The following is a 56,052-nucleotide window of genomic DNA, read 5'->3' as shown; positions in this document are numbered from 1 at the left end:
GCCATCGTGCGCGGTGGCGGCGGGGCGGTGTCGACCAAGCAGGTCGGTGAGGTGCTGGGGCTGGAGGTGGCAGTGCGCGGCAAGTTGGAGCCACTGCGGGGGAAGCGTCCAAGCTCGCCGGTCGGGGCTGGCTGCGCAATCTGCCCGACGGCAAGTTCACCAAACGTCTGTGACCGGGGCGGCTGTCGGTTCGAGCGGGCCCGAGCGTAACTTGGGTGCCCCCGGCGATGGTTGAGAATGTGTGACCAAAAACAACGCGCCCGCCGAGGGCATCTCCCTTGTCTACCAGTGCAAGCTGAACCTGTCCACGCGCACCCTGGTCTACCTCGCCCTGACCGACGACAAGGGCAACCTGATCTGGATCTCCGCGGCCCGGCCCGGCCGCACTCACGACGCCACCGCCGCCCGCCGCGACAAGGTCGTCGAGCACCTGAAGGCAGCCAGCCTCGGCGCACTCGCGGATCTTGGCTTCATCGGCGTGGACAAGCCCGAGGACCCCGATGACCTGGTCATCGTCACCGGCTACAAGGCCACCCGCGCCCGCAAGCTCACCCCGGGCCAGAAGCAGGCCAACCGGATCCTGGCCGCTGGACGCGCGCCCGTCGAACACGGCTTCGCAAACCTGAAGGCCTGGCGGATCCTCACCAAACTCCGCACCGACCCAGCCCGCGCCACCGCCCTCCTGCGCGCCCTGCTCGTCCTGACCAACCTCGAAACCAGCCGCTGACGGACGGTCAAGCCCGCAGACTCCCGCCCGCGACCAGCCCGAGCACCCCGGGAGAGCCGTCGCACCAGCCCCTCCGACCAGCACGTTCGAAGATGGCGAGGCTTTCAGTGGTGATGCCGGGTCAGCGTGGCGGGGTTTCCATGGCGAAGCCGTGCAGGAGGGCTCCGGTGGTGTCGGGGTCCTCGAACATGGGTGTGTGGCCGACACCGTCGAGGATCTCGATTCGGGCGTGGGGGACTCGGCGGTATTCCTGGGCGGAGGACGGCTGCCAACGCCGGTCCTGAGAGCCGAATATCACCAGGGTCGGCAGGTCGAGGCTGGCGAGCCGGTCGGGGATGGGCCGTTCCTTCACGTACGCGCTGGACGCCTCGTCGGTCGCAGTGAGGCTGCGGTAGGTCATGCCCCGGATGTCGGTGATGATCTGGTCGGGGACCCGCACCGGACGGGTGAACGCGGTGCTCAGCGCGTCACGGATGGTGCCGTCGGTGCGCAGCCGCCAGAGCAGTTCCCCGACCACCGGCGTGGTCACCAGGCGGCCGGTGAAGCTGTCGCCGATGTACGCGTCCAACCGCGGGCCGGTGTCGATCAGCGTGATCGCCGCCACAAGGTCGTGGCGCTGTTCGGCCAGCGACGTGGCGACGGCGCCGCCGGTCGAATGCCCGACGACGGTCGCGCGGCGCACCCCGAGCTGATCGAGTACGGCCCCGACCCGGCGTGCCTGCTCCGCGATGCCGTAGCCATCGGCCGGTTTGGCTGATCCGCCGTGCCCGAGCAGGTCCACCCGCACCACGTGCAGGTCCCGCAATGCCGGCATGACTGGCTCCCACCATGCCGTCGAGCCGCCCAGGCCGTGCAGGAGCACCAATGTGGGCGCGCCGGGCGGCCCGTCCTGCACGACGTGGATGTCCCCGCCGGGAAGGCGGACGATCTGCTCGCCGGAGGCTTCGGCTGTCTGTGTGGACACCGACACCGTGTTCCACGCGAGGAGGGCGGCCAGCAGGCCGACGGCCAGCAGCGTGATCCGCCGCCGTCGACTCCACGCCCGCCATCGGCGCGGGGCGCGCGGGGCGCGCGGGGCGCGCGGCGCAGCGTCTGCGCGGTTGTGGGTGCGTGGGTCTTGCGGGATGGTCGTCTCGTCCATGGCTCCTCCGTCGCTCGGTCCGTGGCACCACCACCTTGCCGACGGTCGACGCGACGCGTCTTGGAGAAATGTCCGCGCCCCGCGCATGGTTGATCCCGCCGCCGAGCCGCTCGTACAGTGGCGGCGTGCGGCCAGTCCACCGGAAGGCAGACCCCACTGCGGCATGGGAGATCGCGCGGCCGTCGCCGGCGCCCGCGCTGCCCGGTGTCGACATGGCCGGATTCCGCATTCGCGGTGACAGCCCGATCGACCTACGAGCCATCCCCCACCCGGCCGTCACCGTGGCCGTCGAGTTCGGTGACCGCCCGTTCAGCATCCACGGCGCGACCGGCCCGGTGCGGTCGGCGAGCCTTGCCGCCGGGCTCGCCTTCAGCACGTTCCAGGTGCGCGCCGAGGGCATCGAGTGTGTGCAGATACGCCTGTCCCCACTCACCGCGCACCCCGTACTCGGGCTCCCGCTCACGCAGTTGCGCGGGAGCGTCGTGACACTCGACGACCTGTGGGGCCGCGACACACCGCGCCTGCGGGAACGGCTCCACCGGGCGCGAACCTGGCCGGAGCGCTTCGCGCTGATCGACACGGAACTGTCCACCCGGCTCCAGGCAGGCAGGCCGGTCGATCCCGAGGTGGCCTGGGCCTGGCGCCAGATCGTCGCCGGCCACGGCCGAACCCGGGTGAGCGACCTCGCAGCCCGGACCGGGTGGAGCCGCCAGCGCATGTGGTCACGCTTCGACTCGCAGATCGGCCTGACACCCAAACGCGCCGCCATGCTCGTCCGCTTCGACCGGGCCATCCACCGCCTGTCCCGCGGACACACCCCCGCGCAGGTGGCAGCGGACTGCGGCTATGCCGACCAGCCCCACCTCCACCACGACGTACGCGCGTTCACCGGGACAACCCCCACCGCCGCCGCTCACGAGCCATGGCTGGCCGCCGACAACACAGCCTGGCCGGTACCCCGCGGCGCGGCCTGAGCTTAGCTGAGGCCAGGACCGGCTGGTCTTGGAGACCTGGCACCTCACCGGGAGTGTTTCCCCTCGCGCAGAAGGCCGTCGGCGGCACGGCTCCACCCGGTGCCGCCGACGTCGACAAACGAGAATGCGACTGGACTTACGGCAGTGCCGTCGAGGCGAAACCGTCCCGGCCCGCCCCGTCAGATGATCAAGACCGGAGACTCCCGCCTGCCACCAGCACGAGCACGCCCATGGAGCGTCATGCCAGCCCCTCCGACCAGCACGTTCGAAGATGGCGAAGCTTCATTGCCATCGGCGTCATCGGCCAGACCCAGATCATCACCAGTCTTCTCTTCGCCCGCTCCGGAGACGAGGAACAGCTGAACTCCGCGCAGGGCCGGAGCATGGCACTCGTGCAAACGTCGGCAACGCGGCTCACCGACGCCTTCACTGCCGCACTTCCTGACGGTGCGCACACGGTCGCCATCGGCACCGGGAACATCCAGCCCGACGGTTCCAGCGCCAGCCGTGTCCTCCAAGCGCCGTGCAGCGACCTCCGTGCCCTACGGCTCCCCTGCCCTCCCGCTGGGCACGAGGCCAAAGTGCCGTACGGGGAACTCGACAAACGCCTCAGAGTCTCCGGCTACCAGACGTTCGGCCAGACCCCCGCTGCGGTGCGCGCCGGTCCCGTCAGTGCCATCAACCGTGCCGAAGGTCTGCAGGCCGTCGTCTTCACCGACCTCGACAAGCCCATGGATATCCCGGCCGTCAAACGCGCCGCCCACCTGTACCTGAGCGTGAAGGCACTCACCGGGCCGGTGGCGGAAGACGGAGCCAAATCCTTCACCGTCGGCTATCAGTCACGCTGGATTCCCTTCCTCGGCACCATCGGCACGCTCGTTCTGCTCACCGCCATGGCACTCGCCGCCCTCTCGGAATTTCTGCGATTCTCCCAAACGCTGGCCCCCCTCACCGTGCTCATCGGGCGCAGTCAGGTCTTCCACACGACGGCGTTCTGGTGCCTCGGGGTCCCGCTCCTGGGCGCTGGTGCCGTCGGCGCCTTCGTTCACGTCGTCCTGGTCCAGTCCGTCACTGGAGGAGAAAGCGGAGCAACCCTGTCATGGAACTCATCACGGCCGTCCTGACAGCAACCGGCCTCCTGGCCGCAGCTGTAACAGCTGCGGGTGGTTCCACAGCCGCACGACGCGCACTGACGTGGCGGCCCCGCGCCGACTGACCGAAACAGTTGCTGCAGCGTAGCCACGGCCCTACGACCAACCGCCCATTCCTCACCACGGATTGGACGGATCAGACGGGTGGTGTCGGAGAGAGACTCCCCCGGCACCCACCGCTCGGCGCCCCGATGGGCGAGCTTCCCATCGAAGCCACGGTGCGCCGGCAGGCCGGACGAGCGGAGCGGGCGTAGGCGGGCGTGGGGAACGCATGCGTGCAGACAGCCAGCCATTCGAGAAGCAGAGAGGGAAGGGCAGGCAGGGGAGAGGCGGCAAGACATGTCAGACGGGGGCCTGTGACAACACGGTGCCCGTCGAACGTGCCATACCAATCCCCATCGGCAGGTCGATCTGAGCGTGAAGAGGCCCAATGCACAAGCTCGCTGCAGCGGTCCCCTCTCGCCACGAACCATTGGAACGCCCTCCCGCGCTGCCAGCCCTCGCCGTAGTCACCAGCCTGGTGGTTTCACCGTGCCCATGGCCTTGGTGACCGTGATCTCGATGACTACGCGTTCAGGGTTGGCCCGTGGCTGCTTGTACCGCTGGGCGTAGCGCGCTTCGGCGTCTGCGACCGATTGCGGGTCGTCCTTGATGACGGCGGTTCCCTCCAGCGTCGACCAGCGACGTCCCTCGGCCTGGCTGACCGCGACGGTGACGTCCGGCCCGGCGGCGAGGATGTTGCGAACCTTTTTGCTGGCCCGGCTGCTGATGACGCGGGCGATGTGAGTCTCCGGGTCGTAGGTCACTCCGACCGGAACCAGGTGGAGGGTGCCGTCTGGCCGTGGTGTGCCGAGGAAGCAGATGCGGCGTTCCTGCCAGAAATCCAGCTCAGCGTCGGACTGTGAAGGAGGGGGTGCGGCCATACAGCCATCTTGCCTGGCAGCGTCCACGCGGTTGACCAAGGGGCAGCGCGCGCGACTTCTTGTGCATCGTCAACAGGAGCGCCATCGCGTTGCCAAATGCGACATTTCCTGCACAGTGGGTATATGGGTGCGTCGGGCGTCAGGGAGGCGGGCGACATAGCAGAGCGCTTGCACCGGCGACCTGCGGAAAGTGACTTCAGGCGCTCGCCGATCACTGTGCGCGAGTACCGAGCGGGGTCGATGACGTCGGCGCAGCGCACCGATGCCGCTCGCGCGGTCCTGGAAGCGGTGGTTGGCCGTATAGGTCCGCCGACGCTGTACGGCGGAGATGCCTATGGGCCAAACATTCGCTGGCGGACGCAGGAGCGGACACTGCTATTGGATCATGGAGTGGGGGGTCTGCAGTTGTCCGTGCGTCCTACGGCGGCGTTGGAGCAAGAGGAGTTCGCCTGCTTCGAGCGCGGCGTGGGGGAAGGCGCTGAGCAGGTGTCGTATGCCAGCGGCCTGCCGTATCTGTGGCAGCTCTACCGCTCCGGTCCCGGCAGCCCTCCGAAGGTCTTCCCCGCGGGCTACGTAGCTCCGGACTGGGAGCGGCTGGAGGAGGCGCTGGAGAGCCTGCTGCGCGCGTGGGGTGAGCAGCTGCCGGCGCAGGTCGGGGACGATACGGCCGCGTTCAATATCGTCAACCGGGCCAACAACGACCGCGCTGTGGGGCTCCTCTGTGGACGTATGGACGGTCTGACGGTGCTCGTCGACGACCGTGGCGTGCCCGACGGGGGCACTCCTCCAGAAGAGATGGAAGCTCGGGGCTGGCAGGTGCCTCTCATGGGGTGGTGGGAAGCGAATTTTGCCGAGCCAGGGTGGGGGAGTGCCGCGGCAGCGGCACGGATGGCGGTCGCAGAGTTGCGCTTGCGCGGAGCGCGCTCCCCCAGAGACCTCGGCCTGGACGATGTCAGCTGCGCGGACCGAGGACTGCTGACCCTGCCTGGGTTGGGCATAGGCAGCTGAGGCGGCCGCCGGCCGACACCGGCCGACACCGGCCGAGGCCTTCGAGGCCACGTACGGCAGCCAGCTGTCGCTCCCGAGGCCTGGAGGATTCTCAGGCGTTGCCCCGCCCGTGCGGCCGGTCTCCTCGCCACTCCCCCCGCTGAGGGGCGTCCACCAAGTTCGCGGCGTCCGTTGCTAGATCTCGTCGACCGGGTGCCACGTATAGGGGACCTGATCGCGGTTGACCTCCCACTCGTCGCGGTGGATCTCTTCAAGCACCTCGATGCGTCGACGCAGCTGAGCGGTCATCTCCTGGATGCGCTGCACCGCGTCGCTGGAGTCGATGGGCAGCAGGGCCCGAGTGAGCAGTTTGTACTCCTCGGAGGCGCCCTTGACGTGGATCGCCTGCGGCATGCGGACGATGACGGTGTAGGGATTGACCTCGGCGACGTCCCAGCGGCCGTCGTCCTGCCGCGTGGCCCAGATAACGGTGCGGGTCGAAGGACCGTAGGTCAGCCGGCAGCCATGTCCCATCAGTTCGCTGAGGATGGGCAGTGCGACGGCACCCTCGCCGGCGTACGTCGCGGCTTCGGCGGCCGTAGCGACGCTGATCTGCCCGGGGAGCTGACCGTTCGATCGGCGTGCCAGTTCCCCGCGCTCCCGGGCCTGGCCGGACACCTCTGCGGCCTGCCTCTTGGGGCTGTCGGCGTGCAGCCAGGTCATGATGACCATGCGGCAGTCCGGCAAGGCCGCTGGGAAGAGCGTCTGAGACTCCAGCTCGACGATCTCGAAATTGTGGGCCGGCAAGGACACTCGGTAGTAGAAGGCCTCCCGCGCCTCGGTGACGTCGCAGCGCTCTTCCCACAGCTGCCGAAGGTAGGCGTCTCCGTTGATGATCTCGGCGACGAGGGCACCGATTTCGGCATCCTGCGGGTGCTGGAGTACGGAGAAGCGCAGCATCGCCAGCCATTCGATGGCGTGCTTGTTCCAGTCCACGAAGACTGTTTTCGCCTCGTCGCTGAGCAGCGACCACCGCATCAGGTTGGCGCCGGGAGCCAAGACCCACGGGCACCAGGTCTTCATCGGGTCGTTGTACCCGACGATGTTCCACTTCGAGTCGAGCAGCCAGGCCGGGTTCGTCTGCTGGTCGAGCAGGGCCTGCACTGCACGGCGGGTTGGCGTATCGAACGCCGGCGCCGGACCAGCAGCGACTGCGCCGCCCATGCTGTAGAGGAGCAGGGCCTGAAGCTCGTCGCGCCCGAGGGTGAACAGCTTTCCGATGGCCTCGCACTGCTCGCGGCTCAACCGCGTCGTGGCGCCGGTTTCCAGATCGCGGTACCAGCGCACAGAGCGGGCACACGCGTCGGCGACGTCCTGCTGGGTGATCTGTCGGCCGAGCCGTTCACTGGCCACAGCTCTCCAGGCCCGCAGAAGACCGGCGAGGCCCATCAGCTGTGCTGGGGTGAGCGGTCGGGTGTCTTCCCGGCCGGCCTGTTTTCCATCCTGTTTACCGGAGAGCGGCTCGTTGCCGCCCCGCTCGGGTCCGCTCTCAGCGGTTCCCCCGCCCATCGCATCCTCCGTGCTTTGTCGCCTGCACCAGGGCTATCGCTTCCCTCTTCGGGGCATGGAAAAAGGGGGAGGCCATCGGCCGCCCCCTCCCCTGGGTTCCGTACATCAACAATACGGGAACTCGAATTCGATCTTGTCTCCCTTTCATGATCGATGGGATCGGAATTGTGGGCCGGGTCACGCCTGAAGTGGAAGGTCATTTCGATGTCCCACCTTGTGGCCCTGGGCAAGGCGGTATCTACGGTCGCGATTCGGGCATAGTGGGCGGCAATTTTCTGCCGCTCGTCATTAGCGGCAGAAAATTGCCGCTCGCTTTTTATTCCGCTCGTCGGCAGGTGTAGGCAAGAGGGGATTGGTGAGCCCTGTTGCAAAGATGGCCCGTCATGTCTGTGGCCAGTATGGCGAGTTGGGGTTGTCGACCCCCTCGGCCAAGCCTATTGATTTTCCCGGTCTACGCGCATCAACTCGGGCTTATGGACGCTTTGACTGGGGGCTTAGGTCCCGCTTAAATCGCCGCATGGATCGGTTCGGCAACCAGTTGGTCCGGGCTTTCGCTGGGGGAGGAGTGTGCGTTGCAGTCATTCGAAATGAAGCGGCCGGCCCGCGGTTCCTGTTTACGGCGGGGCGAGATGGCGCAACTCTCTGCTCTGTGACGGAAGCCTCATTCCTGCTCTGCCCCCACCGGGGCGTCATCACGCCGTATCGGCAGAGGCTGAGTCATCTATGGATCTTGGGCCCTGGTCCTGTATTTGTTGCTGATCGCTCCGCGGTCAGCAAGTCGAGCGGACCACCACGGAAGCAGAGAGCATGAGTGGTCGCCGCTCCATTGCCTTTCTGAGCCTGAGGGCAGCGCGAGGAACGCCCGTCGCGAATGGCAATCCGCCCGGGCGATGGCGCGAGATTACCTACCAACACTGCGTCAGCCCGTTCTGGCGGCCGCACCGAAGTGCCCTCGCTTCATCGAGGAGTGACATATGTCGAGTTGGCGTCGAAGTGCTACAGCGACCGCTGGGCGCTGGAGTGTTGGCAGCCCTACGCATATGTTGCTGCTCCCTCGGCGAAAGCGCCGAATGGGAGCGCACGCGAGGAGGGGAGTCGGAAGTAGCGCCAAGTGCCAAGTCCCCAACGTTCAGGGGGAAATGAAGTAGGCGCCCAGAAGCTAGCAGCTTCGGGGCGCCGACCCCGCCGCCCCGAAGGGTGCGGATTCATAACCGGGATGAGTCGGCTGACCTTTTCGACGAGAACGGCCGTCCCACCCCACCTACGAGTGAGGAATTCTTGCATGCCCAAGTCCCGAGGCGGAAGGGCGCCCGCTGTCCAGTCCGCCAAGGCCGTTGAACCCACTGCCGGAACCCACCAGCACCGCTTGGCTGTCCTCATCGCGGACATGGTTCCCGGGGCCCGCACCATCCGTGTCTCGCAGCGCGAGCCTGGCAGGAGCTGGCCGAGCCCCTACGCCCGCGCGTACGACGCGCAGGGCCAGCACGTAGCGCTCAACCGAGCCCAGGGCATGACGGCCGCACGCTGGGTGATCCGAGCCCACCCCGAGGTGATCTGGGACGAGGCGTACGACCTCGACCTGACCACAGGGGCCCTGCGCCCCGTCGCCGACGCATACGCCGCAACGGGCGGGGGCCGTTAACCGTGGCCAGGATCCGCACCATCAAACCCGAAGCCTTCGCTTCCGAGTCGCTCGCCGCAGTCTCCCTCACCGCCGAGCGGACCTTTTTCGGGCTGCTCACCCAGGCCGACGACCACGGTCGCTTCCGCGACCAGCCCGCCGTCATCGCCGGGTTGCTCTGGTCCCTGCGTCCTGAGCACAGCCCTGTCGATGTGGAGGACGATCTGACCCAGCTGGCCGGCGCCAACCTGGTATGCCGCTACGAAGGCGACGACGGCAAGCGGTACCTGCACATCGTTACCTGGCGCCAGCACCAGAAGATCAACCGGCCGAGCGGCATTCGCCACCCCGCCTGTCCGCAGCACGGCGGAGAGCGGGCTGCTCCCGCCGCACCGCAGGCTCACGGAGCCGTCACTGAGTCCTCCGCGAAGTCTCACGGAACTAACAGTGAGTCCTCAGCGAAGGCTCACGGAGGACTCACTGAGCCCTCCAGGAACCACAACACCGCAGGTCAAGACGCATTCAGTGAGGTCTCACTGAGCCCTCATGGAGAACTCAGTGAGCCGTCAGTGAGTCCTCACGGTCCGGATCTAGGACCTAGGAACTTGGATCTAGGAACTACTACTTCGGGGGGCGCAAGCGACCACGCACCGGAGACCGTCTCGACCAAGCAGCTCATGGACGAGTACGCCGCCGCCTGCGCACACCGCCCTCCCAGCGGCGTACTTGGCCACCTCGGGCGCGAGACCGCCAAGCTCCTCGCCGAAGGCATCGCCCCCACCCACATCCGCGCCGGACTGGCCCGCCATCGCGCCAAGGGCCTGCACCCGAGCACCCTGCCGAGCCTCGTCCACGAGGCCATGAACGCCACCCCCGCTGGTTTGGTGCGGACGGAATCGCGGCCTAACCTGCCCGGTCACCGGGCCTGGGCCAACCCCACTGACCCTGCCGCCGCCTACGCCGAGGAGCTGTGATGCGCGACCATGACGCCCAGCCCGTCGGCGGCATCGCCCGCCGCCTGGCCCACATCCTCACCACCCGGGGCATCGACCCGGCCGCCAAGCTCACCGACCCGGCCGAGCCCATCCCTGCGCTCCAAGCGGCGCAGGCCCGGATCCCGGCCCGCTACCAGGCCGCCGTCGCCGACCACCCAGCCGTCGTCGCCTGGGTCCGCGAGGTCGCCCAAGCAGGACGCCCCGGCCCCAAGGGCGCTCCGGGCATCGCCCAGGGCCGCTCGCTGCTCATCGTCGGCACCACCGGCACCGGCAAGACCCACCAGGCGTACGGCGCGGTCCGATCCCTGCTCCTCGCCGGCGTCCGGCTGCGCTGGAAGGCGATCACCGCCGCTGACCTGTACGCGGAGCTGCGGCCCCGCCCCGGCCACGACGGAGAGCGGGAACTGATGGACCTCGCCCGCTGCCCGCTGCTGATCATCGACGACCTCGGCGCAGCCAAGAGCAGCGAGTGGACCGAGGAGATCACGATGCGGCTGATCAACCGCCGCTACAACGAGATGCTCCCGACCCTGGTCACCACCAACCTCGGCATGGCCGACCTACGCGCGCACATCGGCGACCGCGTCGCCTCCCGCCTGACCGAGATGACCGACAAGGTCATCCTCGACGGCCCCGACCGCAGACGAGCCCTCGCAGCCAAGCGTCGCAGCAACGCCGCAGCCGCCACGCCAACGGAATGCACCGAACTCGCCGGGCCAGCTGCTCCCACGGCCGTATCCGCGGCTCGCCGCCCCGGCCGCTAGCAGCCATTCGCGACCGCCGTCACCGGTCGCCTACTTCACGACCAATCCCCGGGTCGCGCCTGCCCAAACGAGCCCCGGGGCAACGGAGACATCCCATGCACAGCACCGAGAACCAGACGCCGCGCACCCTCGGCGACCTCACCTGGCACGACCACGCCGCCTGCCGCTCCACCGCCCACCACCAAGTCGACCCGGAAACCTTCTTCCCCGAGCCGGACGAGATGGACCGCATCCGCGCCGCCAAGGCCCTGTGCGCACAGTGCCCCGTCCGCACCATCTGCCTCGACGCCGCCCTCGAAGGCGGCGATCGCGACGGTATCCGCGGCGGCATGACCGAAGAGGAACGGGCCCCGCTGCACCGCAAGTTCCAGCACCGCCTCAACTACGCCCGCGTCAACGCCGTCCTGGCCGGTCGCGACGTCCACCTCACCCAGGCCGAGCGCGAGGCCGTCGTCCGTGCCGCCTACCAGGCCGGTACCCCGGCTGAACAGCTCGCGCGACTGCTCAAGGTCAGCAAGGAACACGCCCAGAAGCTCTACCGGGAAACCCGCCGCCAGATCCGCAACCGCGCGATCGACCAGCAGAAGACGGCGAACAAGAGGAACAAGGGCAAGAAGGAGCCCAAGAGCCAGACCACGGTGCTCAAGGAATCCAGGACGAACACCTCCCGCGACGACCTCGGGACGGCCGCGTGAAGCACATCGCGCCGCTACCAGTGCGGATCACCGGCTGGGACCGGGCCGCCATCGTCGCCCTCGGCGGCGCCGGATGCGCCCTCTCCTACGACGCCTTGCAGCAGATGGCCGTCGCCATCCATATCCGCGGGTTCCTCACCTACGTCTTCCCCCTGGTGATCGACGGCTTCATTGCCTACGGAGTGCGAGCCCTCCTGGTCCTGCGCACCGCGCCGCTCGCCGCCCGCTGCTACGTCTGGATGTTGTTCGGCACCGCGACGGCCGCGAGCATCTGGGCGAACTCCCTGCACGCCGTGCGCCTCAACCAGCAGCAGCTGCAAGGCTCGGGGCTTCGGCTCGGCGATGTAACCGTCGGCATCCTGTCCACCCTCGCCCCGCTCGCCTTGGCAGGAGCGGTCCACCTGTACATCCTGATCGCTCGGCGAGTCGCCGAGCCCGCTGTCCGCGGACACTCGGACACCGCCAGTGTCCGGACTGACCGGGTGACCGCTGACGGCCGGGACACCCCCGTCGGCCCGGTCGAGCACCGGCCGGCCCCGGTCACCTCCGGACACCCGGCTGCGCTGTCCGGCCCGGAGACCAACCTCCCGGCGGTCATCGGCGGCCAGGGCACCCAGGAAACGGCGGCCTCGGAGGACCTGTCCGGACAGAAGGATGGTCTGGCCGAGCCGGAGCCAGAGCACGATGGCCGAACTGCTGACCTGGGCGGACACCCGGTCACCAGACCCGCCTCGGTCACCCGCCTCCATGTGGCCGCCCCGCCCGCCACAGAGCCGGAGACTCACCCGGTCACCGCTCCGGAGACCTCGGACAACGACACCCCGGACACCGATCCGGTGACCGACAACCTTCTGCTGATCGCCCGCCAGGCAGTCACCGAGGCAGGGAAGACCACCCGCCAGGTCGTCGCGGACGCCATCCGCGGACAGAACCTCCCACTCGCCAACGACCGACTGACCGACCTGATGCACCAACTCCGCGCCGAGGCCAACAAGGGCCTGGTCACCAGGACGGGCTGACCGAACGAGCCACGCCGAGCGGGTGCCCCGGCCTCTCCGTACGGCCGGGGCACCCGCCCCGCGCACCACACCATCGACTTCTCCACACAGCGGAGGCACCACGATGCGCACCACAGCGGCCACCCACGCCGAGGCCGACGCCTGGATCACCGTCCTTCGCGACCACCGACACCTCCACCGCGCCGAACCCGGACCCGACGGGACCTGGACTGTCCAGCGAACGCCGGCAAGCACACCCCGAACCCTCCACCACCCCGTCCTCGCGCTCGACTACGTCGCCGAGATCCTCCGCGACGTACGAGGCCACACCGCGGAGACGCCCCGATGACCCCCTCCGAACCGTCTGGCACCACCCCTGGACTGCAGCGATGCCACTGCCCGGCACGAGGCCGAGCAAGCTGTACCTTCCGAAACTCCTCCGCAGCCCCTGGCAGCGGAGGAGTTTCGCAAGGGCTTGCCCCCGCCCCGGAGGGAGCGGGGGAGGCCCGGCACCAGGGGGCGCCGGGCTCTGGGGCTGCGACCGAGGGCGGACCGCAGCCAGAGGGGGAACCGCACGCGCTCGCCGCGCCGCGTACGCGTCCTCGTCTGCGTCAGAGCGTGCACCGCGACCAAGTCCGCAGTGTCCGCCTGACCCGCGACGAACTCGAAACCGTCAAGCGCGCCGCCGAAGCCGCCGGCCTGAAGACCGCCGGGTTCCTCGCCGACGCCGCGGTCGCAGTCGCCCAAGCCCAAGGCGCTTCCAAGGCATGGCTGTTGGATCAGCGAGGCCGGGTGGAAGAACTCATGGCCGCCAGCTCCCAGCTCGCCCGCATCGGCAACAACCTCAACCAGATCGCCCGCATCCTCAACTCCGGCGGCCACGTCGATCACGTGGACGACGCAGTGGCCCGGGTCCTACGGGCAGCCGTGCGCGTTGAAGACGCAGCCATCGAGATCGCGCGGCGCTGACGATGGTGCCCGACATCTCCACCGGCAGCCGTACGTACGGGCTGCTCAACTACCTCTACGGCCCCGGTCGGCGCGAGGAGCACACTGACTCGCACCTGGTCGCTGCCTGGATGCTGGAACTCGCCCCCGACCCGGGACGCGACCCGGCCGCCACGCTCAAGCAGCTCACCGACCGGCTCGACCTGCCCGTCCTCGCCCTGCCCAAGCACCGACGACCAGCCCGGCACGTATGGCACTGCCCCGTACGCACCGCACCCGGCGACCGCCACCTCACCGACGCCGAATGGGCCGAAGTCGCCCGCCGCATCGTCCACGCCACCGGCATCGCCGAACACGGTGACGACAAGGCGTGCCGCTGGATCGCCGTACGGCATGCCGACGACCACATTCACATCGTCGCCACCCTCAAACGCGAGGACGGGCGCAGCCCCCGCCGCCACGAGGACGGCATCCGCGCCCAGGCCGAATGCCGCAAGATCGAGAAGGAATGGGGGCTGCAGATCCTCAACGAAGGCGACCGCACCGCCGCCCAGCGCCCCACCAGCGCCGAACGCTCAAAAGCCGAACGCTTCGGACGAACCGAGACGCCACGCGAGACGCTGCGCGAGCGCGTCCGCCAGGCCCTGGCCGGAGCGACGAGCGAGGAGGAGTTCTTCCGCCGCCTCGCGGAGGCTGGCCTCCGCATCGAAAAACGCCTCGCCCCCTCCAGCGACACCCTCGGCTACAAGGTCGCCCTCCCCGGCGACCGCAACCGCCACGGCGAACCCATCTGGTTCTCCGGCTCAAAGCTCGCCCCGGACCTCTCCCTCCCCAAGATCCGCCAGCGCCTCGACGCAGGACCGCCCGACAGCAACGCATCCGCCACCGACCGCTCCGGCGAAACAGCGCCACGTCCGGCTCGCGCCCGACGTGAGGCCGTCCCAGTCGCCGAGCGGGCGGCTTCCGTGCTGAGCGGAGATGACGACGCGGACTCGGCTGCCCAGCTGGTTGGTGTCGGCGAACTGCTCGACGCGGTCGCCCAGACCTCGCCGGCCTCGACCCGCAAGGCACTCGGCGAGGCCGCCCGCGCCTTCGAACGCGCCACCGGCTCCCACATCCGCGCCGAACGCGCCGACACCCGCGCCATCCGCTCCGCCGCCCGCGGCATCATCCGCGCAGGCAACGCCCTCGGCAAAGGCGAGGACGGCGGCGCCACCGCGATGCTCCTGTCCACGATGGTCCTTGTCACCATCGCCGCCGCCCGCTGGCACTCCGCCCGCGGCCACGCCCAACAAGCCGCCGCAGCCCAACAAGCCGCCCAGCACCTTCGCGCCGCCTACCAGACCGCGGCCACCACCCCCATGACGGCCATGCGCGAGCACGGCCGCCGCCTCCCCGAACCCGTTCGCCAGCGGCACGTCGGGGCCCTTGAAGCTGCCCTGCCCCGGCACGCGGACCACGTGTTGCGCGAACCCGGCTGGGACGCACTGGCCGCCACCCTGGACCAGGCCGAGCGAGCGGGACACGACCCCGACGCCCTACTCCAGCAGGCCATCGCATGGCGCGAACTGGACACCGCCGACAGCGTCACCGACGTCCTCGTATGGCGCCTGCGGCGCCTGGGGAACCTGCCCGCCACCACCGAATCGCCCCGCACGCGGACGAGCTCGCGAACGTCCCAGCAGCAACCCACGGCACCGAAGCACACGACACCCACCACCGCCCGAACGAATCCCAGTGCTCCCCGTGCCCGAGGGGCAAGGCGTTGACCAGCACAGCAAAGGGCTGGACATCGGCAGCCAGGCCGGTTATGGCTGGTTGAAGAGAGACATGGAGACGATGCGGATGCTCAGCGAGAACCTTCACGACCCGAGAACCCTGCTGCCCCAGACGGCATCCGGCGATGACCCGCTGCTGCGGCTCCAGCAGGAGACGCAACCGGCTGGCGGGAACATCGGTCTGCGCGCCACCACGCACCCCGAGGAAATCGTCATCACCGGGATCACCGTCATGTGCCCCCAGTGCGGTGCCCGCCGCGACTGGATGGTCATCTGCGACCGCAACGAGATCAGCATCCGCTGCCGCTGCGCACACCAGTGGGTCGAGCGCGAACTGACCCGCGCGGACTACCTGGCGATGATCGGCGAAGGCATTGGCCAGGACTACCCGAGCCTGGAGGACGCAGCCCAGGCCGCGGGGTACGACGGCACACTGGCCGGCACCTACCTGAACCCATGAGCGGAATTGCATTGAACGTAGCATTCGGCGATCCGCATATCTCCCTGAGCAGCGCGATCAAGCCGAGCAGTGTGGCTTCCCTTCCTGCCACGAGCGGCAGGCGCGAAGGACGTCAGAACGCTGCGATCCGCGCGGCCCACAGTCTCGCGTTCATGAAGGGGCGATCCTTCTTCGGATCGTGCTCGCTCCTCACACGGCTGTTGTGCTCCGGCCTGGGCGCATCTTCTGTCCGATGTACCGTACCGGTGTCATCAGAGGCGCTTGTGACTCACGGTCAGAGTCCGCTGTGGGAGAGAAAAGCCGTGAGGTTTCGCTCCCAGGCGCCGTCGATGATCCAGCTGATCAGCCACTTGTGAGCGGTCTGGAACGACCCGAGTTCATCGGGTACGCCCAGCCAAGGTGAGCAGGTGCAGTATTTCCTCGCGATGGCCTCGACGGCTCGGCGGTGGTCGGCTGGCCGCCTGCCGCGGGCCGGTCGGCATCAGCGGCGGCAACCGGTCCACATCGCATCAGTGATCACCGACCTCTCCGAACAACACCCCTAGTCCGGCCTTCAGAGATGTTCCCCGCACGCCGCCTGCGGCCCGTCTCCCGGCACAATCGTGGCAGCCAGCCGTCGACTTATGGCGGTGGCTGAGATGGAGGGTGCATATTCCGGTTGATGGAAGTCACTTGAGTAACACTGGAAACAGTAGTCTCAAGTTTCACTCCCCTAGGGTGTGACGGTTGGCGAGAACCATTCACTTCACTGCGCGTCAGTTCGCGGGTTGCGGAGAAAACTCTGTCTGTCGTGTGAGGCGCGGGACGCTGTGGTCATGCGACTTAACCTGCTGCGGTGGCTACTCGACCCTGTGACGAGCTGGTGGGCTTTTCGGAGGTCTACGGCAAGCCGCGGTAGGACATCATTCGACGTGGCCTGGCGGCATATCAGGGTGGAGCGATTCCCTGATGAGGCTCCATATCGGCGCCACGGTCACACTCCTTCGGTCGACTCTGGGCAGCGGGATAGAGGCCCTTGCTGACCAGATCCCCGGCGTCGAAATTCAGCCGAATTAATCCAAGATTAAAAAGGTGAGGGTTTCGGACACCTTCATTAAAAAGCTCTTCGTCACGGTGTGGCGTCGGAAACAATCAAGCGGTCCTGCATCCTGAATCCGGGGGAGTGAAGAGTGCCGGATCCCGTTGAGATCGCCGTGATCAGCTCCGCCCTGCCCGCCACGCTGACCTTCCTCTTTCAGCGCGTGGAGCGGCTGCTCAGCTCCCGCGGGGCCGAACCCGAGGGAGACGTCACCGCTCCCGATGCCTTGGTCGGTAGCCTCCAGCTGCCGCTCCAGCCCCATGAGGACCGCCTGCGGGCAGGCCGGCGTGAACTCGAACTGCTGCGGGATGCTCTGGTCAACTACGCCTCCGGCCAGGTGCCCACTTGCACGTCGGACGAACCGCTCCTTCGGAACCTGACCCGGCTGCGCGGAGCCCTGGAAGACATCTACGGCCAGCACCTGACGTTCGACGGCGAGGACCGACCCGCCTCCGGCCCGTTCGTGCACCAGAAGCTCACGACGCTGACCGGCGAGGCCACCGGCATGGACGCCGATGCGATCTCCGGCAATGCCCGCGTGGTTCAGGACGTGGGGACAGTCGACGCTGGCGCCAAGCTGATCGGCATGAAGGGCCGCCGGATCGGCCCGCGGTAGCACGGTTGCCGACAGTCCCTCCCCTCCCGTACTGCGCCGTGGTACTCCCTGATTCGAAGGGCTGAGAGTTGACACCGCACGAACCGACCGCTCCAGATGCCGCCCCCGCTCCGGCGAACGAGCCCTTGCCCGGACCGGCGGGCGAACTGCCCACCGCCCGCGAGGGGGCCACACCCTCTAGCGAAGGGGCATCAGCGGCATCCCACATGACGAATGACGCGCAACCGTCGGAGCAGATCCTCGCGGGAGCCCGAAACGACACGCCACCCGCTGAAGGAACACCCGAATCACCCCTGCCCGACAGTGACGATTTCAGCCACGCCCCCGACGACGGTGCAGGCGTAGAGGCTGATGATGAGGCGGTAGCCGACTCCGATGGACACGGGACTGACGCGGCCGTCGTACAGACCGTCCCCCATAACAAGGGGACGGTCATCGGCGTGCAAAACATCAGCGAGATCCACCGCCTGCGCGGAACACCCCTACCCAAGGACTGGCTCAACCGCCAGCTGCAGTTCTACATCCCGCGCGACGAGGCGACGAAGGCCATCGATGAACTCCTCGACGCACACCGCGTCGTCGTCATCCATGCCCAAGCTGGCACTGGTCGCTACACCACGGCCCTACACGTTTTCACCTCTAGGAACATGAAGGCCATCCGTCAGGTCCGCCGCGAACCCAACGAAAAGGTGGACCTTGAAGGTCTCCAGGACGAGGATACGGGCTGGATCCTGGACCTCAGGGACGAAGAGGAAACACTGCGGACCGGATTTGGTCTCCACCTGAGAGAAGTGGAAAGCCACCTGCGCACGACCCGCTCGTTCCTCGTCCTGGTCACCCACACCGACACCTGGACGCGTGTGGCTGACGAGGCCGCCGAGCTGGCACATCCCCTCGCCCCGCCGGCCGCGCTTGAGGTGTTCCGCGCACGCCTTACCCGTCGTGAGCCTTGCATCGATGACCTGAGCAACTGGCTCGGGGAAGAAAAGATCAACAAGCATCTCAGCGGCGCTGTACCAGCCGAAGCCGTCTACTGGGCCGACACCATTGAAGCCGCTGTTGCCCTCAACCGGTCCACCACCGACCCAAAGCCCTTCCACGAACTCGTTGAGTTCGTTGTCCAATCCGCCCAGAACTGGCGCCGCAAGCTGTGCGAGTGGCACACCAACAACACCGACAGCGCCCACCGCAACTACCTGCTTGCCGCTGCCGTACTTGACGGCGCCCCCGTCGAGACTGTCTACGAAGCCCACTCCACCCTCGGCACGGCTCTTGACGACACACCTCAGCCCACCAAGGGCCAACAGGGGCCCGGCATCATCCAGCTCACCGACATCATCGGCGCGGAACTCGGGGCCGACGACCGCATCCGCTTCCTGAAGCCCGGATACGCCGAGGCGGCCGTCGAGTACTTCTGGGTCGACCGCCCCCACCACGTAGCCGACTTCACCCGATGGACCGCGGAACAGGCAACGACACTTCCTCGTGACCTGGGCATTCCTCTGGCCGACCGTGTCACCCAATGGGCCACCCGCTACACGCTCACCAAGCAGAGTTTCACCATCCTGCGCACCATCGCCACGCACTGGGCTGGCACTCAGCACCTCCGCGGCCACGCCCAGGACCTCCTGGTCGCCGCCGCCGTCGACCCCACGACCGGTAAGCGCACCCGCGAGCAGTACCTCGCCTGGGCCAAGGATCCCGACACCGCGGATCTCACTGACCGCAAGCACACACCCACCGTCCTCAAACAGGCACTCGCCGGCGCCTTGGCCCAGCTCGGTTCCGTCTACCCCAAGATCGCCCTCAAGCGACTCTCCGAATTGGCCGCCAACACCACCGACCCCGACGTCACTGATGCCGTCGGCGACGCCTTGATGGATCTGTGGGATCAGCAAGGTCTCCAGGAGACGATCCGTACCACTCTCACCTCCTGGTTCAACGCCTCCCAGCACCACTACACCGACGCCGCGCGCCGCGCCTTCCTCCACCTCGCCGGACGGACCACCCCAGACGGCGCCCCCGTGCTCCTCGCTGAAGGGGGCACCAAACCTGCACCCTGGACCCTCAGCGGCTGGCGCTGCGTCCTGGACGGCAAGTTGAGTCGCAACCTCCAGGACGCTGTCAACACCTGGCTCGATGCCGCCCTCATCGACCTCGACCTGCGGCCCGTCGTCTTGCAAACCTTCACGGAAGCCGTGTTCCGCTCCGAGGACGACCGCACCTACCTCGCACCACGATTCCTCCTCCTCAACCACGCGGTCTACGGTTGGGAACCGGCCCACGCCGGACAGCAGCCCACCGAGCGCACATACCTGCGCGATTCAATCGTCACTGCTCTCCGGGAAGCAGACCCGACCACACCCGCACTCCTGCACCATGTCCCGACCACGGCGTAGAAGAGAGGGCTGGCCCACACCCCGGGCAGGCACTCTCGACATCACCTGCCCGGCGCCCAGCTCCACTCCCGGCCACTCCTTCATCCTCAGTCTCGCCGGGGCCTGGGAAGAGCTCCCCTCGCCCCATCCGCACCACAGTCCCCATGCGGCAGCAACCGACCACGCACTGACGATCGCTCGCAACATCACCAGCAGCTACCCCGTAACCGACAGTGTCCCAGCCGCCGCACGCATCAACACCCTCCTCGGCCGCCGCACCGACGTTCCCCATATACCGGTCAGGCTCCTCTGGGCCACGGTTCACCTGACAGCCGAGCCCGATGCCGTGAGCGCTGCCATCACACACCAGCGACACGCGGACGAGCAGGAGCAACGCCGCGCTGAGCAGAGCCGCCGCCTGGCCGACGCCCAGTCCCTGCGCGACACCCTGATGAGCGACCCCTCCCTGGCCATGGCGTACTGGTTCGCCACCGCACCTCAATCTCTCGACAGTGACTCTCTTTCCCGCCTTGAGCAGCTGCTTGCCACGGCAGCCCCTTATGCACCGCAGGGCCGATGGGCCCCACTGGCCCGGCTGCTTCATACCTTTGCGGAACGCCTCTCCACCGACGCCAAGATCCACCTGATCGACACTCTTGCCACTCTCACTGACCGCTATGGGCACCCCGACATCACCGCTGCCATCCAGGCGCTCCGTCCCGAATCGTCTGAGTACACCCACCCGGGGTGACCGCCAGCAAGGCCGTCCATATGCGGAAACGCGTTCAGGCTCCGCCATGGCCCTTACTGCTCCGGCATATCGCGCCAGGCAGCGTATCTCCCCTGAGTGGTTGCCCCATTGCGGGACAACCACTCAGCGGTCGGAGCGAGCGGCATTCAGTCAGCGGCCAGGTGGTTGGCGAGGTGCAGGGCGTCGGTGGCGATGGTCAGTGCGGCGTGAAGGCCAGCGACTTCGTACAGCGTGGGGTGGACGATGGGAGTCCAGTTGCCGTGGAGGCTGGGCCAGGTGGCGAGGAGGACGGTGGTCGCGGCCAGCCCGAGATGGGCGGTGACGTCCATGTCGTCGTCGCGGCCGGGTTTCCAGCTCAGCAGGATGGCGCCGGGCCCGAGCGGCTCGGATTTCAGAGCGCTGGCCCACGTGGCGCGGATCGGCTCGTTGGCCCGAGGGGGGACGGAGGCCAGGAGGGCACCGCGTGCCGACGCGGGCATAGGGCGGAGGGCAAGATCGCTGAGGTCCAGGTACGGATCCGGGCCGATCGCCTTCGCCAAGAGGCGCGCAGAGGGGCGGTAGTTCACATGTCCGCCCAGCTCAGCTCAGTGCGGACCGCGGGAGGGAGTACGCCCTCCTGGCCGTTTTCGGCGAGGTACACGGCGCCGTTAGAGCCGGGGACTTCGAAGATGCGGCCGATGTAGTGGGCGTAGGGCCAGTCGGGATTGATGGCGAGGTAGGCAGGCAGGTCGGGGTCGACGGTCTGGAGCTGGTGGATCAGTTGGCGGACGGTGATCTTGTGCGACACGGCGGCCTCCGGGAGGAAGAGTGAGCAGGGAGGGGGAACAGGCGAAGCGTGCAAGCGGTCGGTCAGTCCGCTGCGTCGAAGCGCAGGAGCTGGCGCACTACGGCAGGGCTCTTCGACGGTGGTGTGGATTTCGTCGGGAGCTGGTTGGAGCGGTGGCGTCTGCCCTCCTCGACGGCGTAGGACTTGGTGGACGAGCGGCCGCTGGTCCACTGCTTGCAGGTCGCGAGGAATCGCTCCCGTCCGGTACATCCCTTGGTGAGGGGGCTACCGCTGGTGGTGTGCCGATGCTCGGACGGGTAGATGGTGCCGTCGGCGTGATAGGCGGTCACGATGATCGAGTGGCGGGTCATGCGGGATCTCATGGCCAGATGCAGGGGCAGTGGCGGCTGGGAGGAGAGGAGAGCTGCGAGGAATCCGGCGACGGCCTGTGCCGGGTGTCCGGCCCGAAGCTCTGGCGCCAGCCGGTCGTGCCGTTCTTCCCCTGGACGTGGATGTGCCACAGCTCGCCGCATGCCGCTGCCGGCCTCTCGGGGAGGAATCCCACGTAGACGTGTTGGTCGGGGCTGGAACAGTGGACGTTGCAGTCCGTGTCGGAGACGACGTCCCACCCCTCGTTGTTGAGGAGGTCGGTGACGGGGTCTGCGCAGTGGCAGTCGAGCGGCCACTCATGCTCTCCGAGGGCGGCGAACGGAAGCGCGGCGGGGGCTTGGAACGGGGCGGTGGCGGTGAGCGTCACGATCAGCAATCCCTTCGTTGACCTGCGGTTTTCCGCGGCGTCCGTACGTTGACATGGTCTGGGAGGGGGGCTCCAGTCCTGTCCGGCGGTGTGCGTCTGCCGTTGGCGAACTGGCGAGGGGGTGGGCTGCTGATGTCCGCGCAAGGGGGAATGAATCGGTCGCCCGCGGGGCTGTTCCGGGGCGACCGATCGCTATGGGAGGTTGGGTTGGAGAGCGAAGAGATCCGTACGTACGCCGAGGCAGTCGAAGATGCGGAGGCTGCGTCCCTGGGCCGGGCCCGCATGGCCGACGGCAGACGGATCGAGCTGACCGTGGACGAGCTGGCGCAGCTGGTCGGCGCCGAAGCCCCGGGCGAGCTGGGCAGGGGCCTGCATGGTGCGGCGGGCGCCGTCTAACGGCGGGGCGAGCGCACCTCGTTGTTCGTTCCGGCATTCGCCGTATGGCCGGTGTTCTGAGTATCGGCGTGGACGACCGTGCGCGTGCTGCCTCGGCGCGCACGGCGGAGCGGTCCAGGGACCGTGTGAGTCCTTGGGCAAGGTGCCCTTCGGGGTAGGCGTCGATGATGGAGCGGATGGCGTGGAGGGCGGATCTGGTTCGCAGCGTGGGCTTGCCGCAGTTCGGCCGATGAGGAGCTGAGCTGCTGGAGGTTGTGGTGGAGCGGGACGTGGTGCTTGCGGGTGAGACTGTGTATCCATGCCCGGTGCACGGTGACCTCGCTGTCGTCGATGACGAGCGCCGTGCGCACCCGCAGTACCGCGACGAGTGCCGGGTTGTGGGCGCTGCCTTCGCGTAGGTAGTCGTACAGCTCGTCTACGGGGTGACCCCAGCCAGCGCTGATCAGGGCATCGGCGGAGGTCAGATCGGATGCGTCAGGCGCCAATGGCTCCCGAAGTCAGTGGTGATGCGCGCGCTGAAAACGGCAGCGAGGGAACGCGGGTTGGGTACGTGCTCGTCGGGGTTCGCGAAGCGTTCGGCGTCTCGTTCGACGATGGCCTGCTGCGCTTCGAGTGGCTGAGCGTCGACCGCCCTGATCAGGCGTGGCGTTGCCAGGGAGAAAAGTGAGGGCGTTCGGAGGCCGGCAGTGTTGGCGACGAGCCGCAGGGTGTTGGCCTCCACCAACGGTGCCCAGGACGGATGGAGTTCGGTGCGTCGCGGATGACCTCGCCGGCGCCGACGAGCGCTTTCGGAGAAGTTATGGCCTGGGAGTTGTGGGGGTAGACCGCCAGCGCGAAAGGTGTGCTTAACTTGCTCGCGAGACCAGCCATCTTCCAGGCTCATCCGACGAGTTGAGCAATCAAATCCTGCGCCCTCGCGGGTGCGGGTATGGCTGGTCTCTCTTTTTTGTTCGGGTGCTTTCGACGTCGTCGGGGCCTCTGGAGCGTTCGCGAGGTCGGGGCCGGCATGGAAGGGCCTTCGAGGTGGCGGCGCAGGTCATCGGCGGCGGGCGGCATGTGTCGGCAGCGCGGCGCTCGGCCTGCTGGCGGCCATCGCCATCGCCTTCGCCGGAGGGTGAGTGAGGGCGCGGTGACCGGCGGAGCGGGCGCGGGCTGCTGTTGCGCGGCGGACGTCGAGCGGAGTCGGTACCGGTGGGGGCACCGGCGTCACGTGGGCCGCGGCGAGGTTGCGCTTGGGGATCTCGGCCCCGTACCGGGGCACCGGGGCGGGGTCGGCGAGGGCGGTGGCGGTGGCGGCGATCAGGTGTGACGGGGTGTGGGTGGTGAACGTCGCGTGCCAGCTGGAGCGGTAGCCGTCGCGTCCGCCACTGGCGCTCCAACGGTATTGGTAGCCGGACTGTTCGGCCTGATGATCCAGCGTCCCTCGGACGTGGTTCATTTCCGCGAGGCCGTCGGGGGCGACGGAGACGCTGAGGTGTGGCCCTTTGTCGGTGCGCCAGCCGGCCTCGACTAGTGGCTGGAAGCCGCGGTCCCGGCCGGTGCTGCCGTAGAGGTAGGTGTCGTGGCCCTGCGCGTAGTCGTGGGCGAGGGCCGTGGTGAAGGCGGTTACGAGTTCTGTGGGCGTGCTGTTGTCGAAGGTGGCCAGCCAGCGGGGCGGGCCGAACGGGTCGGAGTGCACCGCGATCTTCCACAGGGCGGTGTCTTCGCCTTCGGGGAGGTAGCCGAGCCGGATGTGCTGTTCGGGCGAGGTGACGTACACATTCGCCAGCTCGTCGTGGTGGAGGTGGAACCCCTGGTCGAGGAGTGGCTGGAGGGCGGGATCACCGGTGAAGGTGCGGCCGGCGAGGTAGACCGGGGAAACGTAGAAGTCTCCGTCAGGAGCGTGGGCGGGCATGGGTTCGGATCTCCGGGTGCGGTGTGGGGTTAGCGCTGACGGCGCGAGCCGGCGACGACGGGCGGGAGGGGAGCGGATGCGGCTGGTGGGGGCTGGACGTGGTGCACCGTGTGGCTGGGAGAACTGCGGGCCAGCGCAGCCGTGCTGCGGGAAGTCGCCTGATCGGGGCGCAGGGGCTGGGTCTCGACCAGGGAGCGGTGGCGGTCGGGAATGAGGAACGCCGCGCGGCCGACGGGCCTTGGGTCGGTCAGGGCGTTGGCCGCGGCGGTCATGAGGTGCTCAGGGGTGCCCCGGCTGAAGTACGCCTGCCAGCTCGGCGTGGTGATGGGGTCGGGGCCGGCGGACATCCGCCATGTCGACTTCGCCGGGGTGAGCAACTCGTCGTACTCGTGGAGCCAGCCGCTGCGTATCCGGAAGGCGGCGTGGCCGTCGGGCGAAACCGTGCGGAACGGCCGCGTGCCACGGACGGCCTCCCACTGGCGACTGGTGAGCACGGTGGCGGGCGTGTGCCCGGTGTGGTGTTCGCCGCCGCTGAGGTAGTCGGCGAAGTGGTTGGGCAGTCCTGCGACGAGCGTGTCTGTGAAGGCCGCCACGATCTCTTGCGGGGTGTCGCGGTCGAAGGTGGTGATCCAGTCCGGTATGCCGAGCGGGTCCTCGGCATACGAGATCGTCCAGCCGCCGTAGTGGCTTTCCACGGCGTTGGCGATGCGCACCCGTTGGCAGGGGCTGGTGTAGTACGTGTCGCTGCCGAAGGCCAGGACCTTGGTCCAGCCTGCCGCGGAATCAAGGGTGTTGAAGACGGCGTTCCCGGTGCCGGGGCCGGCGAGGTAGACGGGGGCGATCAGGACGTCGACATCCGGGTCGGTGGTGGGCATGAGAACAGCTCCGGAGGGGGGTGAGCGGGCGCCCGCGCGGCTCGCACGGGAACGTGCGCGGGCGCCGGTGCGACGGCAGGGTCTGACGGTGGGCATGTCGATCACCTGGTCCGTGAGGGGTGGGAGAGCGCCGTGAGGTGTGTCGGGACAGCTGGCTGGGGTGCCGGGGCGTGGGAAAACATCCCCGGGAAGGCTGAGGGGGTTCGCTGTACGGCCGCGTTGGCCCTCGTCGTGCGGGCCGCTGCCAGCTCGGCGGGGTCGCGTTGCACAGCGGCGGAGGAAGCCATCGACTCGAAGGCGGCCAGCTCCGCGTAGATCGGCCCGAGTGCCTGGGCTGCCGGGGTCAGGGCGTACGCGGCACGGAACGAGGGGGCGGTGCGGGTCAAGAGCTGATCCTCCTGGAGCTGCTGGAGGCGGTAATGAAAGGTGCCCGTGGCGAGTCCCGACGCCTTTCGCAGTTCGCCGTGTGGAACAGGTCCGTGTTCCGAGAGGGCGTGGAGGACCTCGACAGTCCCCTCGCCGCGCGGCTGGCGCAGGGCGTCCTCCGTGCGCTCCGCTTCGGCGACCGCCGGGCTGCTTTCACCGGCGTGTGTGTGGTGCCAGGAAGCGAGCGTGCGGTGCACGCTGTGCGCAGTCCGGCCCCAGGGGGAGGCTTCGTAGACCCCGTGGCCTGGTCGGTCCAGCAGGCCGGTGGCGTGCATGCGTCGCAGGATCTGCTGCGTGTTCTGGGTGCTGAGCCACGGCAGCGCCGCGGCGATCTTCGTGAAGCGCATCTGGCCGTGCTGCGCGATGGTCTGGAGCGTCCAGGTCGTCCAGCGGGGAGCGAGGCGGTCGATCGCCTTGCTGACGAGCGTGGCGTCGTGTGCCGATATGCGGCGGCCGGGCATGTCCAGTTCTCCGAGAGTCGGCCGGGGGCTGTCAGCGGGAGCGCGCAGAGCGTCCAGCGGGGCGGGTGAATTCGGAAGATCAGGCGCGGGTGCGCCGGCCCCGTGGCTGTGTGGCGGGGGCCGCCGGCGTCTGCGGATGGGTGGTGGTCCGGCTGCCGCTGCTGCCGTGGGGCGAGCGCGCCCTGGCGGCCTCGGCGCGACGTCCGAGAGGCTGTGTGGCGGCGGATGCCTCCCGTTCGCGCTCCAGTCGGCGCGCTGCGGTGCGGTAGGCGGCCTGCTCCTGGCGCTCGCCGACGGCCAGGAGGTAGATCTCCCTCGTGTGCTGGGAGGAGGCCGGGGCGTCGCGATACTGGATGACCAGCCGCCACCGGGTCTCCGGATCGACGTAGACCTTGTGGCAGCCCGCCAGCTCGCGGTGCAGAGCGGCGCCGCGCTCGTTGCCGTGGACCAGGTGCTGCAGTTCCAGCAGGGCTAGGTCACGGATGTCTTCCGGGACGGACCGCAGGTCGGCGAGGGCCTCGGGATGAGCCGCGAAGGCGTACCGGGCCCGGCTCACGGCGCGCTCCGACGCACACGTGCCGGCGCAGCCACCGGTCGGGACGGCACGACGGCAGCTGGCGGCACGGCGAGGCCGCTGGTCTTGACCGTCGAGCGGGCACGGGCAGCCTCGGCCCGCAAGCCGACCGCGCCGTTGGGAGCCGGAGCCAGAGGGAGAGGAGTAGATCGCTCCCGGCCCCAGGTGCCCGCGGCTTCGGCGGTCGGGAAGGCACCCTCCCGCACCGTGTAGGAGCGGAAGTCCTTGGTGGTCTCCTCAAGGAAGAGCCGGTACGGAGCGTGCGCGGAGGCGGGGTGACTGTCGTGGACGAGGGTGCTGACCTCGATGCCGAAGTCGAAGGAGCACGGGTTGTCGGTGGAGTGGTCGAGGACCGTGTACCGGCCGTCCGGGTTGGTCCGAAGCATGTCCTCCAGCCGGGCCGTGAGCGCGTCGGCCGGCCGAGGCCCCTGGTTCTTGGACAGCTCTGCCGACTCCGCCGGGCAGCGCTGGCGGATGAGCCAGTTCTGCGCCAGGGGAATGACCGGGTGGCGCTCGTGCGCAAAGTCGAACGTGTGCTGTTCGATGTCCCGGGTGATGCGCAGCGTGACGTACTCCGCCGTACCGGGTATGTCCCAGATCGCGGTCCGGTCGTACAGCAGCAGGTAAGTATTGCGGCCGTCGGCGCTGTGGTGCTCGGCAAGGGGCACGAACATGTCGTCCGAGAGCGTGACCGTGTGGAAGTCGTCCTCGATCAGTTCGGTGGCGGGCTCGAAACCGTCGATCCGGTAGTCCGGCCTCGGGACAGAGGCGTTGGCCATGTCAGACCCCGGCAGGCTCGGGCGCGGCCAGCAGCCGGTGGTTGGGCCGGGCCGAGCTGGTGGTGCACGCACCGAACGGACCGTCCGCTGTACGGAGTTGCATCAGGGCCGGGTCCAAGTGGTCGCGGTGCCACGTCGACGGGCCGGTCAGGCCGGCCTCGATGTCGGTGAGCTGCTGCCAGGCCAGCCACAGGGCGTGCAGCCGGGCGACCGCCTCGGGGTGTTCCCACCACCGCTGGCACCACGGCCGGCCGGTGGTGATCTCCCGCCCGTAGACCGGCAGCAGAAGGTGGTGCACCCAGGCTGTCAGCGCGGCGAGTTCCTCGGCGTACACCTTGCCGTCGAGCGCGAGGATGAAGATGGAGGACGGTCCCTCCGCCCCTGTAACAGCCGAATCGTCGCCCGCCGGGGCGGAGGTCGGCGTAGCGCCTTCCGCACGACCGGGCTCATCCTGTTCGCGATCGCGGTGGGGCGGCTGTTCGTTGGCGAGCCGGGCCAGCGTCTCGCCCTGCTTGCGGCTGTCCGCGACGAGTCGTGTGACCGTGGCGACCAGGTCGTCCAGGTCGTAGTCCGGTATGCGTACCGGCTTGCTGTCGTGAGCGGGTTCAGACATCGATACCCCTTGGCGTGAAGGTGTGGGGCGTCGAGGTTCCGGAGAAATCACGGTTTGGTCAGGCCGGAAATTTGGGGTAGATGCACCGCTCAGAGCTCTAGCCGGTGCGGGTAGCCCTGTGATGAAACCGGCACACGGGGACGCCGACCGGGAGCGGGCTTCCGTTCGGCGATTCTGACGCCGAGCAGTAACGGCCGGCCGGACCCGCATGCGGAGGCCCCGCTCGATCGTGGACGGGGGGCATGTCGCTAAAGACTTCCCCGACGATCTGGTTCAACTACAGCGTGACCCCCACAAGGCCACGGCCGACCTCAAGGCCTTCCTTGATCCACACCCCGATGCGCCCGAATGTATCGACGGCTGGCACGACAAGCTCGGTCAGGGCCAGTGGCACGAACGCCGACGCGACCCCTCACCCGGCTGGAGCGACGAAGACAAACAGCTCGAAGTCGACCTCCGCTGACGCCTCCTCAAACTCATCGGCCAGATCCGCACCCACCCCTACTGGGACACCCTCAGCGGACCCGACCTCGTCAAAGCTCGCATGAAGCTCAAGTACGTCGACGATGAGCTGCCAGGCGACTGGGCAGCAGATGGAATGGCCTTTGCCTCAACCGGGCGGGGCCTTCGTACGCTGTTAGTCTCCCGCCACCGCACACCACCAGGGGGGTAAGTGGACGCAGGGTTAACCGGACTCCTCGGAGGCGTCATCGGGGCAGCTGTCGGCGCACTGGGCACAACCGCCGGCGCATGGATCACAGGGCGCAAAGCCGAAGCGCAAGCTCGCATCCAAGCCGACGCCCTACGCGAACAAACACGGCAACACGTCAATGCCCAGCTGGAGCAGGCCAGACTGCAAGTCAAAGCCAGCCATTACCTCGACCGGCGCGAACCACGCGCCCAGACCTACGCAGCCTTCGTGAACCTCGTCATCGACCTCGAAAAGGCACTGCTCGACGCCTCCTCTTCCGTGCGCGACGATCGCGACGAAGCCGCGGAAAGGCTCGATGAAGCCACTTCCCGCCACCTCGAACTCGCTGCGTTCAAGCCCCGCGTGCAAATCGAAGGACCGCGGTCCGTCGGAATAGCCACCCGCCTCGCGGTAGCGGCATCCAATCGGGTTGTTGAGTACCTGCATCACTCGCTTTACGACAGCCCTGAATGGGACGACAGCTACCAATCAGACCTGATGCATGACCTCTACAGAGCCCGCGACGAATTCATCTCACAGGCCAGCAAAGCCCTCGGCTACGACGGCACCCAAGGCACGGAAGACGCTGATCAGTAGGAGACCATGGATGAGGGGAAGGCGGCTCTCTACGCCGCCATCATCGGCTTCGCCGCCGCCATCATCGGCGCCACAGTCGGCGGATGGGCCAGCTGAAGGGCAGCGCGACATAGCGCTGATGCGGCCGTCCAGGCCGCCGTTCAGCAGGTGCCGGTCAAGCGAAAAACGAACATGCTCAGTGGGTGAGAGAAGAGCGCGGCAAGGCTTATGCTGGGCATCTCGAAGAGCTTAAACATCTCTCATCTGCAATCGACGGCATGCTACGGGCGCCAGATGCGTCAACGCGTGAAACGTACCTCTGAGATCTTCGGCAAGCTGTATACAACATGATTGTCGTGTGGACGCATCGGGGTATTTGGGCCGAAATATGTCAGAGATTTGGCACACGAAACCCGAAAGGTGGAGGAAAAACTCAAGGGGAAATTAAAGAATCTCTCTAAATATTGGGATGCCGTGATACGCCGGAGTACGGAAGAGCTTACGAAGAGGCCAGTGTGGCGCTCGACAAATCAGCCCAGACTTGCGGGAGCTTTCGGGCCGCATGCCGGGAGACGCTCGTAGGAGACGAATAACCACGGCACCCGACACGCTCACACCGTCTCCTCGGGCAGGAACGTGCCGGCAGCCACCGGCAGCGCGGCGACCGCACCAACACGCTCAGCCCGACAGGCGAGCCCTAAAGTGACGCCACCACGAACCAGACCCGGAGGGTAAAACCGTACCGCGTGGATCAGTTCTGCGAACGAACAAGGCCACAGCCTCCACGAACTCGTCATGCACCCGCTCGACCTCGTCCCTCCGGCCAACCAGATCAGCCCGATCCACCGCATGACGCAGAGAACTTGGCACTCTCAGAGCTTCAGACGCCAACCGCATGAGCGCGGCATCGTCCGTGACCAGACGAACGCGGGCCAGCACATGCTCAGCCTCCGCACGGAGACGGTAAGTCTCATCACGCTCCCGCATCCGCTGCTCCTCCGGAGCCGCCTCATCCTTCAGCCGCCACCGGAAATACAAGTTTTTGCGGTACTCCATCAGGATCCCGATAAAAGCGCTGCAGGCCGCAATTCTCTCCTGCCGAAGCAATTCCTGGCCACGAACCCGCTCCGCCCGCTCCGCCGACCGCCGCTGAAACGAGTACGTGACCCACGAACCCGTCAGTGTGCCCACAACTGCCACCACGCTCGCTAAGACAGCATCCATGCCCGGACCTCCTGTAGCACTCTCTGTCTTGTCCCGTGTCGTCTCTGCGGCTGTTCTCGGTGGCCAGACCAGTACGGCTCCCGGGAGCGCTCGGTGAATTCTCGGGATGCGGTACCTACGGCGCCCTCAGCGTTTGACGCGATTGCGAATTGCTAGCAGCGCGAGGCCGAGCAGGGCAGGTTCGCTCAGCCGTGAGGCCATTTCGATGTACGCGCCAACGGTGGTGAGGTCCTGGCCAGAGGAACGGAAGGCGACCGAGTTGATCACCACCCGTAGGGACTTCTCGAACCGTTCGGCTGACATCCGTTGGTGATATGGCCCGTTGGGGTTGGCCGCGCTGGGTGGAACAGTGGTGAGCGTGATCTTGCCGCTGCTGTTCAGGGTGCCCGTGCTGGTCGGCTCCGGATCGTGCTGGGGCAGGCCCCACAGCATCATCGCAAGAACGGTGGCGGTCATGGCTGTCATCAGCCAAATGAAGGCGCGGGAGGACCGCAGTCCGTAGCCGGAAAGCGCCCAGTACGCGGTGAGCAGAGTCCGCTCGGACCAGGGGATGTCGTCGGCGTGGCGGCGCATCTCCATTTCACCGTAGTAGAAGTCGGCGGCTCCGGGTTCATGCTTGCCGTCTTCGAAGCTCTTGCGCAGGTGCCGGTACACGGGCGCAAGCGCGGCAGGTTCCAGCGCCTCGTCCTGGGGAAGGGGAGGGGTCCAGCCATCTGGGTCGGCGGAGCGTGACGCACGCCAATGGTGTTCTTCGATCAGTGTCCGGCGCGGCGTCCAGCGCACCGGTCGTATCCCACGTCGACGCAGACCGGAGGGAACGGCTGCCAGGGTGTACAGCCCTTCCAGGCGCAGTTGATCGAGATGGATCGTTCCGGCGAACCGGCAGTCAGTGAGGTCGATGTCGGTGAGTACCAAGTGCGCTGCATCTACTCCTCGCAGCGATACGACGCGAACGTTGCGAGGGCTGGGCAAGTCCACTTCGGGCAACTCCTCACCGTCCGCGTTGAAAGGATGGGAGCGGGCGGCGATACTCACGGGGTGCTCAACGACTGCGTCGCTCAAATCCACTGCGGCGTGTCGCAGCCGCAGTGCAGCAGTCGACGCCCATCGCGTTCGTCGGCAGTGCAAGGCGTGTGCTGCCACCTCGATGGTCACGGGCATTCCGAAGACTGCTTCCGACACGTGCAGCGTCCCGGTACAAACTAATGGTCCCACGGCAGTGGTTCGTTCGAAGGCAGCCTTAAGGAAGACGGCGTCGCCGCGGAACACCGTCCGACGGAACCAGGTATCGCCCCTGAACTCGGCCCCGCCGAACCAGGCGGCGTTATTGAAATGCGCCCCCAGGAACGAAGCCTCGCGGCTGAACCTCACTCCGCCGAAGTTGGCAGTCCCGCCTAATTCCGTATCGACGAACCAGGCGCCGCTGGAGAATGCGGCCCGCTCGAACGAGGTAGGGCCTCCGAAGCACGTGCTCTCGAAGTGCGCGTCGCTGCCGAACTCGGTTCCGGTGAAGTGGGCGTCGCCGCCGAACGTGGCTCCCGCAAACCAGGCGGGGCCCTCGAACCTCGCCCTGTCGAAGACGGCCGGGCCGTCGAACGAGGCTTGGTCGAAGCGGGCGTTACCTATCCTGAGCCGGCCTGTAGCGGGTTCGGTGAGAGCGGTGAGCAGATCGTTGAGCAGTTCACCGGTGAAGGAGGTGCCACGGTGGTCGATGTCGGCACCCGGCGACAACGTGGTCAGGTAGTCGACACGATCTGATTCGCTCAAGTGAGCCAGACAGGCGGAATGATCGGGCACCTGCACGCCTCGGCATCCTAAAGGATCGGTCGCAGGGCTCGCGCCATGACCGCAGCGCCACCAGCGCAGAGGGGCATGGGACGGTTCGGTGCTCGGGTGTGTCATGCCCTCAAAGACGTTGTGGAGGGGGCAGTCAGTTTCGTGTATACGGCGGAACAGGCCGATGGGCCTCAGATGCGCTCGGACGACTACTGGCTCCGGGGCTGGCGGAGTTTGCGAGTCGCGGGTCAAGGTGGGGCAACCGAAGTCTCCCACCTCACGCCGACAGCACCTCCCACAGGAACGTCGCCGCGCGCTGTTGGAAGATCAACGACCGCCCCCGCCAAGCCCGTGCCCCCTCCGCGGACGACGACAGCCGTGACAACCGCCCCATCCGCATTGGGATTACTATTAGCGGATCCGACCGCGTCAAAGCCCGCATGCGACTCAGACGTGTCCATGAGGGCCGACTCGGCTGTAGCCGGAAGCCCCGGCTGAGCAAGGCCGGGGCGCGACTCACGCAGTTGTCACAGCAGCCAATGGGCGCCAGCTGCCCCTGAACTCAGACTGGCCAGCCACAGGAGTAGCGCTGGCGATGCCATCAGGTGCAGATGACGGCCCGCACGAACCTCCAGGCCGCGACGGCTTAACGAGGCACGCCACGCCCCGAATTCGCCGTCTTCAGGGGAACTGCTCGCTGGGCGAGATGCTACGGTCATGAACGACCTCCACAGTCGCGGTAGGGATTATGTTTCGCGGGAGCCACCCGTAGGGCACCTGGTGGCCGGGGCGTTGGCGCGCCTCGGCCGCCACTTTCAAAGCTTCATCTGTGTGATGCTGAATTTCCCCTTTCTGGATGTTCTCCCATGGGCTAGCACGCAGAGCATCCGCTCGCCTCTTTTGAAGGAGAAGGGAAGGCTCGCTTGAGCCAGTTGCGATCGGCTTCGAGGTTCTCGTAGAGAACCCGTTCGCCGCGGAAATATCGAAGATCATTCTTCGACATCACCCTGAAACGGATCTGAAGCCCGCCAAATTTCCCTTGAGTGGACCCTAGATGGTAGGTGCATTCGTAACCAGCATAATCTGGCCTCGAATCAGATTTCGTGCACCGGCAACGATTTTCCACGATCCTTAGGGGCAGCCCCCACACAGGGTCAGTGAGTCGCGCCAACAGTTCGTTGTGGTACACCTCGACCGTGGGCAGTGCATCCAGCTCGAAAATCCACTCTCCGCCATGGATCCACGACTTCGCCGAGAACGCGCTGCTTACCTTCCACAACAGGGCATTCCGGCGAAGTAGGCCAGACCCGAGCCAGGACATCTCCCTGTAATCGAGCAAAATGCGGAGCAGTGATTGCTCGCTTACGGCCAACGTTGGCAGCCCCCATAGGAGCCGGCACCCCTCCTGGCGGGTCTGGCTCGCTAGCTCGTCGATTTCCGCTTCCCAGTCAGCTCCCGGAGTCCCCCGAAGAACGAGTCGACTTGAACTGCCAGCCATCGTGAGGTGCAGATCTTCGCCATGGATTGCATGGACACGCAATCCGGAAACGCCGTGCACGTCAGAATGCGAATCTTGGCTCGGCAGCAGGCTGTGGACTGCATCGTTACTCATAGCCGTGCGGCGCCCACGCCACTCGCTAAACGCATCAAGGTGCAGAACCGGCAAGTCTTGCGTCAAGTCAATACGGGAGAATCCGATGGGATGGGGCCAAAAGGAGCCACCGCATCCGAGAAGGCGCATGACCTCAGACTCAAGCACGGCCTGTTCAGCATCCGCGACAGGAAGGAGATCGGGGGCCGAGGACTTGCCTTTCACGGCTTCCTTCGCCTGTGCGTGCTCTTCCCCGGTGTACTTCTCGCGCATGCGAGCGTCACGGGTAAGACGATTCGACGGCATTGCTCGATCCGTTCCCAGGCACCACTGCCCTAGATACCTGACAACTGTCAAGCGATCAACGCACGCTACCTACAGACCAAGCCGTAAGGGGAGCGGAGCTCCTTCATCCAACACAGCGCTACCACGGGGCAGTTGCAGCACAAGGACGGCCGCCTACCGGCCGGAACCACCAGCATGCCACAAGCCCGGCTCCCAAACACAACTCCCCTGCAGAGGCGACCACTAGAGCTCACGCGTCAGTCCGCCACGATCGCCACGGAGGAAGACGAGTCGGGGGGGGGATCAGCAGCACAGTGAGCTTGACCACCCGGACCGCACATCAATCACTCGCCTGCGCGTAGCGAAGGTGCGTAGGAGGCGGTTAGCTCCCGGGTGTGCTTGCTTGGCTCGGCGACCGTGTCGGTCATCCACGACATGGGCACGGGGCTGCCTGCGCCCTGCGCCTTGGCAGCCGGGTGGTCGTCGGATCGGAGCTTGAGTATCGCGGCGTAGAGGGCTGTGTGTGCCGGACGGGAGAAGTGCTCCGGTCGCAGCCAGGGGGAAAGGCGATCAAGCTGACCTGGGGCCAGGAAGACCGCCCCCAGGACGGCCTGCTCGGCGTGGACAAGCGGTGTCACCGTCGGACCTCACCTACGGGGCCGTTGGACGCGTCGCGTGCGCTGTGCAGATCTGCGACCGCGCGGTTGGCGGCGGCCATGTCGATGGCGAAGTGGTCCAGTTCGCCCGTGAAGGCGGGGTCGGTGGCGAGCATGGTGCCGGAGGGGGATACGAGCCACCAGCGGTCGGCGCGGCGTACGACGGGAGTGTCGGCCAGCCGCTCGGAGGGTTGATCGGAAGCCCAGGACGGTACGGGGTGTGGCATGCGGGAGCACCTCGTGATCAAGGCGAAGGCCGGGAAGCGGATCGGGCGGGCGGCGCGGCGCGAGGGCCGCGCCGCGCGGTCTCGCCCGGGTGCGGAGGTGCGCGGGGCCGGTCATGCCGCGGGAGTGAAGTCGTCCTGGCGCAGCGCCTTGGCGGCAGCACTTTCGCTGATTGCGGCCGTGGCCTTGGCGGACGCGGCGCCCAGCTTCTTGGCGTCGCGGCCCTTGTACCAGGGCTTGAGGTCGATGCGCGAGAGGCGGATGCCGGTGGCCATCAACACGGCGGTGCCCTTGGGCATCGCGCGGAGTACGTCCAGCGGGAGCACGCGTTCCTGGCGCATCGAGACCGAGGTGGACTTGCCGGACTCGCTGGTGGAGACCGAGACCGTGCGCACGTCGTGCTCACCGCCGAGGCGCGAGATCTTGTCGGCGAAGTCGGCGTCGTCCATGCCCGAGCCGATCACCTTGATCGTCGCGGCGGAGAGCAGCGCGTCCATGCCGGACTGGCCCCAGACCCGAACGCCCTGCTGGTAGGACTGCAGGATCGTCATCGGGATGACGCCGCGGGACCCGAGATGCGAGTACAGGTCCGGCAGGTCGGCGATCTTGCAGACGTTGGCGGCCTCGTCCAGGATCGCCAGCAGCGGAGCATCCAGACGCCCGCCATCGCGTTCGGCCTGGATGACCGCGGCGCGCATGACGGCGTCGGCGGCTGCGGCGATGATCGCCGAGGCGGAGCCACCGCCGTCCTTCGACAGCAGATACAACGTGTCCTTGCTGGTCGCGAACGCCTCCGGCTTGAACTCCCGCACTTTTTCAAGGCTCTTGGGCGGGGTGACCCAGGCGGCGATGCCCGGGTCGAGCAGGCAGCTGGCGTACTGCCGGGCGGTTTCGAAGATGCCGTCGCGGGTCTCGACCGCGCCGGCCACGGTGCCCTGGAGCTGGGCGGCGACTGCGTCGAACCCGGCGTCCTGGAGCAGATCGATCGCCATGCGGTCGGCTGGCGAGGCCAGCCAGGCCAGGACGTCCGTGATCGGGCGTCGGGCTTGGGCGGCGGCCAGGAAGAACGCGGTGAGGGTGTTGGCAGCGGCCGTGGACCAGAAGTCGCCCGCGCTCGACTCGTCCACGGAGGCGGTGACGAAGTGCCCAGCGAGCCGCCGGGCCCCGGCGAGATCGCGGGCGTCGGCGAGGATGTCCCACCACATGGACTGTGGCGCGTGGGCGATCTGCTGCGGATCCAGCGTCCACACCGTACCGACCTCGACGCGGGCGTCGATGGTTGCGGTGTAGGCGTCTCGTGCCGCCTTGTTGGAGGTCAGCAGCACGGGGCCGGGGGCGCGCAGGATGGCGGGGATGGCCAGTGAGGAGGTTTTGCCGGAGCGGGGAGCCATGATCGCCAGGATCACGTCCTCCCAGGAGGAGCGGAGTTCGTCCTTGCCCGGTTTGACGGTGCCCAGCAGGACACCCCGGTCGTCGGGGGCGACGTCCTTGGGCTTCTTGCCCGCCAGACTGGGGCGCAGGTCGATGGCCTTGGCGGCGATCTGCTTGGCCAGCAGAGGCTCCAGGTCACGTCGGGTGGCCAGCCCCGACGGGCTGCTGCGGAAGCGCAGCCAGAGCTTCGCGGCTACGACGGCGGTGGCTATGAGGACGAGGGCGGGCAGGACGTAGCAGCCGGTGATCAGGGCGGGCTGCGGCAGATGAGGCCAGACCCGCTCCGGGTGAAGCAACGCTTCTTCAGGGTGGTAGGCGGCCCATGGGTCGGAGTCGGCGACGGCGTTGGTGAGGTTGCCGAACAGCCAGGCCAGCGAGCCTCCTGCCATGCCGAGCCCGGCGACGGCGAGCAGGAGGTAGAGGAGGAGGTCGGTACCGGTGGTGGTCGAGGGCGTGCTGGTGCGTGGGGACGACAAGGTGAGTTCCAGGTGGCGCGGCGCGGTGAGGGACGGCGGGGCGGCGCGTTGTTCTGGTGATCACGAGGACTCCTGAAGGCAGGTGAAGGAGGTGGTCTACGGGCGGTGGGACGCGGCGGTCTGTGTGCTCGTGGCCGTGTGCGTGTCGGTGGTCGGGCTGGTGAGCCAGCCGGGGTGGTCGGGGCGGCGCTCGCGGATCTCGGCCCATGTGGCGGTGAGCGTGGAATCGCAGACGAGGTGGGAGGCGATGTCGGTGTAGTGGCCCGCATGGAACAGATGGACCATGGCCTGGGTGGCACGGGACTTCTGCTCCGCCTCGCTCAGCCACCCGGGCAGGCGCAGGCGGAAGGCTGTGGGCGTCCTTTCGAAGCCGCAGGCCAGGAAGATTCGGCGAGCGCAGTTGTTGCGGCAGTCGGCGATGACCGCGCCGCTGGTCGGGTCGCGGTAGATCTCGGCTTCCCGCCCGTACACCTCGTAGAGGGAGGAGATGCAGCGGGACAGGAATCGGCTGATGCGGGACATGGGACGGCCTTTCTGAGAAGGATCTGGTGGCGGGTCAGGCAGCGAGCTGGGCGGTCAGGGCGCCGGCGTAGTGGTCACATGCGGAGCGTGCGTGGAAGGTGTCCTGATGGATCCGGGCCCAACGCCCGTCCTGGCGGATCACGTTGGCGACGAGATCCACCGAGCGGCGGCCCCGGCGCAACGCGACCCACCGGCAGGCGGCCGTGTCGCCGCCGGGCGCGATCCCCGTGGCGGCGACGATGTCCTTCACCAGGGCCTCCCACTCCTCGTCGGACAGGACGCGGCCGGTGTCGTTGACCACGGAGCAGTGCCAGGCGGGACGGGCCGGCCGTCGTCCGGTGCGCTGCTGGCGTGCATGGAGAGGCTCATCGAGCAGCTGTGCCAGGTGCGCGAGGGAAAGCGCGTTCGCGGCTGCCAGATGTGGCGACCAGGCGGCGAGGAGGTAGGGCTCAAAGCCTTCTTCGCGGTTGGCGTGGAGCGTGGCGAGGAGTGCTGCGGTGTCGGCGGAGCGCCGTATGTGGCAGTCGAAGGACAGGTGCACGGCAGAGCCTTTCGGGGGTTAGAAGTGGGGATTTTCGTTCGGCCGGTCGCCCTCGGTGGCGGCGTCCAGCAGCTCAGGCAGGTCGGCGGGGTCGGCGTCGCGCTGGTCGATCCACCAGCCGGCACGGGTCAGAGGTCGCACCGCGTCCTCGATGGCCTCCCATTCCGCTTCGCTGGTGGGGCCTTCGAGGACTAGGGCGGCGTAGGCGGCGGAGACGAGCCGGTGGCGGCATCGGATGCCCCAGGCGACGCCGCGGTCGGTGCCCTCCAGCGGCGGCATGCGGTACTGCTCGGACCACTCCTCAGCCTCGGCCTGCTCGGCGGCCTGCTTCTTCGCCAGCCACTCGGCCTTCGACTCGGCATCCTCGCCCCGGGCGGTCCGCCAACAGTCGGTGCAGTTGCGTGCCGAGAGCCAGCGGGCGTAGCCGGCACGCCGGTCGGCCGGACGGTCGGAGAGGTTGACCTCGGTGGTGTGCCCGCAGGCGTGGTCGATGGTCCACAGCGTCTTGACGGCCATGACAGGAACTCCTTCTTCTGTACTTCTGGGATCGGAAGGGGTGGTCAGCGTGTACGGCGGGGGCTGGGCGGCGCGGCCGTGGAGCGGGGTGCTTCTTCCGGGGCCGCAGGAAGGTCGGCTGGGCGCTTCGGTGAGGACGCCACAGCCGCGCGAGCACGGACGGTGTGTGTGACGGAGGGGGCCTCGTACCGCTTCGGGAGCGGAACGTCGGCCAGCGATGGGGCCTCATTGGGTGTCACATCCGGCATGACCGACAGATCGAGCTGCGCGTCAGCCAACCGGTCGCCGAGGAAGGCGACATGGTGCGCGACAGTGCGCAGATGCTGGCCCAGCTCCCGGCCGCCCGGGGTATCGAGTCGCTCGCACCAGGCTGCAGCGGTGTCGATGAACTCCTCCAGATCGCCGACGGCACCATGGTGCTCATCGAGGATCTGCTCCAGAACATCGGCGATGTCGGCCGAGCGACGCAGCTCGTGCAGCTCGCCGGTCAGCGCGGTCAACGACTGCCCAGGCTGCGTTGCCCGTGCGGCCACGCCGTCCGGGGCGGGGATGGGCGGCGGCAGCATGATGCGGGGATCGGCGGCGACGGTATGGCCGACGTCCTGGAATTCGCGGGTCGCGGCGGCCACGGTCCGGACCGCGACGTTGTGTGGTGTGCCCTCCGGCAGGAGATAGACGTCCAGGTCCTGGCTGTAGCGGAAGTGGTGCTTGCGCAGGACCTCGCCCAGGTGCGGCCGGTCATCGGCTACCGCGGCGCCCACACCAAGATCGGGGTGAACTCCGAAGGCAACGTCGGGCTCGTAGGGCAGGTTCATCACGAAGACTCCTTCGAGGCAGCGGCGTCAGCGGGCGCGGGCCGGCTGCTGGGTGGCGGTAGCAGGGCGGTAGGCGACGGCGGCGGCTGGCTGCTGCGGCAGTGCGACGCCTGCACGGGCCGGGGAGATGGCGGTGGCGGCCTGAGCGCGGCGCTGCATCATCGACAGCCTCGGGTCACGACGCTCATTGCCAGGCATCGTGTAGAAGGCGTCGAACGCGCGGCCGGTGTGCTCCAGCCGGGACTCGACGTAGCGCAGATCGCCTTCGCCACGGAGCAGCAGGCCCTCGCGGGTACGTACGTCGGTGCCGACCGCGCGCAGGGTGCCCTCACGGTCACGGACCTGGTCGTGCACCACGATCTGAGCTGCCCGTATGTCAGCGTCGAGAGCGCGGGCGGAAGCGAAGGCTGCCTGCCCGGCACTGGGCACCTGTGCGGCGGAACGATTCTCCAGTCGGCCAAGACCTTGGCTGGTGGTGAGCGGGGTGTGGGGATTGGTGTCGTATGTGGCGTCGGAGGTGACGGTGTATTGCGCAGCGCGTAGGGACTGGACTGCCTGTTGTCCTCGTCGGGTCGCATCGCGGTTGGGCTCGGTGAGGGCGTAGAGGTTGCTGCCGGGCAGCCGCTCGAAACCGACCCGTCGCAGCATGTGGTCGGCGACGTGGTTGTCGTGCGAAGCCGCTGCCACGACGCCGTAGCGGTCGTGGTGGCTGATGGTGATGTGCGGACGTGTTTCCGCCACGAGAAGTGCACCTCGCAGAGGTTGGGGCCGTGCGGACGACGAGGATGCGGCCCGAAGGCGGGTTTGGTGATGCCGGGAATTTCTGCTAGCGCGAGCGAGGCGGGCGGTCGTGCCCCTGCAGGGCGATGGGTCGCGTGGCGGACTCCGCTGGCGTGGGGAGGTTGCTGAACGGGCTTGTGGCCAAAGGGATGTCGCTGTGGGAGGCGTTGTCCTTCGCCGCGTCGGCGTACAGCTGGACGAGCCGACGTACGGCATGGCGGATGGTGGATTGCAAAGGCATGGGGAACGATTCCTTCGATGCTTGGGAGGGCAGGGCGGAGGGAGCCGAAGTGCGACTTCGGCTCCCTCCGAGGCATGAGCCCGGCCAGCGGATGCGCTCAGGCGGACATCCGGGCGTCTGTATCGAACAGCTCTCGTTCGCGTGGGTGGAGGAGATGTTGAGTAATGAACGACCGGCCCGCGACCTTCCACAGGCCACGCCCCTTGGTGAGGGCGGACACGGCCTGGGTCTCCACGCCGGTCAGTCCCAGTAGGGCTGCGGCGGAGGTGAGTTGGTCGGCTTCCTGGCGGTAGATGATGCGGGTCGAGCAGTCGGTGAGGAGCCCCTCGGCCAGTGCCCGGCCCCGGGAGCCGGCATCGCCTGCGGTCAGCAGGTCGCTGAGGCGGTGGATCACCATGAGGTTGGCGATGCCAAGGCCACGTGAGAGCTTCCACTGGCTCTGCATGCGCTCCAGCAGGGCGACGTGTCGCATGACGCGCCATGCCTCGTCGTAGATCACCCAGCGCCGTCCGCCGGTGGGGTCGGCGAGCGCGGACTCCATCCATGCCGAGGCGCAGGTCATGGCCAGGACGAGTGCGGTGTCGTCGCCGGCACCGCCCAGGCGCGACAGATCGATGGAGAGCATCGGCGCACTGGGGTCGAAGGCCACGGTGCTGGGGGCGTCGAACATTCCGGCCAGGTCACCGTGCACGAGTCGGCGCAGTGCGTGGGACAGGTCTTCGGCGGCGTGCCCGAGCCGTCCGGTCAGCTCGCCGAGCGCACTGTCGAGCCGCTCAGGGGAGCCGAGCACGTGCGCGACATCGCCCAGCAGTGGGGTGGTGCCGTTGGCCTCGGCGTGAGCGACGGTCTGGTCGAGCGCCACATCCAGAGCGGTGTGCTCCATCGGGTGCAGATCCCGCCGCAGGACCGTCTTTGCGAGAGAGCCGAGAAGAAGAAGGCGCCGCTTGCGGACCTCATTGGCCCAGTCTTCCTCGCCGACGCCGTGCGGCCTGGCGGGTGCGTCCAGGGGGTTGAGGCGTCCGGGCAGGCCGGGGCCCAGGGCGATGGTCTGGCCGCCCAGCTCCTGGGCGACGACGGTCCACTCGCTCTTGGGGTCGCAGGGGACGTAGATCCGGTAGCCGAAGGCCACGGCCCGCAGGGCGAGGGACTTGGCCAGGGCGGACTTGCCCATGCCGATGATCCCGGCGAGCAGGATGTTCGGATTCGTGAACCCATCGAGACGCCCGTACAGCGCGAACGGATCATAGGTAAATGCCGCTTCGGCGTGGACATCGCGGCCGATGTAGATCCCCTGGGCGCCGAGGCCGCCCTCGGCGAGGAACGGATACGCGCCGCTCGCGGTGGCAGTCGTCATCCGGTGGGCGGGGAGCTTGAGACGGCTGCCGCGGGCGGAGTACGGGCCGGGTCGGCCGGCGGCCGGGTAGGTGGCCCGCAGTTCGGGGTCGATGCCCGGTTCGGCGCGGCGGGCCTGGGGACGTGCGGCATGGCGGGCCTGGTTGCGGGCGGCGGCGAACTGGTCACGGGCCGCGCGGGCGGTGCGGCGGTCGCTTTTGCGGGGGACGAACAGCGGGCTGGCGCTGGCGCGGTCGCGGATGTGGTTGGGCATGACGGGGTGCTCCAGCAGGTCAGTGGCGGGTCAGGCCGGTGAACGGGTCGCGCAGGTCGGCCGGAGTGTGGTCACGGCGGACGTGTGCGGCGGTGGCCAGATGGCGCTGGCAGATGGTGACTTCGGGCGTGCCTTCGGGGAGCCGGGCCCGGCATGCCTCCCGCGTGGGATGGCGTCCGGTGCCGGGGTGGGCGGCTGCGTGGTAGGCGTCGTGGATATGTTCGGCGGCCTGCCACAGGCGGATGCGGCAGGCCCGCAGGTGGTCGCCCTCGGCCTCGGCTAGCGGGGTGGTGCGGGCGGTGTGGGTGTCGAGGAGGCCGTACAGGGCGGTGAGGTGGGCGTGGAGGGCGTCCAGCTCGGTGCGGTGTGCGGCCATGGGTCCGGCGGGGAGGTTGATAGCCCGGTGGAAGTCGAGCGCCGCGGTGGCGAACGGGACGAAGTCCTCAGCCAGGTCGGGCAGGGGATCGGTCGGCATGGGGGTGGCCCTTCGGGGGAGCGCGGTGGTGGAGCTGGGCGCTAGGGGCGGGCCAGCGGGAGGGCAGCGCCTGTGAAGGCTTCGGCCTGCTGCCAGGTCAGCAGCCGCAGATCGAGGAGCGCGGATACCGCGGCCGTCTCAATGGCGGCGCAGGCGGAGTTGAGTTCGTCGTCGCTATCGGCGCTGACGGTGAGCAGGCCGGTCAGGGCGACGTCGGCGTGGCCGGCGATCAGCTGCCGCTCACGGGCCTTGATGTCGGCGTACTCGACCGAATCCTCCTCGGAGTCGACCTGGCCCTTGCGCTGCCGCTCGGCCGCGTCCGCGATCACCGTGGCCTTCTTGCGCTGCACGTCCTTGAGCGCGGCATCCAGACCCTTGGGCGCGTAGGTCAGCGACAGCGTGCGACGTACCCCCGAGGTGAACAGGAGCTGATGCAGGAAGCCGGGGCTGGTTTCGATGCGGGGCCAGTTCTCGATCCAGTACGTGGCGTGGCGGGCCGAGTCGGTCTGGATCCGGTCCGCCTTCTCCACCAGAACGACCGGGCCGGCAGCCGCCGGGTCGGCCTGCGGACGGCCGGCCTCGGACCACTGATCCAAGGCCGCGGACGCCTTCGGGTCGTAGGCGGTGCGGATCACGGCGGCGATCTCGCTCACCCCCAGCCAGCCACTGGGCACGAGGCCGGAGTTACGGGCGGCCTGGTCGAAGGTGGAGGTGAGCTGCGACAGGACGGCGAAAGCGCCGGTGAGTCCGCCGCCGGCCTGGTTGATCAGACGTCGGGCGGCCTTGAGGTCGAGCGCGAGCGCGACGTACGCCTCGTGCGGGGCTGCTGCGGGACCGGCGGCGGCCAGCAGATCGGTGTAGATGGGGCCGGCCAAGTGGGTGTCGGCGTTGCCGTACTCGGTCCAGTAGCGGTTGAGCGCATCGCCGGAGTCGGGAACGGTCCGCTCCAGCACCTGGACGCGAGCGATGTGCCCGGTGCGGGAGAGGGCGGCGAGGGTGCGGCCCCAGCCTGCGACGTTGCTGGTCTGGGTTGCCGGATCCAGCAGGGCGAAGGCGCGGGAGGACACCTTCACCGCGGCGGTCAGGGTGCCATGGTGCGCGTCATGCACGGCACCGAGATTGCCGTCAGGCGAGGTGACCACTCGCAGCGAGGCGGCCGTGCCCGGCAGGTGGAGCAGGCCCTCACGTCGCGGTCGGCGGGAGGGGCGCGTGAGCCAGATGAGCTGGCCCTTGAAACGCCGCAGCGCATAGCGCAGCGCGATGGGCGCCCAGTCGGCCAGGGAACGCCCGCGGTGACGAATGAAGACCGCCGCCAGGATGACCGCCCACAGCGGAATGAGCTTCAGTGCACCGGTGACGCCGGATTGCATTAGCACCCCGAGCAAGGCCAGGCCGGTGAGGGTGACGACAACGAGCTGGGCGACCGAGAGGCCGAGCAGTACACCGCGACGTGAGCGGTGGGGGAACTTCACGGTGGCGGGGCCGTCAGGCAGAGAAGCGTCGGGATGCATGGCGAAACCGTCCTTGAACATGGTGAGAAAGAAAGAAGGGGAGATGGGGGCGGGCGGGCCGAGCGCGACCAGGCGCCCGCCCCCGTCAGATGAGAGCTACGAGCCCGATCCGCCCGGTGGCGTGGGATAGATCCACCGCTGCGGCGTACTACCGCCCTGTGGAGGAGGTCCACTTGCCGGTGGTGGCCCGCTGGGCGGTGGCGCTGGCGGATCCATCCGCGTACTCGCCGCGGCCGAAGCGCCCGGCGTGGACCAAAGCGGCGCCGAAGCTGCCGCCGAGCCCGAGGTGGTCGCCTGGCTGGGGCGCTGGATCAGGGGCTGGCCGCGGTCGCCGTCCGTGGGAGGCCGCTGGATCAGCGGCCGGCCCTTGTCGCCCGTGGCGTTGGGATCCTCCCCGTAGCGGAAGCGGGTCTGCTTCGGCTTGCCGCCACTGCTCGAGCCGCCGGTCGGGTCGATGCCGGAGGCGATACCGTCCGTGCCCTGGCCCGGCACCTTCGACGGACCCTGCGGAGCAGGCGTTCCCGTACCGGCCTGCATGGCGAGCTGGGCTGCGGTCTTGGCCGCACCCGCCGCCACCGTGATGCCGGCGACGCCGGTGCGGTGCAGGTCATCGTGGCCCCCGCCATCAGAGGCCCAGTGGATGAACTTGTAGGTGGCGTAGGGGCAGAGCATCACCAGGACCATCACGACGATGCCCGCGATTGCATCCGAGAGGGCAGCGAGCCCACCGTGCGAGTTGGTCTTGCCCATGGCCGAGACGCCCAGCAAGAACACGATCGTCATCAGCAGCTTGCTGATGACCAGAGTGGCCGTGGCCTCCACCCAGCCGCGGCGCCAGCGCCTGGCCACCTCCCAGCCCCCGCCGGCCCCGGCGAAGACCGCCAGCGTGACCAGGACCAGGATGCCGACCTTGCGCGCGACCATCACGGCCCAGTACAAGAACGCCCCGATGGCGCAGCCGAGCGCGATGATCGAGGGGACACCCCAGCCCAGGCCATACATCGCCCCCAGCTCATTGACCTTGATCATGCGGCGAACCGCATCGTCAACGGAACTGTTGGCGGCCTTGAACAGACCGGCACTGAGCGCGTCTACCACGGTGATCGCGACGGTGGTGCAGGCGATGGCGGCGAAGGCGAAGAAGACGCCGACCATCGTGCCGAACGCGGCCTGGGCAAGGGCGCGTTCGTCCCTGCGCCAGGCTGCGCGGGTGAGCTGCAGGCAGAACGTGCCCACCGTCAGGATCAACCCGATCGGCAACAGCAGCTCGTAGTTGTTGCGGAACCACTCGGCGTTCAGGTCGATGGCGGTGGTCTGGTCGACCGCCTTGGACGCGAGGTCGGCCGCGGACTGGGCCACCTCGCCCATCGACTTGGCGATCCAGGCACCGATGCCGTCGGTGACCGCCTTGCCGGTGGAGCTGACGACGCCGCCGACGGCGTCGCACACGGTATTCATCAGGGGAAGGTCGCAGGCTCCCATCAGGGCACCTCCTTATCCGGGTTGTGGGCGGTCATGGCGCGGCGTTGGGCAGGACGGCGGCCAGCGCGCAGTCCTGCTGCGGCCGGCACTGGACGGCGAGGGTCATCGAGCGGGCCTCGGCCCCGGCCCCCGAGCCCTTCCAGGCCAGGGTCTGGTTGCCGGTGACCGTGACGGCGTAGACGTACGCCTCGGTGATCGCACCGGGATCCTGAGCCAGGGCGGTCTTGAACGCCTGCGGGAAGTGACCCTCGCCGACCGTGGCGCTCGCATGCTGGCGGTTGTCGTGCAACCTCGACCACAGCACCGGGCTGGGCACCTGGTCGATGATGGACTTCCAGTCGGCGTACTTCTTCTCGCCGGTGATCCACTGCTTCAGCCCGGCCAGGTGCTCGGCCTGGGAGAAGGTGCGGGTGTCGTACGTCCACAACACCTTCGTGGCCGCCTCGGCGAACACGATCGGATCGCTTGTCTTCGGCGGCGCCGCGACAGCGACACCCTTGCCGTCAGTCGCCCCGGGTGAGGGCGACGGCTCCTGGGCGGACGTCGACGGCGGTGAGGGCTTGGCTGAGGCCGAGCTGTCCGTACGGTTGAGATACGCGACCAGGCCGGCGACGGCCAGCAGCACGGCGAGGATGATGCCGCCGATCAGCGAGCGCCGCAGCACCGAGGCCGGTTCTCCGTACGTGCGCTCCTCGGCATTGCGGAGAGGTTTCTTCGGCATCAGTGGACCTGCGTTCCCATGGCGGAGAAGAACGCAACGATGCCGTTTGCGGCCCCCAGCAGCAGGGCGCATCCAGCGGCGATGGCCGTGCCCTTCTTGCCGTTCTGCTCGGCCTGGTGGCCGCCGCTGTGGTGGCCCCAGGCCCAGACGACCGCGGAGATGACCAAGGCGCCGACCGTGGCGATGATGCCGAACAGGTTGATGCTGCCTATCACGTTCTTCAGGACATCGAGACCGGGGAGCCCACCCTGCTTCGGCGTAACGCCGGGGTTGTAGGCCAGGTACTGGGCGTGCTGCATGAACTTCATGGGAACTCCAGTGCGAATACGGGCATGCGGAAGCCCGGAAGGGGAGGGAGAGAAAAGGGGAGAGGGGAGAGGGGAGCGGGGCCGGTCAGGCGACTCGGCGGGCGGCGAGAATGTCCGGCCGCCACGAGGCGAGAGTCGAGATCTTGACCACGTCGCCGGTTCGCGGGGCCTGCAAAATCAGCCCCTGGCCGATGAACATCCCGACGTGTTCCGGCACCGCTGCCGTGCCACGGGTGAAGAGCAGATCGCCAGGCTTGAGGGCATCGACACTGACCGCCTTACCCTCCTTGACCTGCGTGTACGTGGTCCGGGAAATCGAGACCCCACCGGCCTTGTACGACGCCTGCATCAACGACGAGCAATCACACCGGCCCATCGGGTCCTGACCGCGCGGATCGGTACAGCTGCCACCCCACTGGTACGCAGTGCCGAGCTGACCCAGACCCCAACGGATCGCCGTACGAACTGACTTGGGCGCATCAGCCGGGATCTTGTAGCCCTTGGGAACGGACCCGGCCGCGATCGGGCCGAACCCGCTCCCGTCGCCTCCCGTCCCACATTCACCAGAAGGGACCTCCGGCTTGGCGTCCTTGCCGTCGTCCTCGCCGGAACCGCCCTTGGCGGGGAGGTTCTTGGCGATGGCCTTCTGGAGCGCCGTAGCCAGCGGTTCCCACTTGGCGTAGGCATCCGGGAATCCGCTCGCCTGGACCGCCTGCGCGGCCTGGGCGACGGTCATCGACTGCCAGCCCGAGACCTTCAGCAGCCCCTCGTAGAACTTCGTCGAGGCGTGCACCGGATCCCGGACCTGCGCCGCGGTGCCCCAGCCCTGGCTGGGACGCTGCTGGAACAGGCCGAGAGAATCCCGGTCGCCGTAGTCCAAGTTCCGCAACCCCGACTCCTGCAACGCAGTCGCCAGCGCAACGATCTGCCCGCGCGGGGGCACCTTCATCGCGACGCCGGTGGCCAGGATCGTCTTGGCGTTCGGTATCTGCTCCTTGGGGTTGTCCAGCCCCGCAACGGACACTGAACCCTTGCCGCCGCCCTTGAGGATCGACTCCACCTGTTCGGCCACGGCCTTGGCGTCCAGCGCCCCGGTACCACCGGCCTCGCCGCAGGCGGCCTGGGCGTTGCTGGCGCCGGCCAGGGCAACGGCAATGGGCGCGATCAGCAGCGTCGGGGCGAGGACGACGCCCCCCGCTATCGCTGCGACCCTCTTCACAGCCCGCCACCGGACGCTCGGCGTATCCAGATATCCGGCTCGGGCGAGGGGCGTGCCTGGGCATGCTGCATCAGCAGCTCCTTACTCGTAGGCAGCGTGGTGCCGGCGTTCTCGTCGAAAAGGCCACCGGCACCACACCGGATAAACATCGAAATTCCCGAAGGGGGCCGCGCTTCAGAGCTGCTAACTCCGAAGCGCCGCACCCTTTATCTCAATGCGGCAGCCAGCCGCGCTCGTAATCTCAGGCGCCACACGGCGAATTCCTCTCCCACGCATCCATCAGGGCTTTCGCGGGTGCTGAACGGGCCGTCGATTAGACGAGGCAACACGTATCAACACAGCTCAACAAGGACGGGATCAGGGCCCGTCCTGCGAACACGCCGAGACTGTAGAGACAAAATCCGGTCGCACCAAACGAGCCGCGATCATGAAAGGAACGACCAAGATCACGCCATTGGGTGCGGCCGGAAAAAGGAGCTAACCTCCAGCCCACTGCTCGCCCCAGGCAGCCGCCTGTGCGGTTGTCCCGAGCAGAACTGGCGCGCATATCCCGTTCCACGGGGGCGTGCATGTGGCCATCTTCCAGAAAGAGAGCTCCGCCGAATGCCGTCGTACACCCTGCACCGAGGCGATGCGCTCACCGTCCTGAAGTCCCTCCCAGACGAGAGCGTCGATGCCGTCATCACCGACCCGCCGTACAACTCCGGCGGACGCACCAGCTCCGAACGCACCGCCCGCACCGCCCGAGCGAAGTACACCAGCGGCAACGCCCGCCACGACCTCGCCAATTTTCCCGGCGAAAACCGCGACCAGCGCTCCTACCGCGCCTGGCTGACCGAACTGCTCACCGAGGCATACCGCGCCAGCCGCGAACACGCCGTCGTCATGGTCTTCTCCGACTGGAGGCAGGACCCCACCACGTCCGATGCCCTGCAAATGGCCGGCTGGACCTGGCACGGGAAAATGCCGTGGATCAAGCCGGCCTCACGGCCCCGCAAGGGCGGGCCGAAGCAGGACTCCGAGTTCATTCTCTGGGGCGTCAAGGGCACCCTCGACAACACCCGCGACCTCTACCTGCCCGGCCACTACATCGCTTCCCAACCCCGCAAGGACCGCGTCCACATCACCCAGAAACCCATCGAGGTCATGCAGCAACTCGTCCAGGTCTGCCCGTCAGGCGGCACCGTCCTCGACCCCTTCACCGGCTCCGGATCCACCGGCATCGCCGCCCTGAAGGAAGGCCGCAATTTCGTCGGTGTTGAACTTTCCGACCACTACGCCGGCATCGCCGAACAGCGCCTCCGCAGCGTCCTCAGCCAGGACGACTTCGCACTCGCAGGGCCCGAAGAGTGAGAGCGGCACGCGCCGGCAGACCGGGCCAGAACACAGAACAAGGGCGGTTGCGTCATGGAAAACCCGATGACGCAACCGCCCTTGACTGTCCAGTCAGCCCGCTTCGACGCTCCGCCGGATGAGGCCACCAGCCCGTGCGAGATCCTCGCGCGATCTGATCCGCACCTCGACGCCGTCCTTGATTCCCAAGCACCCCAGGCCGCGGACGTCGCGGGAGAAACCCCCCTCCAGCTCCACGGCATCCGGATCCAGCTTCAGGTTGACCACGAGCATCCGGTTCCGCGGCTGGACCCGCACCGTAGCGACATTCTTGATCCGCCGGTACGCGATGTAGTGCAGCTGGGTCTCCTTCTGCACGTCCTCGTGCGACAGGAGCGCCTCGTCGAGGTCCGCGTACAGATCCTGAAGGACCTGTGGCGACTCGTCCAGGTACTGCTGCACCGACTTCGGCGAAGCCGCACTGGCGACTCGGGACGTAGTGGGTGACTTTCCTCGCGCCGGAGAGGCGGAGCCGGCAACGGAGGCGACCAGCTGCAGGGTCAGTACATCGTTGAAAACCCGGTAGCTCACCAAGTCGATGCGGCGGCCGATCATCTCGATGGCCACCGTGTCATGGTGTGTGAAGTCCCCAGCGACGCAGACGAGCCGGGGATTGCTCCAGTCGATCGCCTCGGCCACCTCGGCACCCAGCTTCTCCTTGACCAGGCTCTCGAACTCGTGGTGGTGGTCGTGGAGCCACGACAGATACGACAGCGCCTGATTCATGACGTTCTGGTCACGGGAGCGCTTGTACTCCACGATGACCGGCGTCCCGTTCTCATCCAGACCCAGAGAGTCGATCCGGCCCCGATGCCGACCCGTCGCGTACTCGCTCGCCAGGAAACGAATGCCGAGCATCGCCTCCATGTTGTCCTCGACCAGCGTCTGCAACTGGCGCTCCAGCGCCATGGACGAGCCCGCAACCTCCATGGCCTGCCCGCCGCGCACCCGGAACACCTTCAGGTTGCTCATACGCTACCCCCGACTCCACCTCGATCACTGCGATCGAACAATCGAGTCCATGAGGCATTTATTCCGGCAGGGCCTCGTTGCCTTCCCGCCAAACCGTGAGCACATCTGGCCAGGGCTGAAACAGTGCGCTCAGCTAGACAGAACCTTGCGAACGGCGCATGTGCCGATGCTGGCTGTCATCCTCAATGGGTGATCGAACGCATACGACGCCAACTAACCCGCTGGCAAAGGAAGAAGGCCGACAAAGCGATACGCAAGCTATGCGAAGCATCCACAGTGCTTGGCCTTGGTCCGGTGCCAGGACCGGTACGGGTAGCGCTCCGGGTGCGCTATCAAAGAGCACTCCCAACGTGGGCTGTTCTGATACCCATCGTTGTGGCTGAGTGGTGGCTCGTCGGGCGGACTATGAAAGGGGGCTTGCACGCCCACGCACTGTCATGGCTGCTGAGCGATCTTGCTGAACGTAACGCAATGCTGACAACTCGTGCAGCGTGGTTGCAGTTCGCGAGCAGTTGGATCTTCCTCGTCGCATTTGGGCTGGTTGTGCGGGTCACTCTGCGCGCCATCACATACGCATTCGACTTGCGGGCGTGGACCTTTCTGCGCGTCGCAGAGTGGGCGACCGTCATCCGCGAGTGTGCAGAAATAGTCCGGTCAGGCCGTGACCGGGACGACCACTTACGCACTCTGTCCTTGCGTATTCCGGTCATGCGGGTACGTGGCGCATGGCGGGCACGAAACACCATCGGATCGTCCTGGCGGCGCCGTAAGGCGAAGGAACATGCCGAACGCGTGGTGATGGCGCTACGGACAGCCGAGGCTGGGCTTGACGTGGAGCCGGAGGAGGCTGCGCGGAATCTCGCCCGCATGATGTTGAAGATCAGCGAGCGTTATGCAGAGGGGAAGGTCGGTGCCCTGCTGGACCCAGGTGACCTTCAAGACTCTCAGCCACGGCATGAGGCGCTACGGCTTTCATTCGCTGTTGGTCTTGTTGCCGGGCTCGCTCTGATCGCTAAGGCGATGAACTTGCCCAACCAGATCGCCGTCGCCAGCACAGTGATCGCGGCAGCGTTGGTGTATCGCAGGGCAGCCATGGCTGGTCTCGGCGTCCTTGCGTTCCTCTACCCGCTGCTGTTCCCAGGAAAATGAGCCGCACCGGAAGCGAAGGGGGCTTGTGATTTGCCGAGGCCCGCACCGCGCTCTGCGGTGCGGGCCTTCGCGATGGGTTAGGCGTCGAATTCGCCTTCCCAGGCGAATTCGAGCAGCGCCTCGGGGAGGTAGCCGGACTCGATCTCGATCGGGATGCCGTTGGCCTTCGCCAGGCAGGCGATCGCCAGCGGAGCTAGGGCTACGACCCCCTCGATGTTCTGGGCGCGGTCCTCGTCGGCGGTCCAGTACTCCTTGTGCCAGCGGACGGCGTCGGCCAGGGCGTCGTTGAAGCCGGCGGCGTCGTTGCGCAGGTAGCGGTAGAGCATCATGATCGGTGGGTAGCGGAGCTTGGTCATCGTCTCCGCGTCGACGACGCGGGCGTGCTCGGCCGCGCTCAGGTCCACGGCGCGCACCAGGTGCGTGCGCAGGTCGTCCCGGCGGAGCCAGAAGCTCTGGAGGGTCTCCACCCAGGCGTAGGTGTAATCGTCCAGGGCGCCGCCGAAGTCGCGCAGCAGGGACACCGGGATCCGCGCCAGCATGTCGAGGCGGGTTGCTTCACGGCAGATGACCGCGAGGTAGAAGGCGTTGAGCCAGGTGTTCGCGTTGAGGTAGGTCTGCGGTCCGGTGGTGGCGAGGTGGCGCTCCTCTTGGCGGATCTTGCAGGTGACCGTTTCCCGGTCGGGAGCGGTGGCGGCGAAGACGGCCGAGTGCACCTGCATGGCCAGCAGCCAGGACTCCCAGGTCTCCAATATGCCGGCAGTGGGGTCCCCGACACAGCGGACGAGGGCGACGTTCAGCGACCTCATGACTGCGCCCGACCTGGAGTTGTGCGAGGTCTCGATCTCCTCCAACGAATAGGACAGCGACCCCTCCATGACGGGAACCACCGCTGCCATCTCGTCCTTCTCATAGTCCTGGCGCGGCACGATCACGGACACTGTCTCCCTTATCAGATCTTGAAGAATTCGAGGACGGCCCCAGAGTACCTACTGCCGCCGTCCGTGGCCTTCACCATGGCGTATTCCAGGTTCTTGCCATCCAGGGCCCTCGTGAGCTCATCGGCAAGCTCCGCGTTCGTCCATACCTTGCCCGAGGCATCGGTCACCTTCAGATTCGGCCGGCGCTCCATCTCGGCGATGATGGTCCGCAGGTACGGCTCGGTGCCCTGCTTCACCATGAAGCCCTCGGCAGGACCGACGCCCTTGCGCCAGAGGAGGCCGGAAGAGGGCGCCTTCGCCTCGATGATCATCAACTTGCCGTCCGGACGGCGGTACAGCTGGTCGAACATGTTGGCGCCGTTGGGCGTCTTTGGCAGCGGCTGCTCCACCGAGCCGGGGAACCTCTCCGGGACGACGTGCAGCCGCGCCGCGTCCTCGCCCAGGCGTTCCGAGAACGAGGTGTTGTTGGAGGTGTTCTCGCCCCATCGCGGGGTCATGCGCGTGTCGAAACGCTCCTGCGCCTTCGTCAGCTCGTCGAGGGTATCGGCGGTTGGCGAAGTCTTGTGTGTGCGTTCGGCGTTGGCGAGTTCCACGGATGCCTTGCGGTCCTTGGCGACGTCGTCGAGATGGTCGATCGCCGGGTGTGTCTCGTCGCGGACGAATGGATCGCGGCCGAACTTGGTCTCGGAGCCGGCTGACGGAAGGCTGTTCTTGGAGATCCAGGACCCGTCGCTGTCCTTCGCCAGGATCGGTAGCTCGACGTCGTCGATCTTGGTGTGGATGCTGAGACGGTGCCCGTCCGACCGGTAGTACTGGTTGAACCAGGTCTTGTCGGGATCGTTCGCCTTCTGCACGAACTCGTCCTGCTTCGCCTTGACCTGCTCGGGCGTCAACTGCTGCCCAGAAACGGGGTGCGTCGGCTGGCCGTTGTGACCACCCGCCGGGGCCGTCCCGTCGCCCGCACGGGTCGCGTCATCACCGAAGCCCGGGATCTCGTCGAAGCCGCCGGGGCCGTGGCCGCCCAGCGGGTTGTGGGTGCCGCCGGTGCTCGGGGTGTCCGGGTGGGTGCCGCCTCCGCCGGGACCGTCCGGGCGGGAGCCGCCTCCGCTTGGAGCGTTGGTGCCGTGGGTGGTCGAGGAGTCGCCGTGGCCGCCACCGGGGGACTGGTTCAGGTCGTTGCGCGACATATTGTCCGGGGCATGGCCGCTGGGGGTGCCGTGGTCGTCGGCGCGGCCCATGGGGTTGTGATCGCCCGGCCCGGTGTCGCCGTGGCCTGCGTTGTGGCCGGTGCGGCCTGTGTCGGGTATGTCCGAGCCGACGCGTATGGCGTCGTCGCCCCTTCCGCTGACGCCGACAAGGACTGGCTGTTCCTGGCGGACCGGGGCCTCGACCCGCGGGTTGTCCGCGCCTGCAGCGGGTGGGGCGGACTTCTCCTTGCGGGCATCCTCGGCGCGCTGGAAGAGGCTCCCGTCCTCGTTGTAGAGGTCGCCTCTGCCGCTCATGCACTTCCCATTGGACGGGTCCTTCACCGTGTCCGGCGGGAAGGTGACCGTGTCTTCGGGTAGCTTGATATTGCCGTTCGGGAGCCTCGTCGCCCCTTCCGGGATGGTGGCGCCCTTGGGTAGCTGGATCGTGCCGTCTGGCATCTTGAGGGATCCTTCGGGCAGGCTGACGGCGCCGTCGGAGATCTTCGGGACCTCGATGTGGCCGGCGGCCTTGAGGCCGGCCATTATGCCGCGGACCTTGGACAGGCCGAGGCCTGCGCTCTTGGCGACGTAGGTCATCGGGTCAATGGCCTGGGCTGCTTTGCTGGCGAAGGACACGGCCTTGGCTGCCGTGGCGGCCTTGCTCGCGCCCGACACGGCGCTGCCGCCGCCCCGGAGGATGAGGGCACTCAGGACGTTGAAGGTGACTGCGCCGGCGGCCCGCGAGTTGTTCGATCCCCACTGATCCCAGGCAACGAACCCTTTGCCGGCCTCGACCATCGCGGTGCGCGAGTCCCGCAGCCAGGAGGGAAGCCAGTCCCCTGGCATCATCCAGTATGTGGTGTTCACCAGGGGCAGTGTGGTGAGCGTCGACCCTGTGACGAACTTGGCCAGCCCGATCCACGCCTTGCCGGCGGCGTCGCCTCCGTGCCCGCCGAACATGGTGTACAGCGCCTCGACGCCGGCCCCGCCGCCGTCGATGATGAAGCCCTTGCCGAAGTCGTAGGCGTGCTCCCACACCTGCCACCAGGGAACGGATTCTTCGATCGCGTCGCCCCAGGGCAGGCTCTTGGCCTGTTTGAGGTCTTCGGCGTTGTAGCCGTACCCCGTCTTGTGGGTGGCGTCGATCGCGTGGAGCGCCGTGCCGTGGACGAGGCCGACGATCTTGGCGTGGCAGTCGCGTTCGGCTTTCTGAAAGGCGGCCCAGACCTCGGCGATTTTGTTGCGGCGGTTGAGGTTCTCCTCGGTCAGGTCGCCGTCCTCGCTCCAGTCGTCTTCGGCGGCCTCGTTGTTGCGGAAATCGGCGGCTTCTTTCTTGAGCTGCTTGAACTTCTCGATCAGCGGAGTGATCTCACGGGCGTAGGTGCCCAGGGCCTTGGCGATGACGTGCATGTCCTCGCTGAGGTCCTGCGCCTTGTCCGCCACCGGCTTGGTGACGCCGAACAGCTGCTCCGCCTCGGGTGCCTTGTAGAAGGCGGCGAGGCCGCCGAAGGACTTGTGAACGTCCGAGCCGGCCCTTTCGATCCTGGAGCCGCCGCGGGACAGCGCTTTCGCCTTGGCTTCGAGGACCTCTAGATTGCCGGTGTAGACCGGTACATCGGCCGGGTCGACCGGTCCGCCGCTCACTTCTGCTTCCCCCCGAAGTCCTTGAGAGCCTCCAGCCGCACGTTGCGGGCGGCGGTCTGGGCGTTCTTGGCCGCTTCCAGGTCGCCCTGGACGTATTCATTGGTGGCTTTGGCGGCGCCCAGGACGGCGGCCTGGCAGCGATCGGCCATCGCCTTCATGCCCTTCTTACGTCCGTTCACGTACTCGACCAGCGCGGCGGCGACCGGCCCCGTGGCCTTCTTCGGCAACAGGTCCGGGGCCACCGGTCCCACCGGCTTGTACCCCGACGCCGCTATCAGCCCGTTCGGTGATGTTGTGGCCTGCGTGCCGGGCACAGCCGTTCCTGCCGCCAGGGCCGCCTCCTGGATGTCGGCCAGCAGCGTGTTGAGAGCTTTGCCCAGGTCCTCGGCGTGCGTGCCGACGACCTTCAACTGGCCCTGCACGCCCTGCGGCTGAATGTCCCATGACGCCATGAATGCCCCCCGCATTCCTCTCTCTTGCAACCCTCACACCACGACTTGCGCGCCGCCGCCCCACGGCGGCCAGCAACCCGAATTGGCGATCGGCGCACCGTGAGGGACTGCTTCGTCCTTGGTGCGCCGGATTGGTTCAGCCGATGTTGTCGACTGCCGCCTTCGCGCGGGCGAGCGTCTGGTGCGCGGTCGCGTCGTTCTTCTCCAGCGTCGTCTTCAGCAACTGGATGATGCTCCGGACTTCCTGCGAGGCACGGTTCCAGCGTTGCTCCTTGCCGTGGTACTCCTCCGCGACACCATCCGCCGCGAAGTCCGCCATCGCCGCCTTGACCTGCGCATCACGCGCCGCGATCACCTGCTCCAGACGACCGATCACCGCCTGGATGTTGCCCTGCGCCTCCGCTGATGCGCCCGAGTCGTACGAACGACGGTCCATGCCAGCAGCCATCACAATCACTCCCCCTAGGGTCTGAGTACTTCGCCGCGATCGGGCTGTCAGCGGCCCGAGAAGCGGGCCGCGTCGAAGTTCGCCGCTGACATCTGCTGCCGGGCGTT

60 protein-coding genes and 1 pseudogene (2 of these 61 running past the window's edge) are annotated in these 56,052 nt (G+C 67.6%); 22 read left to right on the top strand and 39 right to left on the bottom strand.

Going from position 1 to position 56,052, the window contains the following annotated elements; all coding sequences use genetic code 11:
• Together AB0C96_RS23865 and AB0C96_RS23860 are read left to right on the top strand one after the other, a co-directional pair.
• Positions 1–210, top strand: partial view of a hypothetical protein gene (locus AB0C96_RS23865; RefSeq protein WP_362919738.1) — the 3' portion only. 282 nt of this gene lie to the left of the window's left edge; 210 of the gene's 492 nt are visible here — the last part of the coding sequence; its start codon lies beyond the left edge, outside the window; its stop codon occupies positions 208–210.
• A 31-nt stretch (positions 211–241) separates the two neighbouring features.
• A complete protein-coding gene (locus AB0C96_RS23860; protein ID WP_362919737.1) occupies positions 242–727 on the top strand; it encodes a transposase family protein in 486 nt (161 codons plus the stop codon).
• Positions 728–848: 121 nt separating this feature from the next.
• Here the strand turns inward: AB0C96_RS23860 and AB0C96_RS23855 are convergent, their stop codons facing one another.
• On the bottom strand, positions 849–1,868 hold the full coding sequence (locus AB0C96_RS23855; protein WP_362919736.1) for an alpha/beta hydrolase: 1,020 nt from the start codon (positions 1,866–1,868) through the stop codon (positions 849–851).
• Between the two features lie 125 nt (positions 1,869–1,993).
• On the opposite strand from AB0C96_RS23855, the gene AB0C96_RS23850 reads away from it, so the two are divergent.
• Positions 1,994–2,842: a helix-turn-helix domain-containing protein gene (locus AB0C96_RS23850; protein WP_362919735.1), complete on the top strand. Its 849-nt coding sequence runs from the start codon at positions 1,994–1,996 to the stop codon at positions 2,840–2,842.
• Between the two features lie 230 nt (positions 2,843–3,072).
• Positions 3,073–3,966, top strand: coding sequence for a hypothetical protein (locus tag AB0C96_RS23845; RefSeq protein WP_362919734.1), 894 nt, complete (start codon positions 3,073–3,075; stop codon positions 3,964–3,966).
• 536 nt (positions 3,967–4,502) lie between these two features.
• Here the strand turns inward: AB0C96_RS23845 and AB0C96_RS23840 are convergent.
• The gene (locus tag AB0C96_RS23840; protein WP_362919733.1) at positions 4,503–4,916 is read right to left on the bottom strand and encodes a TIGR03618 family F420-dependent PPOX class oxidoreductase; all 414 of its coding nucleotides are present in this window, start codon (positions 4,914–4,916) and stop codon (positions 4,503–4,505) included.
• A 240-nt stretch (positions 4,917–5,156) separates the two neighbouring features.
• Between AB0C96_RS23840 and AB0C96_RS23835 the strand changes: the two genes are divergently transcribed.
• Entirely contained in the window at positions 5,157–5,924 is a 768-nt protein-coding gene (locus AB0C96_RS23835; protein ID WP_362919732.1) for a hypothetical protein, read from the top strand.
• Between the two features lie 174 nt (positions 5,925–6,098).
• Here AB0C96_RS23835 and AB0C96_RS23830 read toward each other — a convergent pair whose 3' ends face one another.
• Complete coding sequence (locus tag AB0C96_RS23830) at positions 6,099–7,472, bottom strand: helix-turn-helix transcriptional regulator (RefSeq protein ID WP_362919731.1); 1,374 nt, start codon at positions 7,470–7,472, stop codon at positions 6,099–6,101.
• A gap of 1,282 nt (positions 7,473–8,754) precedes the next feature.
• Here AB0C96_RS23830 and AB0C96_RS23825 point away from each other — a divergent pair.
• The 9 genes from AB0C96_RS23825 (at position 8,755) to AB0C96_RS23785 (ending at position 15,731) form a co-directional block, all read left to right on the top strand.
• Positions 8,755–9,114, top strand: coding sequence for a hypothetical protein (locus AB0C96_RS23825; RefSeq protein ID WP_362919730.1), 360 nt, complete (start codon positions 8,755–8,757; stop codon positions 9,112–9,114).
• Between the two features lie 2 nt (positions 9,115–9,116).
• Positions 9,117–10,067 (top strand): hypothetical protein, encoded by a 951-nt coding sequence (locus AB0C96_RS23820; protein WP_362919729.1) that lies wholly within the window; start codon positions 9,117–9,119, stop codon positions 10,065–10,067.
• On the top strand, positions 10,067–10,852 hold the full coding sequence (locus tag AB0C96_RS23815) for an ATP-binding protein (protein ID WP_362919728.1): 786 nt from the start codon (positions 10,067–10,069) through the stop codon (positions 10,850–10,852). The genes AB0C96_RS23820 and AB0C96_RS23815 overlap by 1 nt, the downstream gene beginning before the upstream one ends.
• Positions 10,853–10,947: 95 nt before the next feature.
• Complete coding sequence (locus AB0C96_RS23810; RefSeq protein WP_362919727.1) at positions 10,948–11,547, top strand: WhiB family transcriptional regulator; 600 nt, start codon at positions 10,948–10,950, stop codon at positions 11,545–11,547.
• On the top strand, positions 11,544–12,566 hold the full coding sequence (locus AB0C96_RS23805; protein WP_362919726.1) for a DUF2637 domain-containing protein: 1,023 nt from the start codon (positions 11,544–11,546) through the stop codon (positions 12,564–12,566). The genes AB0C96_RS23810 and AB0C96_RS23805 overlap by 4 nt, the downstream gene beginning before the upstream one ends.
• 103 nt (positions 12,567–12,669) lie before the next feature.
• Complete coding sequence (locus tag AB0C96_RS23800; RefSeq protein WP_362919725.1) at positions 12,670–12,894, top strand: hypothetical protein; 225 nt, start codon at positions 12,670–12,672, stop codon at positions 12,892–12,894.
• 269 nt (positions 12,895–13,163) lie between these two features.
• The gene (mobC, locus tag AB0C96_RS23795) at positions 13,164–13,514 is read left to right on the top strand and encodes a plasmid mobilization relaxosome protein MobC (protein ID WP_362919724.1); all 351 of its coding nucleotides are present in this window, start codon (positions 13,164–13,166) and stop codon (positions 13,512–13,514) included.
• Between the two features lie 2 nt (positions 13,515–13,516).
• The gene (locus AB0C96_RS23790; protein WP_362919723.1) at positions 13,517–15,262 is read left to right on the top strand and encodes a relaxase/mobilization nuclease domain-containing protein; all 1,746 of its coding nucleotides are present in this window, start codon (positions 13,517–13,519) and stop codon (positions 15,260–15,262) included.
• Positions 15,240–15,731: a hypothetical protein gene (locus tag AB0C96_RS23785; RefSeq protein ID WP_362919722.1), complete on the top strand. Its 492-nt coding sequence runs from the start codon at positions 15,240–15,242 to the stop codon at positions 15,729–15,731. The genes AB0C96_RS23790 and AB0C96_RS23785 overlap by 23 nt, the downstream gene beginning before the upstream one ends.
• A gap of 310 nt (positions 15,732–16,041) precedes the next feature.
• On the opposite strand, the pseudogene AB0C96_RS23780 reads toward AB0C96_RS23785, so the two are convergent.
• A pseudogene (locus AB0C96_RS23780) lies at positions 16,042–16,206 on the bottom strand (transposase); the annotation flags it as partial.
• Positions 16,207–16,900: 694 nt separating this feature from the next.
• On the opposite strand from AB0C96_RS23780, the gene AB0C96_RS23775 reads away from it, so the two are divergent.
• From AB0C96_RS23775 to AB0C96_RS23765, 3 genes are all read left to right on the top strand, one after another.
• On the top strand, positions 16,901–17,425 hold the full coding sequence (locus tag AB0C96_RS23775) for a hypothetical protein (RefSeq protein ID WP_362919721.1): 525 nt from the start codon (positions 16,901–16,903) through the stop codon (positions 17,423–17,425).
• Between the two features lie 206 nt (positions 17,426–17,631).
• Complete coding sequence (locus tag AB0C96_RS23770) at positions 17,632–19,824, top strand: hypothetical protein (RefSeq protein WP_362919720.1); 2,193 nt, start codon at positions 17,632–17,634, stop codon at positions 19,822–19,824.
• A gap of 325 nt (positions 19,825–20,149) precedes the next feature.
• Positions 20,150–20,554, top strand: a complete 405-nt coding sequence (locus AB0C96_RS23765) for a hypothetical protein (RefSeq protein ID WP_362919719.1) — start codon at positions 20,150–20,152, stop codon at positions 20,552–20,554.
• A gap of 146 nt (positions 20,555–20,700) precedes the next feature.
• Here the strand turns inward: AB0C96_RS23765 and AB0C96_RS23760 are convergent, their stop codons facing one another.
• The 4 genes from AB0C96_RS23760 to AB0C96_RS23745 form a co-directional block, all read right to left on the bottom strand.
• Positions 20,701–21,033 carry an esterase gene (locus AB0C96_RS23760; RefSeq protein WP_362919718.1) on the bottom strand — a complete coding sequence of 111 codons (333 nt, stop codon included), beginning with the start codon at positions 21,031–21,033 and terminating at the stop codon, positions 20,701–20,703.
• An 83-nt stretch (positions 21,034–21,116) separates the two neighbouring features.
• Positions 21,117–21,341, bottom strand: a complete 225-nt coding sequence (locus AB0C96_RS23755) for a hypothetical protein (protein ID WP_362919717.1) — start codon at positions 21,339–21,341, stop codon at positions 21,117–21,119.
• Positions 21,342–21,403: 62 nt separating this feature from the next.
• Positions 21,404–21,691, bottom strand: coding sequence for a hypothetical protein (locus tag AB0C96_RS23750; protein ID WP_362919716.1), 288 nt, complete (start codon positions 21,689–21,691; stop codon positions 21,404–21,406).
• Between the two features lie 8 nt (positions 21,692–21,699).
• The gene (locus AB0C96_RS23745) at positions 21,700–22,077 is read right to left on the bottom strand and encodes a DUF317 domain-containing protein (RefSeq protein ID WP_362919715.1); all 378 of its coding nucleotides are present in this window, start codon (positions 22,075–22,077) and stop codon (positions 21,700–21,702) included.
• 207 nt (positions 22,078–22,284) lie between these two features.
• Here AB0C96_RS23745 and AB0C96_RS23740 point away from each other — a divergent pair, with 207 nt between their 5' ends.
• Positions 22,285–22,473 carry a hypothetical protein gene (locus AB0C96_RS23740; protein ID WP_362919714.1) on the top strand — a complete coding sequence of 63 codons (189 nt, stop codon included), beginning with the start codon at positions 22,285–22,287 and terminating at the stop codon, positions 22,471–22,473.
• A 460-nt stretch (positions 22,474–22,933) separates the two neighbouring features.
• Here the strand turns inward: AB0C96_RS23740 and AB0C96_RS23735 are convergent, their stop codons facing one another.
• From AB0C96_RS23735 to AB0C96_RS23705, 7 genes are all read right to left on the bottom strand, one after another.
• Positions 22,934–23,194: a hypothetical protein gene (locus tag AB0C96_RS23735; RefSeq protein ID WP_362919713.1), complete on the bottom strand. Its 261-nt coding sequence runs from the start codon at positions 23,192–23,194 to the stop codon at positions 22,934–22,936.
• Between the two features lie 315 nt (positions 23,195–23,509).
• Entirely contained in the window at positions 23,510–24,367 is an 858-nt protein-coding gene (locus AB0C96_RS23730) for a DUF317 domain-containing protein (protein WP_362919712.1), read from the bottom strand.
• 29 nt (positions 24,368–24,396) lie between these two features.
• Complete coding sequence (locus tag AB0C96_RS23725; RefSeq protein WP_362919711.1) at positions 24,397–25,242, bottom strand: DUF317 domain-containing protein; 846 nt, start codon at positions 25,240–25,242, stop codon at positions 24,397–24,399.
• 101 nt (positions 25,243–25,343) lie between these two features.
• A complete protein-coding gene (locus AB0C96_RS23720) occupies positions 25,344–26,129 on the bottom strand; it encodes a winged helix-turn-helix transcriptional regulator (RefSeq protein ID WP_362919710.1) in 786 nt (261 codons plus the stop codon).
• Between the two features lie 79 nt (positions 26,130–26,208).
• Positions 26,209–26,685: a hypothetical protein gene (locus AB0C96_RS23715; RefSeq protein ID WP_362919709.1), complete on the bottom strand. Its 477-nt coding sequence runs from the start codon at positions 26,683–26,685 to the stop codon at positions 26,209–26,211.
• Positions 26,682–27,482: a hypothetical protein gene (locus AB0C96_RS23710; RefSeq protein ID WP_362919708.1), complete on the bottom strand. Its 801-nt coding sequence runs from the start codon at positions 27,480–27,482 to the stop codon at positions 26,682–26,684. The genes AB0C96_RS23715 and AB0C96_RS23710 overlap by 4 nt, the downstream gene beginning before the upstream one ends.
• A gap of 1 nt (position 27,483) precedes the next feature.
• Entirely contained in the window at positions 27,484–28,095 is a 612-nt protein-coding gene (locus tag AB0C96_RS23705; protein WP_362919707.1) for a DUF4913 domain-containing protein, read from the bottom strand.
• Positions 28,096–28,324: 229 nt separating this feature from the next.
• Between AB0C96_RS23705 and AB0C96_RS23700 the strand changes: the two genes are divergently transcribed.
• Together AB0C96_RS23700 and AB0C96_RS23695 are read left to right on the top strand one after the other, a co-directional pair.
• The gene (locus tag AB0C96_RS23700) at positions 28,325–28,558 is read left to right on the top strand and encodes a hypothetical protein (protein WP_362919706.1); all 234 of its coding nucleotides are present in this window, start codon (positions 28,325–28,327) and stop codon (positions 28,556–28,558) included.
• Between the two features lie 210 nt (positions 28,559–28,768).
• On the top strand, positions 28,769–29,383 hold the full coding sequence (locus tag AB0C96_RS23695; RefSeq protein ID WP_362919705.1) for a hypothetical protein: 615 nt from the start codon (positions 28,769–28,771) through the stop codon (positions 29,381–29,383).
• A gap of 657 nt (positions 29,384–30,040) precedes the next feature.
• Here AB0C96_RS23695 and AB0C96_RS23690 read toward each other — a convergent pair.
• The 18 genes from AB0C96_RS23690 to AB0C96_RS23605 form a co-directional block, all read right to left on the bottom strand.
• The gene (locus tag AB0C96_RS23690; RefSeq protein WP_362919704.1) at positions 30,041–30,586 is read right to left on the bottom strand and encodes a hypothetical protein; all 546 of its coding nucleotides are present in this window, start codon (positions 30,584–30,586) and stop codon (positions 30,041–30,043) included.
• A gap of 126 nt (positions 30,587–30,712) precedes the next feature.
• Complete coding sequence (locus AB0C96_RS23685) at positions 30,713–32,389, bottom strand: pentapeptide repeat-containing protein (protein ID WP_362919703.1); 1,677 nt, start codon at positions 32,387–32,389, stop codon at positions 30,713–30,715.
• Positions 32,390–33,233: 844 nt separating this feature from the next.
• The gene (locus AB0C96_RS23680; protein ID WP_362919702.1) at positions 33,234–34,226 is read right to left on the bottom strand and encodes a hypothetical protein; all 993 of its coding nucleotides are present in this window, start codon (positions 34,224–34,226) and stop codon (positions 33,234–33,236) included.
• Positions 34,227–34,582: 356 nt separating this feature from the next.
• Positions 34,583–34,876 carry a DnaB-like helicase N-terminal domain-containing protein gene (locus AB0C96_RS23675; protein ID WP_362919701.1) on the bottom strand — a complete coding sequence of 98 codons (294 nt, stop codon included), beginning with the start codon at positions 34,874–34,876 and terminating at the stop codon, positions 34,583–34,585.
• The gene (locus AB0C96_RS23670; protein WP_362919700.1) at positions 34,873–35,121 is read right to left on the bottom strand and encodes a hypothetical protein; all 249 of its coding nucleotides are present in this window, start codon (positions 35,119–35,121) and stop codon (positions 34,873–34,875) included. Before AB0C96_RS23670 ends, AB0C96_RS23675 begins: the two co-directional genes overlap by 4 nt.
• 111 nt (positions 35,122–35,232) lie before the next feature.
• Positions 35,233–37,026 carry a TraM recognition domain-containing protein gene (locus AB0C96_RS23665; protein ID WP_362919699.1) on the bottom strand — a complete coding sequence of 598 codons (1,794 nt, stop codon included), beginning with the start codon at positions 37,024–37,026 and terminating at the stop codon, positions 35,233–35,235.
• Between the two features lie 96 nt (positions 37,027–37,122).
• A complete protein-coding gene (locus AB0C96_RS23660) occupies positions 37,123–37,548 on the bottom strand; it encodes a hypothetical protein (RefSeq protein ID WP_362919698.1) in 426 nt (141 codons plus the stop codon).
• 34 nt (positions 37,549–37,582) lie between these two features.
• Positions 37,583–38,089 (bottom strand): hypothetical protein, encoded by a 507-nt coding sequence (locus AB0C96_RS23655; protein WP_362919697.1) that lies wholly within the window; start codon positions 38,087–38,089, stop codon positions 37,583–37,585.
• Between the two features lie 18 nt (positions 38,090–38,107).
• Positions 38,108–38,605 (bottom strand): hypothetical protein, encoded by a 498-nt coding sequence (locus AB0C96_RS23650; protein WP_362919696.1) that lies wholly within the window; start codon positions 38,603–38,605, stop codon positions 38,108–38,110.
• Between the two features lie 44 nt (positions 38,606–38,649).
• Positions 38,650–39,420: a hypothetical protein gene (locus AB0C96_RS23645; protein WP_362919695.1), complete on the bottom strand. Its 771-nt coding sequence runs from the start codon at positions 39,418–39,420 to the stop codon at positions 38,650–38,652.
• Positions 39,421–39,447: 27 nt separating this feature from the next.
• The gene (locus tag AB0C96_RS23640; RefSeq protein WP_362919694.1) at positions 39,448–40,161 is read right to left on the bottom strand and encodes a hypothetical protein; all 714 of its coding nucleotides are present in this window, start codon (positions 40,159–40,161) and stop codon (positions 39,448–39,450) included.
• 377 nt (positions 40,162–40,538) lie between these two features.
• Complete coding sequence (locus AB0C96_RS23635; protein WP_362919693.1) at positions 40,539–42,047, bottom strand: ATP-binding protein; 1,509 nt, start codon at positions 42,045–42,047, stop codon at positions 40,539–40,541.
• A 19-nt stretch (positions 42,048–42,066) separates the two neighbouring features.
• On the bottom strand, positions 42,067–42,522 hold the full coding sequence (locus AB0C96_RS23630) for a DUF6238 family protein (RefSeq protein ID WP_362919692.1): 456 nt from the start codon (positions 42,520–42,522) through the stop codon (positions 42,067–42,069).
• Positions 42,523–42,563: 41 nt separating this feature from the next.
• On the bottom strand, positions 42,564–44,033 hold the full coding sequence (locus tag AB0C96_RS23625; RefSeq protein ID WP_362919691.1) for an SCO6880 family protein: 1,470 nt from the start codon (positions 44,031–44,033) through the stop codon (positions 42,564–42,566).
• A 96-nt stretch (positions 44,034–44,129) separates the two neighbouring features.
• Positions 44,130–45,515: an ATP-binding protein gene (locus AB0C96_RS23620; RefSeq protein ID WP_362919690.1), complete on the bottom strand. Its 1,386-nt coding sequence runs from the start codon at positions 45,513–45,515 to the stop codon at positions 44,130–44,132.
• Positions 45,516–45,546: 31 nt separating this feature from the next.
• A complete protein-coding gene (locus AB0C96_RS23615; protein ID WP_362919689.1) occupies positions 45,547–46,236 on the bottom strand; it encodes a hypothetical protein in 690 nt (229 codons plus the stop codon).
• A complete protein-coding gene (locus AB0C96_RS23610; protein ID WP_362919688.1) occupies positions 46,236–46,544 on the bottom strand; it encodes a DUF6112 family protein in 309 nt (102 codons plus the stop codon). Before AB0C96_RS23610 ends, AB0C96_RS23615 begins: the two co-directional genes overlap by 1 nt.
• A gap of 85 nt (positions 46,545–46,629) precedes the next feature.
• Positions 46,630–47,763: a C40 family peptidase gene (locus AB0C96_RS23605; protein WP_362919687.1), complete on the bottom strand. Its 1,134-nt coding sequence runs from the start codon at positions 47,761–47,763 to the stop codon at positions 46,630–46,632.
• A 603-nt stretch (positions 47,764–48,366) separates the two neighbouring features.
• Between AB0C96_RS23605 and AB0C96_RS23600 the strand changes: the two genes are divergently transcribed.
• Positions 48,367–49,116, top strand: a complete 750-nt coding sequence (locus AB0C96_RS23600) for a site-specific DNA-methyltransferase (RefSeq protein ID WP_362919686.1) — start codon at positions 48,367–48,369, stop codon at positions 49,114–49,116.
• Between the two features lie 93 nt (positions 49,117–49,209).
• Here AB0C96_RS23600 and AB0C96_RS23595 read toward each other — a convergent pair whose 3' ends face one another.
• Entirely contained in the window at positions 49,210–50,127 is a 918-nt protein-coding gene (locus AB0C96_RS23595; RefSeq protein ID WP_362919685.1) for a transporter, read from the bottom strand.
• 417 nt (positions 50,128–50,544) lie between these two features.
• On the opposite strand from AB0C96_RS23595, the gene AB0C96_RS23590 reads away from it, so the two are divergent.
• On the top strand, positions 50,545–51,276 hold the full coding sequence (locus AB0C96_RS23590; protein ID WP_362919684.1) for a hypothetical protein: 732 nt from the start codon (positions 50,545–50,547) through the stop codon (positions 51,274–51,276).
• A 77-nt stretch (positions 51,277–51,353) separates the two neighbouring features.
• Here AB0C96_RS23590 and AB0C96_RS23585 read toward each other — a convergent pair whose 3' ends face one another.
• The 5 genes from AB0C96_RS23585 to AB0C96_RS23565 form a co-directional block, all read right to left on the bottom strand.
• Entirely contained in the window at positions 51,354–52,208 is an 855-nt protein-coding gene (locus AB0C96_RS23585; RefSeq protein WP_362919683.1) for an immunity 49 family protein, read from the bottom strand.
• Positions 52,209–52,225: 17 nt separating this feature from the next.
• Positions 52,226–55,045, bottom strand: coding sequence for a hypothetical protein (locus tag AB0C96_RS23580; RefSeq protein WP_362919682.1), 2,820 nt, complete (start codon positions 55,043–55,045; stop codon positions 52,226–52,228).
• Entirely contained in the window at positions 55,042–55,497 is a 456-nt protein-coding gene (locus AB0C96_RS23575) for a DUF6507 family protein (RefSeq protein ID WP_362919681.1), read from the bottom strand. The genes AB0C96_RS23580 and AB0C96_RS23575 overlap by 4 nt, the downstream gene beginning before the upstream one ends.
• A 136-nt stretch (positions 55,498–55,633) precedes the next feature.
• Complete coding sequence (locus AB0C96_RS23570; protein ID WP_094793838.1) at positions 55,634–55,945, bottom strand: pore-forming ESAT-6 family protein; 312 nt, start codon at positions 55,943–55,945, stop codon at positions 55,634–55,636.
• A 47-nt stretch (positions 55,946–55,992) separates the two neighbouring features.
• Positions 55,993–56,052, bottom strand: the 3' portion of a protein-coding gene (locus tag AB0C96_RS23565; protein ID WP_362919680.1) for a hypothetical protein. It continues 273 nt past the right edge of the window; the window shows 60 of its 333 coding nt (coding positions 274–333); its start codon lies off the right edge, out of view; the stop codon is at positions 55,993–55,995.

The sequence above is a fragment of the Streptomyces sp. NPDC048506 genome, from assembly GCF_040651315.1.
Taxonomy (GTDB): domain Bacteria; phylum Actinomycetota; class Actinomycetes; order Streptomycetales; family Streptomycetaceae; genus Streptomyces.
Note: the sequence above shows the minus strand (reverse complement) of the source record. Positions and strands in the feature narration are given on the sequence as shown.

Excerpts from the sequence above, each read along its gene's own strand:
- AB0C96_RS23855 (WP_362919736.1), bottom strand. The coding sequence starts at position 1,868 with ATGGACGAGACGACCATCCCGCAAGACCCACGCACCCACAACCGCGCA.
- AB0C96_RS23845 (WP_362919734.1), top strand. The coding sequence starts at position 3,073 with ATGGAGCGTCATGCCAGCCCCTCCGACCAGCACGTTCGAAGATGGCGA.
- AB0C96_RS23840 (WP_362919733.1), bottom strand. The coding sequence starts at position 4,916 with ATGGCCGCACCCCCTCCTTCACAGTCCGACGCTGAGCTGGATTTCTGG.
- AB0C96_RS23835 (WP_362919732.1), top strand. The coding sequence starts at position 5,157 with ATGACGTCGGCGCAGCGCACCGATGCCGCTCGCGCGGTCCTGGAAGCG.
- AB0C96_RS23830 (WP_362919731.1), bottom strand. The coding sequence starts at position 7,472 with ATGGGCGGGGGAACCGCTGAGAGCGGACCCGAGCGGGGCGGCAACGAG.
- AB0C96_RS23825 (WP_362919730.1), top strand. The coding sequence starts at position 8,755 with ATGCCCAAGTCCCGAGGCGGAAGGGCGCCCGCTGTCCAGTCCGCCAAG.
- AB0C96_RS23815 (WP_362919728.1), top strand. The coding sequence starts at position 10,067 with ATGCGCGACCATGACGCCCAGCCCGTCGGCGGCATCGCCCGCCGCCTG.
- AB0C96_RS23810 (WP_362919727.1), top strand. The coding sequence starts at position 10,948 with ATGCACAGCACCGAGAACCAGACGCCGCGCACCCTCGGCGACCTCACC.
- AB0C96_RS23800 (WP_362919725.1), top strand. The coding sequence starts at position 12,670 with ATGCGCACCACAGCGGCCACCCACGCCGAGGCCGACGCCTGGATCACC.
- AB0C96_RS23790 (WP_362919723.1), top strand. The coding sequence starts at position 13,517 with ATGGTGCCCGACATCTCCACCGGCAGCCGTACGTACGGGCTGCTCAAC.
- AB0C96_RS23770 (WP_362919720.1), top strand. The coding sequence starts at position 17,632 with ATGACGAATGACGCGCAACCGTCGGAGCAGATCCTCGCGGGAGCCCGA.
- AB0C96_RS23760 (WP_362919718.1), bottom strand. The coding sequence starts at position 21,033 with ATGCCCGCGTCGGCACGCGGTGCCCTCCTGGCCTCCGTCCCCCCTCGG.
- AB0C96_RS23750 (WP_362919716.1), bottom strand. The coding sequence starts at position 21,691 with ATGACCCGCCACTCGATCATCGTGACCGCCTATCACGCCGACGGCACC.
- AB0C96_RS23730 (WP_362919712.1), bottom strand. The coding sequence starts at position 24,367 with ATGCCCGCCCACGCTCCTGACGGAGACTTCTACGTTTCCCCGGTCTAC.
- AB0C96_RS23725 (WP_362919711.1), bottom strand. The coding sequence starts at position 25,242 with ATGCCCACCACCGACCCGGATGTCGACGTCCTGATCGCCCCCGTCTAC.
- AB0C96_RS23720 (WP_362919710.1), bottom strand. The coding sequence starts at position 26,129 with ATGCCCGGCCGCCGCATATCGGCACACGACGCCACGCTCGTCAGCAAG.
- AB0C96_RS23710 (WP_362919708.1), bottom strand. The coding sequence starts at position 27,482 with ATGGCCAACGCCTCTGTCCCGAGGCCGGACTACCGGATCGACGGTTTC.
- AB0C96_RS23705 (WP_362919707.1), bottom strand. The coding sequence starts at position 28,095 with ATGTCTGAACCCGCTCACGACAGCAAGCCGGTACGCATACCGGACTAC.
- AB0C96_RS23690 (WP_362919704.1), bottom strand. The coding sequence starts at position 30,586 with ATGGATGCTGTCTTAGCGAGCGTGGTGGCAGTTGTGGGCACACTGACG.
- AB0C96_RS23680 (WP_362919702.1), bottom strand. The coding sequence starts at position 34,226 with ATGCGCGAGAAGTACACCGGGGAAGAGCACGCACAGGCGAAGGAAGCC.
- AB0C96_RS23670 (WP_362919700.1), bottom strand. The coding sequence starts at position 35,121 with ATGCCACACCCCGTACCGTCCTGGGCTTCCGATCAACCCTCCGAGCGG.
- AB0C96_RS23660 (WP_362919698.1), bottom strand. The coding sequence starts at position 37,548 with ATGTCCCGCATCAGCCGATTCCTGTCCCGCTGCATCTCCTCCCTCTAC.
- AB0C96_RS23650 (WP_362919696.1), bottom strand. The coding sequence starts at position 38,605 with ATGGCCGTCAAGACGCTGTGGACCATCGACCACGCCTGCGGGCACACC.
- AB0C96_RS23645 (WP_362919695.1), bottom strand. The coding sequence starts at position 39,420 with ATGAACCTGCCCTACGAGCCCGACGTTGCCTTCGGAGTTCACCCCGAT.
- AB0C96_RS23635 (WP_362919693.1), bottom strand. The coding sequence starts at position 42,047 with ATGCCCAACCACATCCGCGACCGCGCCAGCGCCAGCCCGCTGTTCGTC.
- AB0C96_RS23630 (WP_362919692.1), bottom strand. The coding sequence starts at position 42,522 with ATGCCGACCGATCCCCTGCCCGACCTGGCTGAGGACTTCGTCCCGTTC.
- AB0C96_RS23625 (WP_362919691.1), bottom strand. The coding sequence starts at position 44,033 with ATGCATCCCGACGCTTCTCTGCCTGACGGCCCCGCCACCGTGAAGTTC.
- AB0C96_RS23620 (WP_362919690.1), bottom strand. The coding sequence starts at position 45,515 with ATGGGAGCCTGCGACCTTCCCCTGATGAATACCGTGTGCGACGCCGTC.
- AB0C96_RS23615 (WP_362919689.1), bottom strand. The coding sequence starts at position 46,236 with ATGCCGAAGAAACCTCTCCGCAATGCCGAGGAGCGCACGTACGGAGAA.
- AB0C96_RS23610 (WP_362919688.1), bottom strand. The coding sequence starts at position 46,544 with ATGAAGTTCATGCAGCACGCCCAGTACCTGGCCTACAACCCCGGCGTT.
- AB0C96_RS23600 (WP_362919686.1), top strand. The coding sequence starts at position 48,367 with ATGCCGTCGTACACCCTGCACCGAGGCGATGCGCTCACCGTCCTGAAG.
- AB0C96_RS23595 (WP_362919685.1), bottom strand. The coding sequence starts at position 50,127 with ATGAGCAACCTGAAGGTGTTCCGGGTGCGCGGCGGGCAGGCCATGGAG.
- AB0C96_RS23575 (WP_362919681.1), bottom strand. The coding sequence starts at position 55,497 with ATGGCGTCATGGGACATTCAGCCGCAGGGCGTGCAGGGCCAGTTGAAG.
- AB0C96_RS23570 (WP_094793838.1), bottom strand. The coding sequence starts at position 55,945 with ATGGCTGCTGGCATGGACCGTCGTTCGTACGACTCGGGCGCATCAGCG.